At 73.7% G+C, this 55,552-nt stretch carries 56 protein-coding genes (1 of these 56 cut by a window edge); 29 read left to right on the forward strand and 27 right to left on the reverse strand.

The window, feature by feature from the left end; genetic code table 11:
• Positions 1-163: 163 nt before the first annotated feature.
• Positions 164-637, reverse strand: a complete 474-nt coding sequence (locus ACFYML_RS30665) for a hypothetical protein (RefSeq protein ID WP_387423933.1) — start codon at positions 635-637, stop codon at positions 164-166.
• A complete protein-coding gene (locus ACFYML_RS30670) occupies positions 630-1,958 on the reverse strand; it encodes a molybdopterin-dependent oxidoreductase (RefSeq protein WP_387423934.1) in 1,329 nt (442 codons plus the stop codon). Before ACFYML_RS30670 ends, ACFYML_RS30665 begins: the two co-directional genes overlap by 8 nt.
• A 264-nt stretch (positions 1,959-2,222) precedes the next feature.
• Between ACFYML_RS30670 and ACFYML_RS30675 the strand changes: the two genes are divergently transcribed.
• A complete protein-coding gene (locus tag ACFYML_RS30675) occupies positions 2,223-3,284 on the forward strand; it encodes an NAD-dependent epimerase/dehydratase family protein (protein ID WP_387423935.1) in 1,062 nt (353 codons plus the stop codon).
• 57 nt (positions 3,285-3,341) lie between these two features.
• Here the strand turns inward: ACFYML_RS30675 and ACFYML_RS30680 are convergent, their stop codons facing one another.
• On the reverse strand, positions 3,342-4,730 hold the full coding sequence (locus ACFYML_RS30680; protein ID WP_387423936.1) for a hypothetical protein: 1,389 nt from the start codon (positions 4,728-4,730) through the stop codon (positions 3,342-3,344).
• A gap of 146 nt (positions 4,731-4,876) precedes the next feature.
• On the opposite strand from ACFYML_RS30680, the gene ACFYML_RS30685 reads away from it, so the two are divergent.
• From ACFYML_RS30685 to ACFYML_RS30700, 4 genes are all read left to right on the forward strand, one after another.
• Positions 4,877-5,551, forward strand: a complete 675-nt coding sequence (locus ACFYML_RS30685) for a glycosyltransferase family 2 protein (protein ID WP_387423938.1) — start codon at positions 4,877-4,879, stop codon at positions 5,549-5,551.
• Positions 5,548-6,228: a DUF2064 domain-containing protein gene (locus ACFYML_RS30690; protein WP_387423939.1), complete on the forward strand. Its 681-nt coding sequence runs from the start codon at positions 5,548-5,550 to the stop codon at positions 6,226-6,228. Before ACFYML_RS30685 ends, ACFYML_RS30690 begins: the two co-directional genes overlap by 4 nt.
• Positions 6,225-6,920, forward strand: coding sequence for a class I SAM-dependent methyltransferase (locus tag ACFYML_RS30695; RefSeq protein ID WP_387423940.1), 696 nt, complete (start codon positions 6,225-6,227; stop codon positions 6,918-6,920). Before ACFYML_RS30690 ends, ACFYML_RS30695 begins: the two co-directional genes overlap by 4 nt.
• Before the next feature lie 92 nt (positions 6,921-7,012).
• On the forward strand, positions 7,013-7,894 hold the full coding sequence (locus tag ACFYML_RS30700) for an NAD(P)-dependent oxidoreductase (RefSeq protein ID WP_387423941.1): 882 nt from the start codon (positions 7,013-7,015) through the stop codon (positions 7,892-7,894).
• A gap of 164 nt (positions 7,895-8,058) precedes the next feature.
• Here the strand turns inward: ACFYML_RS30700 and ACFYML_RS30705 are convergent, their stop codons facing one another.
• A complete protein-coding gene (locus tag ACFYML_RS30705) occupies positions 8,059-9,414 on the reverse strand; it encodes a glycosyl hydrolase family 18 protein (RefSeq protein ID WP_387423942.1) in 1,356 nt (451 codons plus the stop codon).
• A gap of 96 nt (positions 9,415-9,510) precedes the next feature.
• On the opposite strand from ACFYML_RS30705, the gene ACFYML_RS30710 reads away from it, so the two are divergent.
• The gene (locus tag ACFYML_RS30710) at positions 9,511-10,809 is read left to right on the forward strand and encodes an ROK family protein (protein ID WP_387423943.1); all 1,299 of its coding nucleotides are present in this window, start codon (positions 9,511-9,513) and stop codon (positions 10,807-10,809) included.
• Between the two features lie 90 nt (positions 10,810-10,899).
• Here the strand turns inward: ACFYML_RS30710 and ACFYML_RS30715 are convergent, their stop codons facing one another.
• From ACFYML_RS30715 to ACFYML_RS30775, 13 genes are all read right to left on the reverse strand, one after another.
• The gene (locus tag ACFYML_RS30715; protein ID WP_387423944.1) at positions 10,900-12,366 is read right to left on the reverse strand and encodes a GH1 family beta-glucosidase; all 1,467 of its coding nucleotides are present in this window, start codon (positions 12,364-12,366) and stop codon (positions 10,900-10,902) included.
• 43 nt (positions 12,367-12,409) lie between these two features.
• Complete coding sequence (locus ACFYML_RS30720) at positions 12,410-13,417, reverse strand: ABC transporter ATP-binding protein (RefSeq protein WP_387423945.1); 1,008 nt, start codon at positions 13,415-13,417, stop codon at positions 12,410-12,412.
• Entirely contained in the window at positions 13,414-14,469 is a 1,056-nt protein-coding gene (locus ACFYML_RS30725) for an ABC transporter permease (protein WP_387423946.1), read from the reverse strand. The genes ACFYML_RS30720 and ACFYML_RS30725 overlap by 4 nt, the downstream gene beginning before the upstream one ends.
• 3 nt (positions 14,470-14,472) lie before the next feature.
• Complete coding sequence (locus ACFYML_RS30730) at positions 14,473-15,453, reverse strand: ABC transporter permease (RefSeq protein ID WP_387281175.1); 981 nt, start codon at positions 15,451-15,453, stop codon at positions 14,473-14,475.
• The gene (locus tag ACFYML_RS30735; RefSeq protein WP_387423947.1) at positions 15,450-16,580 is read right to left on the reverse strand and encodes an ABC transporter ATP-binding protein; all 1,131 of its coding nucleotides are present in this window, start codon (positions 16,578-16,580) and stop codon (positions 15,450-15,452) included. Before ACFYML_RS30735 ends, ACFYML_RS30730 begins: the two co-directional genes overlap by 4 nt.
• A gap of 117 nt (positions 16,581-16,697) precedes the next feature.
• Positions 16,698-18,377: an ABC transporter substrate-binding protein gene (locus ACFYML_RS30740; protein ID WP_387423948.1), complete on the reverse strand. Its 1,680-nt coding sequence runs from the start codon at positions 18,375-18,377 to the stop codon at positions 16,698-16,700.
• 92 nt (positions 18,378-18,469) lie between these two features.
• Positions 18,470-19,540, reverse strand: coding sequence for a LacI family DNA-binding transcriptional regulator (locus ACFYML_RS30745; RefSeq protein WP_387423949.1), 1,071 nt, complete (start codon positions 19,538-19,540; stop codon positions 18,470-18,472).
• Between the two features lie 232 nt (positions 19,541-19,772).
• Complete coding sequence (locus tag ACFYML_RS30750; RefSeq protein WP_387423950.1) at positions 19,773-20,573, reverse strand: FkbM family methyltransferase; 801 nt, start codon at positions 20,571-20,573, stop codon at positions 19,773-19,775.
• A gap of 176 nt (positions 20,574-20,749) precedes the next feature.
• On the reverse strand, positions 20,750-21,130 hold the full coding sequence (locus tag ACFYML_RS30755) for a YccF domain-containing protein (RefSeq protein WP_387423951.1): 381 nt from the start codon (positions 21,128-21,130) through the stop codon (positions 20,750-20,752).
• An 87-nt stretch (positions 21,131-21,217) separates the two neighbouring features.
• Entirely contained in the window at positions 21,218-21,436 is a 219-nt protein-coding gene (locus ACFYML_RS30760) for a hypothetical protein (protein ID WP_387423952.1), read from the reverse strand.
• Entirely contained in the window at positions 21,412-22,341 is a 930-nt protein-coding gene (locus ACFYML_RS30765) for an ABC transporter ATP-binding protein (protein ID WP_387424008.1), read from the reverse strand. The genes ACFYML_RS30760 and ACFYML_RS30765 overlap by 25 nt, the downstream gene beginning before the upstream one ends.
• 29 nt (positions 22,342-22,370) lie before the next feature.
• The gene (locus tag ACFYML_RS30770) at positions 22,371-23,396 is read right to left on the reverse strand and encodes a FecCD family ABC transporter permease (RefSeq protein ID WP_387423953.1); all 1,026 of its coding nucleotides are present in this window, start codon (positions 23,394-23,396) and stop codon (positions 22,371-22,373) included.
• Positions 23,393-24,466: a FecCD family ABC transporter permease gene (locus ACFYML_RS30775; protein ID WP_387423954.1), complete on the reverse strand. Its 1,074-nt coding sequence runs from the start codon at positions 24,464-24,466 to the stop codon at positions 23,393-23,395. The genes ACFYML_RS30770 and ACFYML_RS30775 overlap by 4 nt, the downstream gene beginning before the upstream one ends.
• Positions 24,467-24,533: 67 nt before the next feature.
• On the opposite strand from ACFYML_RS30775, the gene ACFYML_RS30780 reads away from it, so the two are divergent.
• The 5 genes from ACFYML_RS30780 (at position 24,534) to ACFYML_RS30800 (ending at position 29,366) form a co-directional block, all read left to right on the forward strand.
• On the forward strand, positions 24,534-25,559 hold the full coding sequence (locus tag ACFYML_RS30780; RefSeq protein ID WP_387423955.1) for an ABC transporter substrate-binding protein: 1,026 nt from the start codon (positions 24,534-24,536) through the stop codon (positions 25,557-25,559).
• The gene (locus tag ACFYML_RS30785; RefSeq protein WP_387423956.1) at positions 25,556-26,395 is read left to right on the forward strand and encodes a siderophore-interacting protein; all 840 of its coding nucleotides are present in this window, start codon (positions 25,556-25,558) and stop codon (positions 26,393-26,395) included. Before ACFYML_RS30780 ends, ACFYML_RS30785 begins: the two co-directional genes overlap by 4 nt.
• A 117-nt stretch (positions 26,396-26,512) precedes the next feature.
• Positions 26,513-27,628, forward strand: coding sequence for a M24 family metallopeptidase (locus ACFYML_RS30790; protein ID WP_387423957.1), 1,116 nt, complete (start codon positions 26,513-26,515; stop codon positions 27,626-27,628).
• Positions 27,625-28,767 carry an acyl-CoA dehydrogenase family protein gene (locus tag ACFYML_RS30795; RefSeq protein WP_387423958.1) on the forward strand — a complete coding sequence of 381 codons (1,143 nt, stop codon included), beginning with the start codon at positions 27,625-27,627 and terminating at the stop codon, positions 28,765-28,767. Before ACFYML_RS30790 ends, ACFYML_RS30795 begins: the two co-directional genes overlap by 4 nt.
• Before the next feature lie 92 nt (positions 28,768-28,859).
• Positions 28,860-29,366, forward strand: a complete 507-nt coding sequence (locus tag ACFYML_RS30800; RefSeq protein WP_357438888.1) for an Lrp/AsnC family transcriptional regulator — start codon at positions 28,860-28,862, stop codon at positions 29,364-29,366.
• Here the strand turns inward: ACFYML_RS30800 and ACFYML_RS30805 are convergent.
• Positions 29,296-29,907, reverse strand: a complete 612-nt coding sequence (locus tag ACFYML_RS30805) for a histidine phosphatase family protein (RefSeq protein ID WP_387423959.1) — start codon at positions 29,905-29,907, stop codon at positions 29,296-29,298. The genes ACFYML_RS30800 and ACFYML_RS30805 overlap by 71 nt on opposite strands.
• 172 nt (positions 29,908-30,079) lie before the next feature.
• Here ACFYML_RS30805 and ACFYML_RS30810 point away from each other — a divergent pair, with 172 nt between their 5' ends.
• The 3 genes from ACFYML_RS30810 (at position 30,080) to ACFYML_RS30820 (ending at position 31,150) form a co-directional block, all read left to right on the forward strand.
• On the forward strand, positions 30,080-30,256 hold the full coding sequence (locus ACFYML_RS30810; protein ID WP_357438883.1) for a CsbD family protein: 177 nt from the start codon (positions 30,080-30,082) through the stop codon (positions 30,254-30,256).
• A 266-nt stretch (positions 30,257-30,522) separates the two neighbouring features.
• On the forward strand, positions 30,523-30,717 hold the full coding sequence (locus tag ACFYML_RS30815; protein ID WP_387281165.1) for a general stress protein CsbD: 195 nt from the start codon (positions 30,523-30,525) through the stop codon (positions 30,715-30,717).
• 97 nt (positions 30,718-30,814) lie between these two features.
• The gene (locus ACFYML_RS30820) at positions 30,815-31,150 is read left to right on the forward strand and encodes a YnfA family protein (protein WP_073835117.1); all 336 of its coding nucleotides are present in this window, start codon (positions 30,815-30,817) and stop codon (positions 31,148-31,150) included.
• Positions 31,151-31,219: 69 nt separating this feature from the next.
• Here ACFYML_RS30820 and ACFYML_RS30825 read toward each other — a convergent pair whose 3' ends face one another.
• A complete protein-coding gene (locus tag ACFYML_RS30825) occupies positions 31,220-32,626 on the reverse strand; it encodes a KamA family radical SAM protein (RefSeq protein ID WP_387281164.1) in 1,407 nt (468 codons plus the stop codon).
• Positions 32,627-32,784: 158 nt separating this feature from the next.
• Between ACFYML_RS30825 and ACFYML_RS30830 the strand changes: the two genes are divergently transcribed.
• The 6 genes from ACFYML_RS30830 to ACFYML_RS30855 all read left to right on the forward strand — a co-directional run bounded on the left by ACFYML_RS30830 (position 32,785) and on the right by ACFYML_RS30855 (position 39,521).
• Positions 32,785-33,834: a zinc-binding alcohol dehydrogenase gene (locus tag ACFYML_RS30830; RefSeq protein WP_387424009.1), complete on the forward strand. Its 1,050-nt coding sequence runs from the start codon at positions 32,785-32,787 to the stop codon at positions 33,832-33,834.
• Between the two features lie 4 nt (positions 33,835-33,838).
• A complete protein-coding gene (locus ACFYML_RS30835) occupies positions 33,839-35,410 on the forward strand; it encodes an amidohydrolase (protein ID WP_387423960.1) in 1,572 nt (523 codons plus the stop codon).
• A 67-nt stretch (positions 35,411-35,477) separates the two neighbouring features.
• Entirely contained in the window at positions 35,478-37,040 is a 1,563-nt protein-coding gene (locus ACFYML_RS30840) for a lysine 5,6-aminomutase subunit alpha (RefSeq protein WP_387423961.1), read from the forward strand.
• Positions 37,037-37,798, forward strand: a complete 762-nt coding sequence (locus tag ACFYML_RS30845; RefSeq protein WP_387423962.1) for an OAM dimerization domain-containing protein — start codon at positions 37,037-37,039, stop codon at positions 37,796-37,798. The genes ACFYML_RS30840 and ACFYML_RS30845 overlap by 4 nt, the downstream gene beginning before the upstream one ends.
• Positions 37,795-38,187, forward strand: coding sequence for a hotdog domain-containing protein (locus ACFYML_RS30850; protein ID WP_387423963.1), 393 nt, complete (start codon positions 37,795-37,797; stop codon positions 38,185-38,187). Before ACFYML_RS30845 ends, ACFYML_RS30850 begins: the two co-directional genes overlap by 4 nt.
• The gene (locus tag ACFYML_RS30855) at positions 38,184-39,521 is read left to right on the forward strand and encodes a glutamate mutase L (RefSeq protein WP_387423964.1); all 1,338 of its coding nucleotides are present in this window, start codon (positions 38,184-38,186) and stop codon (positions 39,519-39,521) included. The genes ACFYML_RS30850 and ACFYML_RS30855 overlap by 4 nt, the downstream gene beginning before the upstream one ends.
• Positions 39,522-39,932: 411 nt before the next feature.
• Here the strand turns inward: ACFYML_RS30855 and ACFYML_RS30860 are convergent, their stop codons facing one another.
• A complete protein-coding gene (locus ACFYML_RS30860) occupies positions 39,933-41,222 on the reverse strand; it encodes a low temperature requirement protein A (RefSeq protein ID WP_387423965.1) in 1,290 nt (429 codons plus the stop codon).
• Positions 41,223-41,459: 237 nt separating this feature from the next.
• On the opposite strand from ACFYML_RS30860, the gene lnt reads away from it, so the two are divergent.
• Genes lnt through ACFYML_RS30875 form a run of 3 tightly spaced genes read left to right on the forward strand, consistent with a single transcriptional unit; the run spans position 41,460 to position 44,449 of the window.
• Positions 41,460-43,055 carry an apolipoprotein N-acyltransferase gene (lnt, locus tag ACFYML_RS30865; RefSeq protein WP_387424010.1) on the forward strand — a complete coding sequence of 532 codons (1,596 nt, stop codon included), beginning with the start codon at positions 41,460-41,462 and terminating at the stop codon, positions 43,053-43,055.
• Positions 43,056-43,077: 22 nt separating this feature from the next.
• Positions 43,078-43,872: a polyprenol monophosphomannose synthase gene (locus ACFYML_RS30870; RefSeq protein WP_387423966.1), complete on the forward strand. Its 795-nt coding sequence runs from the start codon at positions 43,078-43,080 to the stop codon at positions 43,870-43,872.
• A 55-nt stretch (positions 43,873-43,927) separates the two neighbouring features.
• Positions 43,928-44,449: an FxsA family protein gene (locus ACFYML_RS30875; protein ID WP_387423967.1), complete on the forward strand. Its 522-nt coding sequence runs from the start codon at positions 43,928-43,930 to the stop codon at positions 44,447-44,449.
• A 63-nt stretch (positions 44,450-44,512) separates the two neighbouring features.
• Here ACFYML_RS30875 and ACFYML_RS30880 read toward each other — a convergent pair whose 3' ends face one another.
• Complete coding sequence (locus ACFYML_RS30880; RefSeq protein WP_046564157.1) at positions 44,513-44,854, reverse strand: RNA polymerase-binding protein RbpA; 342 nt, start codon at positions 44,852-44,854, stop codon at positions 44,513-44,515.
• Between the two features lie 223 nt (positions 44,855-45,077).
• Between ACFYML_RS30880 and ACFYML_RS30885 the strand changes: the two genes are divergently transcribed.
• A complete protein-coding gene (locus ACFYML_RS30885) occupies positions 45,078-46,559 on the forward strand; it encodes a peptide MFS transporter (RefSeq protein ID WP_387423968.1) in 1,482 nt (493 codons plus the stop codon).
• Between the two features lie 11 nt (positions 46,560-46,570).
• Here the strand turns inward: ACFYML_RS30885 and ACFYML_RS30890 are convergent, their stop codons facing one another.
• The 3 genes from ACFYML_RS30890 to ACFYML_RS30900 are packed head-to-tail and all read right to left on the reverse strand — an operon-like array spanning position 46,571 to position 48,987.
• The gene (locus ACFYML_RS30890; protein WP_073835105.1) at positions 46,571-47,161 is read right to left on the reverse strand and encodes a pyridoxamine 5'-phosphate oxidase family protein; all 591 of its coding nucleotides are present in this window, start codon (positions 47,159-47,161) and stop codon (positions 46,571-46,573) included.
• A 54-nt stretch (positions 47,162-47,215) separates the two neighbouring features.
• Entirely contained in the window at positions 47,216-47,854 is a 639-nt protein-coding gene (locus tag ACFYML_RS30895) for an alpha/beta hydrolase (protein WP_387423969.1), read from the reverse strand.
• A gap of 14 nt (positions 47,855-47,868) precedes the next feature.
• Positions 47,869-48,987: a hypothetical protein gene (locus ACFYML_RS30900; RefSeq protein WP_387423970.1), complete on the reverse strand. Its 1,119-nt coding sequence runs from the start codon at positions 48,985-48,987 to the stop codon at positions 47,869-47,871.
• 69 nt (positions 48,988-49,056) lie between these two features.
• Between ACFYML_RS30900 and ACFYML_RS30905 the strand changes: the two genes are divergently transcribed.
• The gene (locus ACFYML_RS30905) at positions 49,057-49,566 is read left to right on the forward strand and encodes an NUDIX domain-containing protein (RefSeq protein ID WP_387423971.1); all 510 of its coding nucleotides are present in this window, start codon (positions 49,057-49,059) and stop codon (positions 49,564-49,566) included.
• A 24-nt stretch (positions 49,567-49,590) separates the two neighbouring features.
• Here ACFYML_RS30905 and ACFYML_RS30910 read toward each other — a convergent pair whose 3' ends face one another.
• Complete coding sequence (locus ACFYML_RS30910) at positions 49,591-50,241, reverse strand: LysE family translocator (RefSeq protein WP_387423972.1); 651 nt, start codon at positions 50,239-50,241, stop codon at positions 49,591-49,593.
• A 179-nt stretch (positions 50,242-50,420) separates the two neighbouring features.
• Here ACFYML_RS30910 and ACFYML_RS30915 point away from each other — a divergent pair, with 179 nt between their 5' ends.
• Positions 50,421-50,969, forward strand: a complete 549-nt coding sequence (locus tag ACFYML_RS30915; protein ID WP_387423973.1) for a GNAT family N-acetyltransferase — start codon at positions 50,421-50,423, stop codon at positions 50,967-50,969.
• 94 nt (positions 50,970-51,063) lie between these two features.
• Positions 51,064-51,552: a DUF1992 domain-containing protein gene (locus ACFYML_RS30920; protein WP_387423974.1), complete on the forward strand. Its 489-nt coding sequence runs from the start codon at positions 51,064-51,066 to the stop codon at positions 51,550-51,552.
• Positions 51,553-51,559: 7 nt separating this feature from the next.
• Here ACFYML_RS30920 and ACFYML_RS30925 read toward each other — a convergent pair whose 3' ends face one another.
• Positions 51,560-52,126, reverse strand: a complete 567-nt coding sequence (locus ACFYML_RS30925) for a maleylpyruvate isomerase N-terminal domain-containing protein (RefSeq protein ID WP_387424011.1) — start codon at positions 52,124-52,126, stop codon at positions 51,560-51,562.
• A gap of 34 nt (positions 52,127-52,160) precedes the next feature.
• Entirely contained in the window at positions 52,161-53,363 is a 1,203-nt protein-coding gene (locus ACFYML_RS30930) for an erythromycin esterase family protein (protein WP_387423975.1), read from the reverse strand.
• A 59-nt stretch (positions 53,364-53,422) separates the two neighbouring features.
• Here ACFYML_RS30930 and ACFYML_RS30935 point away from each other — a divergent pair, with 59 nt between their 5' ends.
• Positions 53,423-54,190 (forward strand): TioE family transcriptional regulator, encoded by a 768-nt coding sequence (locus tag ACFYML_RS30935; protein WP_387423976.1) that lies wholly within the window; start codon positions 53,423-53,425, stop codon positions 54,188-54,190.
• A gap of 241 nt (positions 54,191-54,431) precedes the next feature.
• A protein-coding gene (gene abc-f / locus ACFYML_RS30940; protein WP_387423977.1) for a ribosomal protection-like ABC-F family protein crosses the window boundary here: on the forward strand, positions 54,432-55,552 show its 5' portion. Its footprint extends 514 nt past the window's final position; only the first 1,121 of its 1,635 coding nucleotides appear in the window; it begins with the start codon at positions 54,432-54,434; its stop codon lies beyond the right edge, outside the window.

Below are 55,552 nucleotides of genomic sequence, written 5' to 3' on the forward strand. Positions count from 1 at the left end.
AATTCGACACTCAGATGATCACCGATGAGCTGCGAGCCCTTCACGCTCGGGCCGGCTCCAGCAGCGAACCCCGCTCAACTTCGAAGAGCCGTCATCGCAGTAGGCAACCGATTCGGCAATGCACAGCGCCAACCGGTCCCATTCGCCGACGGCAGCCGACGATTCAGCGGCGCCGCGCCCACCACCGGCGCAGCACGTAACCGACGGCGCTGGCCAGGAACAGGGCGGCCGTGACGAGCAGCCAGCGGGCGAGGAACGGCCGCTGGTCCTGCCCGGACGCGGCCAGGTAGGTCGGCCGCCCCAACCGCAGGATGCCGGGCAGGTAGACGAGGAACAGCAGGCCCGAGGCCAGGGCCGGCACCCGGACGTGGTTCAGCAATGCGGGACCCGACGCCAGCACGCCGCGGGTGCCGAGCGCGCGCTGCAGCACGCGGTCCGCCAGCCCGTAGATCGGGAACAGCACGAAGTCGTGTGCGATCGCCGCGCCGACGAACCAGACCAGCATCCGGCCGGCGGTCGGTTCCGCGGCGAGCCGCAGCGCCACCCACCCGGCGACCGCGAAGGCGCCGACGAGCAGCAGCAGGTGCCCGGCCGGCGCCCCGTACGCCGCCCGGAACCGGGCCGCCAGGTCACCCACCGGTACGGCTCCGGAACTCGATCTCCGCCACCCACTTCGTGCAGTGCACGCCGGGCAGGGCCGGGACGATGACCCGCGCCGGGTAGCCGTGGTCGAGGGAGAGGTCGACGCCGTTGACCTGCAGGGCGAGCAGGGAGTCCGCGTCGAGGACCTGGTTGGCCTGCAGGGTCGCCTGCTTGAACAGCCCCGCCTTCTCCAGGGACCGTACGTGCGCGGCGGCGATCCCGTCCGCGCCGACGAGGGCGGCCAGGTCGCGCAGCCGTACCCCGGTCCAGGTCTGTACGGTCGACCAGCCCTCCACGCAGGCGATCGGCAGCGTGACGGTGTGCTGGGCCATGGCCAGCAGGCCGGCGCGGTCCACCGCGACCGTACGTCCGCCGGCGCGCAGGGTGAGCCGCCAGCCCGGCCCGGTGTCGGCGGCCCGGACGCCGGCGGCGGCCGCGGTCCGGTTCACCGGGAAGCCGGTCCGGCCCGCCCCGGGCTGCCGCCCCCGGGGCAGCAACAACGCGGTCCGCCGCCACGGGCCGTCGAGGTGCTGGCCCACGGTGAGGGCGGCGAGCAGCAGCGACAGGCCACCGACCAGGGCGAGCGCGCCGCGCCGGCTCATCGTGGGCGGCCCGGGCCGGGCGGCCACCAGTTCGTCCGGGTCCGGTGGCTCGGGCCGGGTCGCCGCGCGGTAGGTGATCAGCTCCTCGGGCAGCGAACGGGACCGCAGCGCGGTGCGCATCCGCCGCAGCTTGAGCGACACGTGGGCGACCAGCGCGGCGACGAACACCCAGGCGCCGAAGTAGTGGGCGGTGTAGAAGTCGAAGCCGAACAGGTACGCGTACTGGATGTCGAGCAGACCGGTGACGATCTCGAAGAGGATCCCGCCGACCAGCAGGAGCAGGGACAGCCGCTCCAGCACCTGCGCCACCGACCGGGCCGGCGGCCAGTCGAACAGCTTCGGCAGCACCGACCAGAGCTTGGCCAGCACGATCGGGATCAGCGTGATCCCGAGCCCCACGTGCAGGCCCTGGGTGAGCCGGAACAGCCAGGACGGGCGGGTCGGCCAGTCGAACGGCGGCAGCCGCAGCCACCCGACGTCACGCGGGAACGCCTGGCCGAACTGCGGGGAGTAGGCGAGGTAGTCCAGCAACCCGGTGAGGAACACCAGCGGTAGGCCGACGAGCAGGACCACCCCGTACATGGCGGTGAGCCACGGGCCGCGCAGCGGGCTGCGCCACCGCCGGTTCACGGTCGCCGCGCCGGGCGGGGGATGCTCGGCCAGGAACGCCCACCACCGCCGGGGGAAACCGTAGGCCGGCCGACCGGGTGGCACGCGCCCCGACCCGATCGGGGGACCCCCGGCCGGGGAAGAGCTCTCCGCGCCCACCGGTCCTCCTCGCGACTGCCGACGCCGGGACGTCCGGCGGCGGCCGGCCGACCGGATCCCTCTCCGGCAGGCTACGGGCGGCCTCGGCGGCCGGACCCGGTTTGCCGAATTACGGAACGCTTACCGGCCCGCGGACCGCGATGTTGCCAGGTCCTTACGGCTTGGCCGACCGGACCCGAGGCGACCGCCTACCGACCTACCCTGACCGGCATGCGGGTACTCGTCACCGGCGCGGCCGGTTTCATCGGGTCGCAGGTCGCCGACCTGCTCGCCGCCGACGGGCACGAGGTGGTGGCGCTGGACGCGCTGCTGCCCCAGGCACACGGCGGCGAACTGCCCGAGTGGTCCCGGCGGCACGCCCCGATCGTCGGCGACGTCCGCGACCCCGACCTGCTCGACCGGCTGCTGCCCGGCGTCGACGCGGTGTGCCACCAGGCCGCGATGGTCGGGCACGGCCTCGACCCGTCGGACGCCCCCGGGTACGCCAGCCACAACGACTACGCCACCGCCGTGCTGCTGGCCGCGATGCACCGGGCCGGGGTGCGCCGGCTGGTGCTCGCCAGCTCCATGGTCGTCTACGGCGAGGGCCGTTACGAGTGCGCCCGGCACGGCACCGTGCGACCCGCCCCGCGCCGCCCCGCCGACCTGGCCGCCGGTCGCTACGACCCGACCTGCCCGCAGTGCGCCGGCATCCTCAGCCCCGTGCTGGTGCCCGAGGACGCCCCGCTGGAGCCGCGCAGCACGTACGCCGCCACCAAGCTGGCCCAGGAGCACCTGGCCGCCGCCTGGGCGCGGCAGACCGGGGGCGGGGTGTGGGCCCTGCGCTACCACAACGTCTACGGGCCCCGGATGCCCCGCGACACCCCGTACGCCGGGGTGGCCTCGATCTTCCGGTCCGAGCTGTCGGCCGGCCGGCCGCCGCGGGTGCTGGAGGACGGCCGGCAGCGGCGGGACTTCGTCCACGTCACCGATGTGGCGCGGGCCAACCTGCTGGCCCTCACCACGCCGCCGCCGCAGCCGCTGGTGCCGGTCAACGTCTGTTCCGGCGAGCCGCGCACGGTCGGTGACCTGGCCGCGGCCCTGGCCGCCGCGATGGCCGGGCCGGCGCCGCTGGTCGTCGGTGGCGCCCGCGCCGCCGACGTGCGGCACGTCGTCGCCGATCCGCGTCGGGCGGCCGACCTGCTCGGCTACACCGCGCGGGTCGGCTTCGCCGACGGGGTCACCGCCTTCGCCACCGACCCGCTGCGCGAGCCGGCGGCCGTGCACGCCTGACCCGCCGCGCTGCCCGTCGTGTCCAGCAGCGCGGGCGACGCCGGGCCGCGCGGCAGGTCAGGAGACCGTCCACAGCAGGTGGTTGACCGCGAGCGCGGTGACCGCCTGCCCGGCCAGCCACCAGCGGCGGGTCGCCGGCGGCAGGTGCGCGGTGGCGACCAGCAGCCATACCGCGAACGGCAGCCAGATCCGCTCCACCTCGGCCTTGCTCAACCCGGACAGGTCAGCCGCGAGCACCACTGCCGCCGCAGCCACCGGCAGCAGCACCGTCGGCCCGGCGGCGGCCATCGGCCCGACGAGCCGGGCGCCCGGGCCGCGCCGCCGCACCGCCGCGACTCCGGCCAGCACCGCCCGGAGCAGCGCCGGCCCGAGCGCCGGGCCGGCGGACAGCACCAGCGCCGCCAGGTTCGCCCAGACCCAGTAGCCGTAGGGGCGGTCGGCCGCCCAGCCCTGGTAGTACCGCTCCACCACCCGCTGGTAGCCGTCCCACCACCAGAATCCCGCCGCCGTGAACGCCAGCACCACCCCGGCGGCTCCCGCGACCGCGGACAGCAGCGCGGCGATCCGGTCCGCCGGACGCAGTGCCAGCACCACCAGCGCCAGCAGGCCGACCAGCACGAAGCCGTACGACAGGTACAGCGCGTAGCCCAGCACCAGCCCACCGACGGCCGGGGCCAGCCGGCCGCGTACCGCCAGCAGCGCCAGACCTGCCGCGACCACGCCGGCGAACAGCCCGTCCGCCGACGCCCCCACCCACACGGCCCCGGGCAGCAGCACCAGGAACGGCAGGACCGCGCGGGCCGCGGCGTTGGCGCCGAGCGAGCGCAGCGCCACGGGCACCGAGACGGTGACGCTCGCGCCCACCAGCACGCAGGCCAGTGCGGCAGCGGTGCCCCCGCCGAGCCCGATCCGGTCCAGGCCCACGAAGACCAGTAGCGCGCCGGGCGGGTGCCCGGCGGTGTGGGTCGACCAGGAGTCGGGCTGGAAGTCCAGGATCCGCCCCGTGAACCCGGCCAGCGTGGCGGGGACGTCCCGGATCCCGGGCACCTCGTGCAGGTACTCCGCCTGCGGTGTGAGCCGTTCGGTCAACCCGGCCGACCAGCCGTCGACCAGGGCCAGCGACAGCGCCCACGCCACCGAGGCCAGGTAGGCGAGGCCGAGCAGCGGGCCCCAGCGCGCCGCGCCGGCCCACCGCACCCCGACGCCGACCACCCCGGCCGCGACCAGCACCGCCGCCGGGGTGCCCCAGCCGAGGTGCGGCCGCCAGGTCGCGTACAGCGGGGCGGCGTCCGCGTGCAGGCCCACGCCGCGGGCGTTGAGGACCGCGCCGACCGCAGCGGCCAGCACGACCAGCGCCGCCTCGACGCCCAGCACCGTCAGGTCGGCGCGCCGCCGGCGGGTCGGCGCCCGCCCGGGCGCGACGGGCCGCCTCGTGGTCGTTCTCATGCCGACCGGACGGTACGGCCTTCCCGGGACGGGTGACCGGCGAACCGCCGGATCGTCACCGTCCGGTAAGAATCGGTCCGCCGGTAACAGATCCGTAAGGCCCGATCTGCCTGCCGCAGCCCAGGTGGCGGCCTAGCGTCGTCGGTATGTCCACACCGATCGACGTGGTCCTGCCGTGCCTCGACGAGGCCGCCGCCCTGCCCGGCGTGCTCACCGCGCTGCCGCCCGGCTACCGGGCGATCGTGGTGGACAACGGCTCCCGGGACGGCTCGGCGGAGGTCGCCGCCCGGCACGGGGCCCGGGTGGTGCCCGAGCCCCGCCGAGGCTACGGCGCCGCCGTGCACACCGGGCTGGTGGCCGCCGAGGCGGACCTGGTCTGCGTGCTCGACGCCGACGGATCCTTCGACCCCGCCGAACTTCCCGCCCTGGTCGCCCCGGTGGCCGGCGGCGCCGCCGACCTGACCGTGGGCCGGCGGCGGCCCGTCTCCGCCGGGGCCTGGCCGTGGCACGCCCGCGCCGGCACCGCGCTCGTCGCGGCGTTGCTGCGGCACCGGGGCGTACCGCTGCGCGACCTCAGCCCGATCCGGGTGGCCCGCCGCGAGGCGCTGCTCGCCCTGGGCGTCACCGACCGGGCCTTCGGTTACCCCCTCGAACTGCTGATCCGGGCCGCCGCCGCCGGCTGGCGGATCCAGGAGCTGGACGTCAGCTACGCCCCACGGGCCGCCGGCACCCGCTCCAAGGTCTCCGGCTCGGTACGCGGCACGCTCCGCGCCACCCGCGACTTCGCCGGAGTCCTGCGCAACGTGGGCGGACCCCGGTGACGGTGCTGCTGGTGATGGCCAAGGCGCCCGTGCCGGGGGCCGTGAAGACCCGGCTCTGCCCACCGGCCACCCCCGGTCAGGCCGCCCGGATCGCCGCCGCCGCGCTCCGCGACACCCTCGACGCAGTCCGGGCCGTGCCCGGGGTGACGCCGGTCCTGGCCGTACGCGGACGCCTCGCCGACGGCGAGGACGGCGCCGGCCTGACCGCGGCGCTCACCGGCTGGACGGTGCTGCCGCAGCGAGGTCGGGACCTGGCCGACCGGATCGCCAACGCCCACGCCGATGTGGCAGCGGCCTGGCCCGGACGGCCGGTGCTGCAGATCGGCATGGACACCCCGCAGGTGACCGCCGGGCACCTGCTCGCGGCGTTCCAACGGCTGGACCTGGCCGACGCGGTGCTCGGCCGGGCGGTGGACGGCGGATGGTGGGCGCTGGGGTTGCGCGATCCCCGCCAGGCCGACGCGCTGCGGGCGGTGCCGATGTCCACCCCGGAGACCGGCGACTGCACCTGGTCCGCCCTCGATCGGCGCGGGCTGCGCACGCTGACCCTGCCGGTGCTGCGCGACGCCGACACCTGGCCCGACGCGCTCGCGGTGGCCGCCGAGGCGCCGGAGACCCGGTTCGCGTACCAGGTATCGGCGCTGCGCCCCACGCTGGTGCCCGGCGGGCACCGGTGACACTGCACGCCCTCGGCACGGACGGCCGCTGGGCGGCCGCGGCGGGCGGGGGTGAGGACGTCTTCGCCGCCGCCCTCGAAGCGCAGCCCGGCGCGCACTGGCTCGTGCAGGACGACGGCCGGCGCACCGCACTGCCGGTCCGGCGCTGGCACGGTCCGCCCGAGCCGGCGACCGCCGCGGTGGTCGCCCGCTGCGCGGGCCCGACCCTGGACATCGGCTGCGGCCCGGGCCGCCTCACCCTCGCCCTGGCCCGCGCCGGGCACACCGCGGTCGGGGTCGACGTCTCCGCCCACGCGGTGCGGCTCACCCGGGCGCGCGGTGCCGTCGCCCTCCACCGGGACGTGTTCGGGCCGCTGCCCGGCGAGGGACGCTGGGCACACGTCCTGCTCATCGACGGCAACATCGGCATCGGCGGCGACCCGAGCCTCCTGCTCGCCCGGTGCCGGGAGCTGATCCGGGCCGGCGGCTCGGTCGTCGTCGAGCTGGAACCCCCCGGGCCCGGCCTGTGGCGGGGGCAGGCCAGGCTGGCCTCCCGCTCACCGCAGGGGAAGGTGTGCCGGAGCGGGGCGTTCCGCTGGGCCCGGCTGGACACGGTGGCGGTGCACGACACGGCGCACGCCGCCGGGCTGGCCGTCCGGGACATGTTCGCGGTGGGTCGACGCTGGTTCGGGGAACTGGTCCGTCCGTTGTGACGGGTCACGCCGGCCGCGGTGCGGATCTCGTCGTTCGGAGCCACGGCCGCCCGCGCTGACCTACGCTGCCGGTGAGGTGGAACGGGGGACGGATGGCGCAGCCACGGGTGGCGATGATCGGGCTCGGCGGGATGGGCGCGCCCATGGCCGGGAACGTGCTGCGGGCCGGTCTGCCGACGGTCGTCTGGAACCGCCACCCCGAGCCGGCCCGCCGGCTGGGCGACCAGGGCGCGGAGGTGGCCGCCAGCCCCGCCGACGCGGCCGGCGGAGCGGACGTCGTGGTGACCATGGTGACCGACGCCGACGCCATCGGTTCCATCGCCTTCGACCAGGGGATGTTGGCCGCGATGGCCGAGGGCGCGGTCTGGGCCCAGATGAGCACCATCGGCGTCACCGACACCGAACGGTTCGCCCGGCAGGTCACGGCGGAGCGTCCCGACGTCGTGCTGCTGGATGCCCCGGTGGCCGGCAGCCGCGGCCCGGCCGAGCAGGGGAAGCTGGTCGTCTTCGCCTCCGGGCCGGCGGAGGTCCGCGACCGGGTCGCCCCGGTCTTCGACGCGGTCGGGCAGCAGACGGTCTGGGTCGGGCCGGTCGGCGCCGGTTCCCGGCTGAAGTTGGTGAACAACCTGCTGCTGGCCTTCGTCGCCGAGGGGCTCGCCGCGTCGGTCGCGCTCGGCGACGCCCTCGACCTGGACCGCGAGACCGTGCTGGGCGCACTGCGTGGCAGCCCGCTGCTCTCGCCCTGGGCCGGCGAGAAGCTGGACCGGATCGGCCGGGACGACTACACGACCCAGTACCCCCTCACCCTGGCGCTCAAGGACGTGAACCTGGTGTTGCGGGAGGTCGAGGAGGGCCGGTTCCTCGCCGCCGAGTGCCTGGCCGCGGAGTGGCAGCGCGTCGTGGGCCAGGGGCTCGGTGCGGCGGACCTGACCGTGGTCACCCGGGCGCTGTCCCAGCCCACGGGGCGGACCTGACCCCTGGACCAGCCCGCTCTCCTGGGGCGAGGCGAGCACGTGCAGGCCGAGCCAGCCGCAGAGCAGCACCGCCAGCACCTCGCCGAGCCAGTACGTGGCCAGTGGTGTCGGCGTTCCGTCGGCCCCGCCGGGGCCCCGCCCGTTGAGCGGGGCCCCGGCCCGGGTCAGCGACCCTGGAGGGCCTTGACGTTGTCGCCGAAGGTCCAGCCCTTCGACCCGTCCCAGTTGATCGACCAGGTCATCAACCCCTTGAGGCCGCCCTGGTAGGTGTTCCATGCCTGCCCCACCAGCGACGGGGTCATGTAGCCGCCACCGGCGCCGGACTGCGCGGGCAGGCCGGGGACCTGCCGGTCGTACGGGACGCGGATGGTGGTGCCCTGCACGACCAGTCCGGTGTTGAGGCAGTTGGTCTGCGCGACGAAGCCCTGCACGGTGCCGGCGGAGTACGAGTCGCCGGAGCAGCCGTACATGCTGCCGTTGTAGTACTGCATGTTCAGCCACCAGAGCCGGCCGTTGTCCACGTACCGCTTGATGATCGGCAGGTACGCGCCCCAGATGGATCCGTAGGTCACGCTGCCGCCGGTGGCGTACGCGGTCTCCGGGGCCATGGTGAGGCCGAACCCGGCGGGCATCTGGGCGAGCACCCCGTCGATGATCCGCACCAGGTTGGCCTGTGAGGTGGACAGCTGGTTGATGTTCCCGCTGCCGGTCAGGCCGGTCTCGATGTCGATGTCGATGCCGTCGAAGTTGTACCGCTTGAGGATCGGCACGACGGTGGCGACGAACCGGTCGGCGACCGCGGTCGAGCTGAGGTCGATGCCGGCGGTCGCGCCGCCGATGGACAGCAGGAGGGTCAGGCCGGCGGCCTTGGCCTGGCACATCTCGGCCGGGGTGGGCACCTTGACCCCGGCATCCATGCCGTTCTCCCAGAGCACGGTGCCGTCGGCGCGGATCACCGGGAAGGCGGCGGTGACCACGTTGTAGCCGTGCGTCCGGATGCGCGAGTCGGTGATCGGGATCCAGCCGAGTCCGGGGTGCACACCGTTGGCCGCGCCGTCCCAGCTCTCCCAGTAGCCCTGGAGCACCTTGCCGGCCGGCCGGGACTTCAGCGCGCAGGTGTCGCCGCCCGGCGGCGGGCTCGACGGGGTGGGCGACGGCGTCGACGTGGGGGTCGGGGTGGGTTTCGGCGTGGGGGAGGGGGACGATGCGGTCGGCGTGGGGGACGGGGCACCGTCGCAGCCGCCGAGGTCGGACCAGAGCGCCGGGGTGGCCGGCGGGGTCCAGCCGGCGCCGGGCGGCGGGGTGTGCGTCTGCAGCGCCTGGTAGAGCCGGCCGGTGTAGGTGGCCCGGCTGCCGGCGGTCCAGGTGACGCCCTCGGCCCAGGCCGGTACGCCGGAGCAGGTCGCCAGCGCGGTCTGGCCGGCGGTCGCGGCGAGGCCGGTGGTGGCCGTCAGGGCACCTGTGGCGGCGAGCAGTACGGCGCCGCCGAGCAGGGCGGTCAGCCCGCGTCGAAGTCGCATGACATACCTCCTCATCGATGCGTCGGAGGCTATCAGTTAACTTTGTTAAATGTAAATGCGCAGTACGCTGTCAGCGCTTGGTTCATGGCGTGAACGGTGCTGCCCGACGACGGCATCGGGGAGAGGACGGCGGCGGACGTGGACGCCAGACGCACCACCGTGCGCGACATGCGCCGTGCCAACCGGTCGCTGCTGCTCACCCGGATCTGGCTGGACGGCCCGCTCAGCCGCCACGAGCTCGGCCAGACCACCGCGCTGAGCCTGGCCAGCGTGAGCAACCTGGTCGGCGAGATGATCGCCGAGGGGCTCGTCGAGGAGGCCGGGTCGGTCGAGTCCGACGGTGGCCGCCCCCGGGTGCTGCTGCGTGTCGCCCCCGGCTACGGCTACCTGGTCGGCGCCGACGTCGGTGAGACCCGGGTGCAGGTCGAGCTCTTCGACCTGGCGATGACCGCCCTGGCCAAGGCCGAGTACCCGATCGCCGCCGCCGAGCCCGATCCGCAGGACGTGGCCACCCACCTGCGGCACGGCCTGGACGCGGTGATCGAGCAGGCCGGCGTCGACCCGGCCGCCGTGCTCGGCCTCGGCGTCGCGGTCTCCGGGACCGTCGAGCGCACCGCCGACGCCGTCGTGCATGCCCAGACGCTCGGCTGGGACGGCGTGCCGCTCGGCGCGATGCTGCGGGCCGGCACCGACGTCCCGGTCCACATCGACAACGGCGCGAAGACCCTCGGCCAGGCCGAGATGTGGTTCGGTGCCGGCCGCGGCGTCCGGCACGCCGTCATCGCCCTGGTCGGCTCCGGGGTCGGGGCCTGCGTGGTCGCCGACGGGGTGGGCTACCGCGGCGCGCACAGCAGCGCCGGCGAGTGGGGCCACACCACCATCGTGTACGGGGGGCGCCGCTGCCGCTGCGGCAACCTCGGCTGCCTGGAGGCGTACGTCGGGGCGGAGGGCGTCCTCGACCGGTTCCGGCAGGCCAACCGGGGCCGCCCGGCCGCCGGCGGCGACGAGGAGAGCGCCTTCGGCGAGTTGCTCGGGTCCAGCGGCCGAACGGCGGCGAAGGTGCTCGACGAGACCGTCGGCTACCTCGGTGCCGGGGTGGCCACCCTGGTCAACCTCTTCAACCCGGAGCGGGTGGTGCTCGGCGGCTGGGCCGGCCTGGCCCTCGGCGAGCGCTACCTGCCGCAGATCCGCGCGGCCACCGCGCGGCACGCGCTGCGCCAGCCGTACGCCCAGGCCTCGATCGAGCTGTGCCGGCTCGGACCGGACGCGGTCGCGATGGGCGCGGCCACCCTGCCGATGGCCCGGCTGCTGCGCGACGGCGGCGTGCCGCGCGAGCCGGCCGCCCGGGTGACCCTGGCGCGCCCGGCGCCGCGCCCGCGGACCCGGACCCGCTGAGCCGCCGGGCCGGCGACGACGCCCGGCGGCCAGCCCGGGCGCGCCGGACGGCCGCCCGGGAGGATCCCGTGCGGCCGCCCCGGCCGTGGATCAGCGCTGCCCGCGCACCCGCCGCACCGTGTCGCGGTACCAGTGCGCGCTGCGCTTCGGCGTACGCCGCTGGGTGTCGTAGTCCACCCGGACGATGCCGAACCGCTTGTCGTAGCCGTACGCCCACTCGAAGTTGTCCAGCAGCGACCAGGCGAAGTAGCCCCGCACGTCGGCCCCGGCCTGCCGCGCCCGGGCCACCGCCCGCAGGTGCTCGGCCAGGTACGCCACCCGATCGTCGTCGGCCACGAACCCGTCGGCGTCCGGCCGGTCGTCGAACGCCGCCCCGTTCTCGGTGACCACCAGCGGCACGCCCGGGTAGTCCCGGCTCAGCCGCACCAGCAGGTCGGTGAAGGACGCCGGCACTATCTCCCAGTCCATCGCGGTACGCGGCAGGTCCCGCCGGACCACCCGCCGCACCGGCCGACCCTCGTCGTCCCGCTCCCGGCCCCGCTCGTCCACCCCGGAGAAGAGCTGCCCGAAGTAGAAGTTGACGCCGAGCACGTCGATCGGGGACGAGATGACCGCCAGGTCGCCGTCCTCGATCGGGAGCCGGACGCCCTCGGCGGCCAGGTCCGCCACCACGTCCACCGGGTAGCGCCCGTGGCACAGCGGGTCCAGGTAGAGCCGGTTACCCAGCCCGTCGGAAGCCCGGGCGGCGTCCCGGTCGGCCGGGTTGTCGGTGGCCGGATCGGCGGTGGCCAGGTTGACCGTGATGCCCAGCTCGATCGGGCCGGTCGCGGCCGCCCGCAGGCGCTGCACCGCCAGCCCGTGGCCGAGCAGCAGGTGGTGGGCGGCGGCGATCCCGTCGCCCAGGTCCCGCCGGCCCGGGGCGTGCTGGCCGTACGCGTAGCCGAGCATCGCCGAGCACCACGGCTCGTTCAGCGTCGTCCAGGTCTTCACCCGGTCACCGAGCGCGGCGAAGACCAGCTCGGCGTAGTCGGCGAACCGGTACGCGGTGTCCCGATGCGGCCAGCCGCCCGCGTCCTCCAGCTCCTGCGGCAGGTCCCAGTGGTAGAGGGTCACCCACGGGTCGATGCCCCGGCCGAGCAGCTCGTCGACGAGCCGGTCGTAGAAGGCCAGCCCGGCCGGGTTGGCCGGTCCACGCCCGCCCGGTTGCACCCGCGGCCAGGCCACCGAGAAGCGGTACGTGTCCAGCTCCAGGTCGGCGATGAGCCCGACGTCCTGCGGCATCCGGTGGTAGTGGTCGCAGGCCACGTCGCCGGTGTCGCCGCCCGCCACCGCCCCGGGAACGCGGCAGAAGGTGTCCCAGATGGACTGCGTGCGTCCGTCCTCGGCCACCGCCCCCTCGATCTGGTACGACGAGGTCGCCACCCCCCACCGGAAGGTCGGCGGGAGCGTGTCGATCGGGTCGGCCTGCCCGGGCGACGACTCCAGCTCGGCGCGGCTGACGTCGCGCCGCAAACTGGAGCCGTCGGTGGTCGCCGGGCGGGTGAGGTCGGTGTCCATGGTTCTCCTCGCGGTCACGGGTGTTCGGTCGGGCGGTGGATGGTCAGCGGGGGACCGGCTCGGCGGCGGGATGCAGCCAGCAGGCGACGGCACGCCCGGGGCGGTCGTCGCCGGGCGGGCCCAGCGGCGGCAACTCCTTGTCGCACGGGCCGAACGCTTTCGGACAGCGCGGGTGGAACACGCATCCGCTCGGCATGGCGCGCAGGTCCGGCGGGGAGCCGGGGATGCCGGTCAGCTCGCGCCGGGGGCCGCGCAGCGCCGGGAAGGAGTGCAGCAACCCGTCGGTGTACGGGTGCAGGGCCCGCCGGTACAGCTCGGCCGCGGGGGCCTCCTCGACGATCCGGCCGCCGTACATGATGGCGATCCGGTCGGAGAACTCGACCAGCAGCGACAGGTCGTGGGTGATGAACAGCACCGCGAAGCCCAGCCGTTGCCGCAGCTCGGCGAGCTGGCCGAGGATCTGCCGCTGCATCACCACGTCGAGCGCGGTGGTCGGTTCGTCCATGATGACGACCTGCGGTTCCAGCGCCAGCGCCATGGCGATCATGACCCGTTGCCGCATCCCGCCGGAGAGCTGGTGCGGGTAGCTGTCCAGCCGGTCGGCGGAGATGCCGACCAGGCGCAGCAGCTCCCGCGCCCGGGCAAGCCGGCCCGCCGCCGTGCTTCTCGGCTCGTGTGCCTTGATCACGTCGAGCAGTTGGGTGGAGACCCGGTGCACCGGGTTGAGCGAGTTCATCGCGCCCTGGAACACGATGGACGTCTCCGCCCAGCGGAACTGCCGCAGCTTCGCCGGAGCCAGGGTCAGCACGTCGACCGGGGGCCCGTCGAACGGGTGGTAGATCACCTGCCCGCCGCTGACCACGCCGGGTGGCGGCAGCAGCCGGGTCAGCCCGTACGCCAGAGTGGACTTGCCGCTCCCGCTCTCCCCGGCCAGCCCCAGCACCTCGCCCCGGTGCAGGGTCAGGTCGACGTCGCGGACGGCGTGTACCGCCTCGTCGCCGAGCCCGTAGTCGACGCGGAGCTTGCGGACCTCCAGGACCGGTTCGCTCATCGGTGCCCCCTTTCGTTCGCGGCTGCGGGCCGCCGGCGCGGGGCCGGGACGGCTGCGGTCGGCGCCAGGACGGGGGTGAAGCCCACCCGCATCCGCGCCGTGCGCCCGTCGGCGGTACGGATCCGGGCCCGGCCGCCGCTGCGCAGCCGAGGGCTGACGAACTCGTCGATGCCGAAGTTGATCAGCGCGAGGGCGGTGCCGAGCAGCGCGATGGCCAGCCCGGCCGGTACGAACCACCACCAGGCGCCCTGGGCGAGTGCCTGCTGGCCCTGCGCCCAGAACAGGATCGTGCCCCAGTTCCACGAGCTGACCGACGAGATGCCGATGAACGCGAGCGTGATCTCCGACATCACCGCGAAGATCACCGTGCCGACGAAGCCGGACGCGATGATCGCGGTGAGGTTGGGCAGGATCTCGAACAGGATGATGCGCCAGGTCCGTTCGCCGGTGGCCCGGGCCGCCTCGACATAGTCGCGGCGGCGCAGCGACAGCGTCTGGGCGCGCAGCACCCGGGCGCCCCACGCCCACGAGGTGCAACCGATGATGAGCGCGACCAACGTGTCGCTGGCCTGGTCGACGATCGACGTCACGATGATGATCAGCGGCAACGCCGGGATCACCAGGAACACGTTGGACAGCGCCGAGCCCGCCTCGTCGGCCAACCCGCCGAGGTAGCCGGACGTCACGCCGATGACGATGGACAGCATCGTCGCCAGGACGCCGGCGAACAGGCCCACAAGAACCACGCTGCGGGTGCCGACCAGGATCTGGCTGAAGATGTCCTGCCCGAGATGCGTGGTGCCGAACCAGTGCCTGGCCGACGGCGCCTGCAGGATGTCGCCGCTGCGACCGTCCGGGTCGTACGGGGCCACCCACGGCCCGATGATCGCGAAGAGGCCGTAGCCGGCCAGGACGACCACGCCGGTCGCGGTCTTGGCGTTGGCCAGGAAGCGCAACCGACGCCGCCTCGTCCGGCCCGGCGCGGCCGACGGCTGGGCCATCGCGCCCTGGCCGGGGATGACCTGCTCGATACTCGACGGTGAGATCGTCATCGTTCAGCCACTCTTTCGGGTCCGCGGGTCGAGAAGCAGGTACGCGACGTCGGCGATGAGGTTCGCCACCAGCACGGAGATCGTGATGATCAGGAAGATCCCCTGCATCAGTGGGTAGTCCTTGTAGCCGACCGCCTGGAAGAGTTGGAAGCCGAGACCCGGGTACGAGAACACGATCTCCACGAGCAGGGTGCCGCCGACGATGAACCCGAGCGACAGCGCGAAGCCCGAGACGTTGGGCAGCAGCGCGTTGCGGGCGGCGTAGCTCAGAGCCACCCGGCGTTCCGACAGGCCCTTCGCGTGGGCGACCGTGATGTAGTCCTCGGACGAGACGGTGACCATCATGTTGCGCATGCTGAGCAGCCAGCCGCTCATCGAGGAGACCAGGATGGTGGCGGCCGGCAGGATGCTGTGCTGGATCGCGCTCGGGATGAAGTACTGGTCGAACGCCGGCACGAGACCCGGCTCGTAGCCGCCGGACGACGGGAAGAAGCTGCCCGGCCCGGCGAACAGGGCGATCGCCACGAGACCCAGCCAGAAGTACGGGATCGACGAGAGGAACGTCGTGGCCGGGAGCAGGGCGTCGATCCACGAGCCGCGCCGCCAGCCGGCGCCGACGCCGAGCGCCGTGCCGAGGAGGAAGCTGACGATCGTGGTGATGCCGACCAGGCCGACCGTCCACGGCAGGCTGTCGCCGATGACCGTCGACACTGGCGTCGGGAAGAACGTGAACGACAGCCCGAGGTCGCCGTGGAGGAGTTGCTTCCAGTAGTCGACGTACTGCTCGGCGAGGCTCTGGTTCTTGTCCAGTCCGAACAGTACGCGTAGGGACTGGATGGCGTCCGCGCTGATCCGGCCCTGGTTACGCGAGATGAGGGCCTGGACTGGGTCACCTGGGATCATGCGCGGGATGAAGAAGTTGAGCGTGATTGCGGCCCACGCCGTGAACAGGTAGAAGGCGATGCGCTGGAGCAGGAACTTCATCGGGTCTCCCCCGAAGTGGCGGTGCCGTCCGGACGGGCCGGCGCCGGGGGCGGCGGGACGGCACCGGCGTCTTCGGCGGCGACGGTGGCCGGGTCGTAGAGCCAGCACGCCGCCCAGTGGCCGGGTCGGTCGGCGATCTCCAGCCGGGGCGGTAGGTCGACCGAGCAGCGGGGCATGGCGTGCGGGCAGCGCGGGTGGAACCGGCAGCCGGCCGGTGGCCGGATGAGGCTCGGCGGCTCCCCGGTGCCCCGGTCCTGCGCGGTGGCGGCTGCGGCGCCGGTGATGCTGTCGGGGTCGGGTGCCGACTCGATGAGCAGGCGGGTGTACGGGTGGGCCGGGCGCTGCGTGACCGTCTCGCTGTCGCCGCCCTCGACCATGCGGCCGGCGTACATCACGATCGTCTCGTCGGCGAAGTACCGGGCCGACGCGATGTCGTGCGTGATGTACAGGATGGCGAGGTTGAGCCGCTCCTTGAGGTCCCGCAGCAGGTTGAGCACGCCGAGGCGGATCGAGACGTCGAGCATGGAGACCGGCTCGTCGGCGAGCAGCACCTCCGGGTCGGCGCCGAGCGCCCGGGCGATCGCGACGCGCTGCCGCTGACCGCCGGAGAGCTCGTGCGGGAACGCGTCCAGGTAGCGCTCGGGCGGCGTGAGGCTGACCCGGGTGAGCAGATCGGCGAGCGCCCGGTCCAGGTCTGCGGCGGTGCGGCCGGCGTTGCAGTGGATGCGCAGCGACCGGGTCAGGTGATAGCGGATCGTGTGCACCGGGTTGAGCGACGCGAACGGGTCCTGCAGGATCAGTTGGACGCGTCGTACGTACGACCGGAACGCCCGGCCGCCGTGGACCCGGGTCGATACGCCGTGCAGCCGGATGTCGCCGGCGGTGCGGCGGAAGAGTTGGGCCAGCAGCCGGGCCACCGTGGACTTGCCGGATCCGGACTCACCGACCAGCGCGGTCACCTGGCCACGGCGTAGCGCGAACGATACGTCGTCGACGGCGTGGACGGCTGCCGGCACCCGGGAGACGAGGTCGCGCAGCCGCCTGCGGACGGGGAAATGCTTGGTCAGGCCGACGGCCTCCAGCACCACCTCGTTGACCGGCGCCGCCGTGCTTTCGCTCAACGTCATGCCGAGTTTCCTGTCTTCGGGGTGTCTGTCACCGAGGGGTGCGCGGTGACCGGTTGCGAACGTGGGAGTAGGCCTCCCCGGTCGGCCGTGGCCGACCGGGGAGGCGGTGCTGGTGGGTCAGCTGCCGGCGGGCTTGAGGTGCAGGACCACGTCCAGCGCGTTGGGCTGGGTGGGCTGCAGCGCGCCGTACGGGTTGGCGTCGTCCGGCCAGCCGGTCCAGTTCTTCGTGCTGTACGCGCCACCGATGTTGTCCGCGCCGACCGGGATCATCGGCATCTGCTCGACGAAGATCTTCTGCAGCGTGTTCATCGCGGCGGTCCGGGCGGCCTCGTCCGTCGCGTTGGCGTAGGACCGCAGGGCATCGGTCGCCTGCTGGTTGTTGAAGCGGCCGAAGTTGCCGGCGGGGGAGGCGGTGCCGATCGGCTTCAGCTGCGAGCCGTCCATGATGGTCCGGTAGATGTCGTACGGCGTGGCGCCGCCCTCGGTCCACCGGAAGGTCGCGTCGAAGTTGCCCTGCTCGACGTTGCGGAACCAGGCGTCCTGGTTGGCCTTGTCGACCGTGGCCGAGATGCCGATCTTGGACAGGTTGTCCCGCACGATCTCGAGGCTGGTCTGGTAGTCGGACCAACCGGCCGGGTCGGTCAGGGTCAGCTTGACGGGCTTGCCGGTCTTGTCCTTGAGGGTGTTGCCGTCGAGCTGGTAGCCGGCGCCGGTGAGCAGCGCCTTGGCGCCCTCGACGTCGACCTTGTGCTGCTGGCCCTTGAACTCGGCAGCGATGAACGTGTCACCGGCGGGGCTGGGCAGACCGGTCACGCTCTTCACGACCGGGTGGAAGTAGCCGGCCTCGGCGGTGTTGAAGATGTCCTCGCGGTCGATGACCATGTTCATCGCCCGGCGCAGCACCGGGTCGTCGAACGGCTTCTTGGTGGTGTTGACGTACAGGCCGTGGATGCCCAGGACCGGCGGCGCCCACACCTTGTGGTGGGCCGGGTCCTTGTCGACGAAGACGGCCTGGTAGTTGGGGATGAAGACGAAGCTCCACTCCGACTCGCCGTTGGCGAGGGCGGTGGTCTGCGCGCTGTTGTCGGTGTACGACGTGAAGCGCAGCTCCTTGACCTTCGGCAGGTCCTGCCAGTAGCCGCCGTCCCGCACGGCCAGGGTCGTGGTGGCCGGGGTGAAGGACTTCAGCGTGTACGGGCCGCTGCCGACGGGCTGCTTGTTGGGGTCGGTCGTCGGGTCGCTGATCTTCTCCCAGATGTGCTTGGGGACGATCGGCACCCGGAACAGGACCTTCTGCTGGTTGACGAACTGCGGGCTGGCGATCTTGATGGTGACCTCGTTGCCGCTCGCCGTCGCGTCCGTGTACGGCACGCCCTGGTCGTTCAGCGCCGGGTACTTCTTGACCAGGTTGTAGGTGAACGCCACGTCCTCGGCGGTGAGCTTCTGGCCGTCCGACCAGGTGGCGTTGTCCCTGATGGTGACCTTGACCGAGGTGTAGTCCGGCGACCATTCGGCCTTGCTGGCCAGCCACGGCTTCATCGGGTCGCTCGGCTTGACCGGGTTCCACATCATCAGCGGCTCGTAGATCTGCCAGCGGTAGCCCAGCGAGGCAGCGGCCGAGGTGGTGAGGAACGGGTTGTGGTTCTCGGCCTGCGGGCCGTTCGGCATGCCGGCGTTCAGCACGGTGGCCGCCTGGGCCTTGTTCTTGTTCGCGTTCGGACTGTCGCCGCAGGCGGCGAGCGTTGCCAACGCCGTCACGCTCGCCAGGGCGAGAGCGAGGCTGCGTCTGACGCGCATGTGTTCCTCCCGGTCGTGGTGGGTTCGGTGGGTTCGTCGGCGGAGCGGGGTGTGCGTCACCGCGGCGGGACGTGCGGGACGCCCCGCCGGGGTCAGCGGATCTGCTGCTGGAACGGCTCCGGCACGGGCCGGCGCGGCCCGACGGCTCGGCGGTCGGCCGGCGCGGGCGCTCCGGTCGAGCCGCGGACGATCAGGGTGGTGGGAATGACGCGGGGGGTGTCGGGCAGCGGCACACCCTCGAAGTACGACAGGAGCATCCGGGCCGCGGCCGCTCCCATCTCGCGCATCGGTTGGTGCACCGTGGTCAGTGGTGGTTCGGTGTGCGCCGCGTACGGGACGTCGTCGAAACCGACGACCGCGACATCGTCCGGGACCCGGCGCCCCGCCTCGCGGATCGCCTGCAGGGCGCCGCCGGCCGACAGGTCGTTGTGGGCGAAGACGGCGTCGAAGTCGATGCCGGCCTCGGTCAGCCCCCGGACGGCGCGGCTGCCGCAGTCGAAGGTGAAGTCGCCCTCGACCACGAGTCGCGGATCCAGTGGCAGGTCGGCGGCCTCGTACGCCGCGACGAATCCGGCCAGCCGCTCCTGGGTGCAGCCGAACTCCTCGCACCCCTTGATCACCAGTGGCCGGCGCCGACCTAGTTCGAGCAGGTGGCGCGCGGCTGACTCGCCACCCTTGCGGTTGGTCGTGGCCACGGACGGGAACGGCCGCTGATGACCGCGGTCGTCGATGAGGACCACCGGTAGGCCACCACCGTGCAGCTCGGCAATGTAGTCGAGGCTGCCCTCGGGCTCGATGACCAGCAGCCCGTCGAACGACTTCGCCGAGACCTGCGAGGCGAACTGCCGCAGCGACTCCTCGCCGCGGTTGCAGGTGAAGAGCAACAGCCCGTAACCGGCGCTCTCCACCATGTCGACGGCACCCTGCAGCACCTCGCCCATCCACGGCCAGGTCAGAGCCGGTACCAGCATTCCGACCACCCCGGTCCGGCCGCGGGCGAGGCCGACCGCGCGGGCGCTCGGCACGTACCCCAGGTCGCTGATGACGGCCCGGACCCGGTCCGCGGTGCGGACGTGCACCTCGCCCTTGCCGTTGAGCACCCGGGAGACGGTCGTCTTGCTCACCCCCGCCCGGGCCGCGACGTCGGCGATGGTGATCGGCACGTGACGCTCCCGGGTCGCAGCGGTGAGGCGGGTGTTCCGGAACCGGTTGCGGAACCGGTTGCATCGCAGTGAATCGAAGTGGCGCCGGTCACGTCAATCACGGCCAGGTAACGAAACATGGCTAAGTTCAAAAGATTAAAAAAGCGGCTCACGCGCCGCCGTAGGGTGCCGCAAGGATCAGTCCGCTGAGCAGCTTCGATGTCCTCCGGGCCGTCCGGTCGGCGCGTTCGGCCTACGGCGTGCCCCGGCGCCGGAGGTGGCCCTCGGACACGCAGTACACGTCGCCGGAGTTGGCCTCGTGCGGCAGCGCCGACAGGTACGCTGCCACCTCCGCCGCCGGCAGCCAGTCCGGCAGGGCGAGGCCCATCTCGTCGCCGAGCGCGACGCTGAACCGGGTGAACCCGAGCCCGGTGAGCCGGTCGAGGCAGCGCGGGGCCAACTCGCGGGTGATCGTGGTGAACTCGAACGACAGTGCCGGCAGCGGCTGGCTCAAGCCGGTCAGCACGGCGTCCTCGAACCCCTCCACGTCGATCTTCACGAAGGCCGGTACGCCGTGCGCGGCGATGAGCCGGTCGAGTGTGGTGGTGGCGACCTCGATCTCGGCGTCCCAGGTCTCGTGCGCCCAGCCTCCGGCGCCGGCCGCCGCTCGGACGAACTGGGGGGAGGCCGTGGAGATGGTCGGATTGGCGGAGTTGACGTGCAGCCGGACCCGGTCCTCGTGCGCCCCGCAGGCGGCCTCGACCACGGTGACCCGGTCGTCGTCGCCGTAGAGCGCGCGCAGCGCCCGGACGCAGAGCGGCTGGGGCTCGACGGCCACCACCCGGGCGCCGAGGCGGCGGAAGCTGCCGAGCCGGTCGCCGACGTGCGCCCCGACGTCGAACACCAGGTCGCCGGGGCGGACGAACCGCGCGTAGAAGGCGTCCATCGCCGCGTCCCGGACCGGGTCGCCGTAGTACGCCTCCAGCGATCGGCGCAGCCCCGACAAGGTGGGATCCGCCTTGAGTGCCTCGATCACCCCGATATGACCGCCCACTGCTCCGACCGTAGCCATGCCGTCAGAAACCCGAAGGCCATTCGGGCAACCCGGCGGCCTGCCAGCAAGCCCAGCCTCCTAGGATGCGCTAGGGGTAGTGACCAGGATGCCGCAAGTGGCGGCATCCTGGGCCCGGGATGCCGCCACTTGTGCGATCTGGACTGGGTCGAGCGTGATCAGGGGGTGTCGACAACCTCCTGGCCGAGCGGCCAGAGCGCCGCCGGCACGAGCTTGAAGTTCGCCACCCCGAACGGGATGCCGATGATGGTGAGGCAGAGGCCGACGCCGGCGACGATGTGGGAGAGCGCGAGCCACCAGCCGGCCAGCAGCACCCACAGCACGTTCGCGAGGCCGGAGGCGATCCCGGCGCCCGGCTTGGGGACGACGGTGCGGCCGAACGGCCACAGCGCGTACGAGGCGAGGCGCAGCGACGCCACCCCGAACGGGATGGTGATCACCAACGCGAAGCAGATCAGGGCGGCCACCCCATAGCCCAGGGCCAGGACAAGGCCGCCACCGAAGACGAGCCACAACAGGTTCAGTACGAAGCGCAGCACGCGTCCATGGTGACCGGGTCGCGCAAGATCCAACCAGTTCGCCCCGGTGTCCCCACCAAGGGTGGCTGGGACACCGGGGCGACGGGGTCAGGTCTGGTTGCCCGGTATGTTCTTGTAGTCCTGCGGGCTGACCCCCTGCGGGCGCGGGTCCTTCTGCCGCTGGCCACCGCCCTGGTTGGCGTTGGCCGACCCGCCGAGCGCCTGGATCATCTCGCTCTTGTTCATCTGGTCGACGTTGTCGAGTCCGGCGCGCTCCGCCTGTTTGCGCAGTTCACCGGTCTTCATCTGAGCGGGATCGCGTCCCATCGCTCCTCCTTCGGTCCGGTCCCGGGTTGTTTACCCGTAGGGCGGCGGCAGCAACGTGGGTGGGCGCGGTCGCCGCGGGGCGTCGGTCGATCAGCCGGGCGTCGGGCCGGCCGGCGGCGGGCCGCCGGCAGCACCAGTGGCGTGCCGGTCTCCGGGTCCTCGACCACCCGGCAGGGCAGACCGAACACCTCCTCGACCAGTTCTGCGGTGACGATCCGGCGGGGGTCCCCCGCCGCGACCACCCGCCCGTCGCGCAGCGCCACCAGGTGGGTGGCGTACCGGGCCGCCTGGTGCAGGTCGTGCAGCACGGCCACCAGGGTGCGGCCCTGCTCCTCGTGCAGCCGGGCGCACAGGTCCAGCACCTCGACCTGGTGTGCGATGTCCAGATAGGTCGTCGGCTCGTCGAGCAGCAGCAGGGGCGTCTGCTGGGCCAGCGCCATGGCGATCCAGACGCGCTGGCGCTGCCCGCCGGAGAGCTCGTCGACCGGGCGGTCGGCCAGGGCGGTGACCCCGGTGGCGGCCATCGCCTCGGCGACCACCCGCTCGTCCTCGCGGGACCACTGCCGCAGCAGACCCTGATGCGGGTAACGGCCGCGGGCGACCAGGTCGGCGACGGTGATGCCGTCCGGGGCGACGGCCGACTGGGGGAGCAGGCCGAGCGTACGGGCGACCTGCCTGGCGGGGCGGCGGTGGATGTCGGCGCCGTCGAGCAGCACCGTGCCCCGGGTGGGCCGCAGCAGCCGGGCGAGCGCGCGCAGCAGGGTCGACTTGCCGCAGGCGTTCGGGCCGATGATCACGGTGAAGGAACGGTCGGGGACGGCCACCGTGAGGTCCTCGGCGACGGGGCGCCGGTCGTAGCCGAGGGTCAGCGTCTCGCCGACCAGCCGGGAGGTGCCGGGTCGCATGGTGGGGATCTCCTTCTCGTCCGGTCCGGTCACCGGCGGCTCCCGCGTTCTCCGGCGAGCAGCCAGGTCAGGTAGCCGCCGCCGAGCACGCCGGTGACCACACCGACGGGCAGTTGGTGGCCGCCGACCGCGTGCTGTGCCACCTGGTCGGCGGCGGCCAGCAGGGCGGCGCCGAGGGCGGCCGCGGGCAGCAGGTTGGGGCCCGGGGCGCGGGTCAGCCGGCGGGCCAGGTGGGGGGCGGTCAGGGCGAGGAACGACACCGGTCCGGCGGCCGCCGCGGCCAGGGAGACCAGCAGCACGGCCGTGCCGAGCGCGGCCAGGCGTACCCGGCGCACCGGGACGCCGAGCGCGGCGGCGGTGTCGTCGCCCAGCTCGATCAGTCGCAGCGCCGGGGCGCGGGCGAGCAGCACGGCGGGGAGCAGTACCGCCAGCGCGGCGAGCACCGGCAGGGCGTTGGCCCAGCCGCGTCCGTCCAGGCTGCCGGTGAGCCAGAGCGCGGCGCGGGCGGCGTCCATCAGCGGGGCGCGGGTGAGCAGCCACCCGTTGACGCCGGTGAGGATCGCGGTGACGCCGATGCCGACCAGGACGAGCCGGTGGCCGGTCAGGCCGCGCGGGCCGGCCAGCGCGGCCAGCAGCGCGCCGGTGGCGAGTCCGCCGGCGGCGGCCGCCGCGCCGAGGGCGATGCTGTTGCCGCCGAGCACGACCACGACCAGCGCGCCGGTGGCCGCGCCCTGGGTGACGCCGAGGATGTCGGGGCTGCCGAGCGGGTTGCGGGTCAGCGATTGGAACACCGCGCCGGCCAGGCCGAGGGCGGCCCCGACGGCGAGTGCCGTGGCGAGCCGGGGCAGGCGCAGCTCGGTGACCACGAACCGGTCGGCGGGGGTGCCGCCGCCGGCGAGGACCCGTAGCACGTCGGCGGGGCCGATGGGGCAGTCGCCCGCGCCGACGGCCAGCACGGCGAGGCTCGCCGCGAGCAGCGTGCCGGCGCCGCCGACGACGAGGGCGCGGGTGTGCAGGCGCAGCGACAGCCCGCCGGGGAGGCGCAGCACGATCATGGGCGGGCCATCCGTCCACGCCGGACCAGGTGCAGGAAGAGCGGGCCGCCGAGCACGGCGGTGACCAGGCCGACCTGGAGTTCGCCCGGTCGGCCGAGCACGCGTCCGGCGATGTCCGCGGTGAGCAGCAGCACCGGGGCGAACACGGCGCAGTACGGCAGCAGTCGGCGCGGGTCGGGGCCGGTGAGGGCGCGGACCAGGTGCGGTGCGAGCAGCCCGACGAAGACGATCGGACCGCAGGCGGCGGTGGCCGCCCCGCACAGCAGCGTGACGGCGGCGACGACGGCGGCCCGGGCCAGGCCGGGGCGGGCGCCGAGGGCGCGGGCGGAATCGTCGCCGAGGGCGAGCGCGCCGAGTGGCCGGGCCGCGAGCAGGGCGAGCAGCAGTCCGGCCAGGACGAAGGGCAGCAGGTGGGGGACGGTGTCGGTGCGGGCGCCCGCGAGGGAGCCGACGGTCCAGAACCGCAGCCGTTCCAGGGAGGTGGTGTCGAGCAGCATGATCGCGCTGACGTACGAGTAGAGGGCGGCGTTGAGTGCCGCGCCGGCCAGGGCCAGCCGGGTCGGGATGGCGTGCCGCCCGCCGGCCACGGCGTGCACGCCGACGGTGACCAGGGCGGCGCCGAGCAGCGCGTACCAGACCTGCTGGTCCAGGGCGGTGACGCCGAAGGCGAGGGTGGCGGTGGCCACGGCGGCGGAGGCGCCGGCGTTGATGCCGAGCAGGCCGGGGTCGGCGAGCGGGTTGCGGGTCAGTGCCTGCATGGCGGCGCCGGCGACGCCGAGCGCGGCACCGGCGGTGAGGGCGAGCAGCGTACGGGGCAGCCGCATCCGGTGCACGACGGCGTAGTCGGGGGAGGCGGGGTCGGTCAGGCCGTGCCACATGTCCGCGAGGGGCAGGGGTTTCGCGCCGACGGCGATGCTGAGCACGGCGACCGTGCCGAGCAGCAGCAGCCCGACGGCCAGGCCGGTGGCGGGTACGCCGCGACGTCGCTGCGGCGCGGGTGGTGCGGCGCTTCGTGGTGAGGTGATGACGGACAGTGTGGACTCCGGTTGGCGGAACGGGTTTGACAGCAAGTTAGGTTAGGTTAACCTAACTCCGCTGTCCATGGTCATTCCTCGACCCGTACCGAAAGACAACGCCATGCCCGAAACCCTGTCCGGCCGCCGGTTCTCCCGTCGGGGCCTGCTCGCCGCCGGTGGCGCCGCCGGCCTCACCGCGCTCCTCGCGGGCTGCGGTGGCGACGGCGACACCGCCGCCACCGCGCCGAGCGGCGGCCCCTGGTCCTTCACCGACGACCGCCAGCAGCAGGTCGACGCCGTCCGCCGGCCCTCGCGGGTCGTCGCCTTCACCGGGGTGGCCGCCGCCCTGGTCGACTTCGGACTCGACGCGCAGATCGTCGGGGTGTTCGGCGAGACCCGACGCGCCGACGGCAGCCGCGACCCGCAGGCCGGCGACCTCGACGTGGACCGCGTCGAGGTCCTCGGCAACGCCTGGGGCGAGTTCAACCTGGAGAAGTACGCGGCGCTGCGCCCCGACCTGCTCGTCACCCACATGTACGACCCGGGCGCGCTCTGGTACGTCCCGGACGAGAGCAAGGCCAAGATCCTCCCGCTCGCGCCGAGCATCGCGGTGACCACCGCCCGGGTGCCGATGACCCGGCCCATCGAGCGGTACGCCCAGCTCGCCGAGTCCCTCGGCGCCGACCTGTCCGAGGTCACCACGGCGAAGGCCCGGTTCGCCGCCGCCGCCGACGCCGTCCGTCAGGCCGTCAAGGCCAACCCCGGCCTCCGGGTCATGGCCGCCTCCGGCAGCCCCGACCTGTTCTACGTCTCCAACCCGAAGGTCAGCACCGACCTGATGTACTTCGCCGAACTCGGCGTCGACCTCGTGCTGCCCACCAAGCTCGAACAGGGGGACTACTTCGAGGCGCTGAGCTGGGAGAACGCCGGCAGGTTCCCGGCCGACCTGATCCTGCTCGACAACCGCTCCACCGCGCTGCAGCCCAGGGACCTCACCGCCAAACCCACCTGGACCCAACTTCCCGCCGTCCGCGCCGGCCAGGTCACCCCGTGGGACGCGGTGCCCCGCTCCTCGTACGCGGGGGCGGCCCCGCTGCTGGAGAACCTGGCCCGCGCCATCCGCGACGCCCGGAAGGTCACCACGTGACCACCGCCGCCGTCGCCCTGCGATACCGCTTCTACGCCTCCCGGGTCGTCGCCACCCGCCCGGTCGGCGCCTGCCTGGTCCGGGTCACCCTCGGCGGTGACGACCTCGCCGGCTTCCCCGGCGGCGGTCGGGATCAGAGCGTCTCCCTCTTCCTGCCCCACCCCGGCCAGGCCGCCCCGGTCGTCCCGGTCGAGGCGGGGGAGGATTGGCACACCGCCTGGCGGGACCTCGACCCGCAGGTCCGGGCGGTGATGCGCTCGTACACCATCCGCGCCCACCGCCGGGAGCTGGCCGAGGTGGACATCGACGTCGTCCGCCACGGCGACACCGGCCCGGCCACCCGGTGGGCCGGGCGGGCCCGGCCCGGCGACCGGGTGCTGCTGCTCGGCCCGGCCGCGCCCGACGAGCGCAGCGTCCGCTTCCGGCCACCCGCCGGCACCGACGCGGTGCTGCTGGTGGCCGACGAGACCGCGCTGCCCGCCGTCGCCGGCATCCTCGACTGGCTTCCCGCCGGCACCCCGGCCCGCGCCTTCGTCGAGGTCCCGGGCGCCGCCGACATCCAACCGCTGCCCAGCGCCGCCCGCGCCGAGGTGACCTGGTTGGTCCGCGGCGGCACCGCCCCCGGCACCACGCTGCTGGCCGATGCCCTGCGCGCCGCGCGGCTGCCGGGCACCACCCCGTACGCCTGGATCGCCGGTGAGGCCGGCATGGTCCGGGCCGTGCGCCGGCACCTGGTCGGCGAGCGCCGCCTGGACCGCGCCCGGGTCACCTTCGCCGGCTACTGGCGCCGCGGCGCGTCGGAGGAGGACCTCCGCGCCGAGGCCGCCACCGCCTGACCGCTCCCGTCCTCGCCACCGATCGCGCGGGTTGCTCCCGGCCGTGCCGGCTGCATCGCGGCCTCGTCGGTGCGGAGTGGCTCCCACCGCGGCCCAAACGACCGTTAAGCTCACGGGGTGGGGATCGACGAACTGTACCCGGCCGCGCGGCTGGCCGCCGCCCAGCGCGCCACCGCCGCGGCGGGGCTGGACGCGCTGCTGCTCACGCCCGGCTCCGACCTGCGTTACCTGACCGGCTACGACGCGCACGAGGGGGAGCGGCTGACCTGCCTGGTGCTGCCGGCCGCGGGCGAGCCCACTTTGATCGTGCCGGTCCTGGAGCGCCCGGCCGCCGAGGCGTCCCCCGCCCCGGCCACCGGCGTGCGGATCGTCGACCACGCCGACGGCACCGACCCGTACCCCCTGGTCCGGTCGGCGCTGCCCGGCCCGGTGGCGACGGTGGGGCTGGCCGACCGGATGTGGGCCGAGCAGGTGCTCGCGCTGCGCGCCGCGCTGCCCGACGCCGCCCAGCGCCTCGCGTCCGAGGTGCTGCGCGAGTTGCGGATCCGCAAGTCGCCCGCCGAGGTGGCGGCCCTCGCCGAGGCGGGTGCCGCGATCGACGCGGTGCACCGGCGGATGGGGGAGTGGCTGCGCCCCGGCCGGACCGAGACCGAGGTGGCCGCCGACATCGCCGCCGCGATCCGCGCGGCCGGCCACGTCACCGTGGACTTCGTCATCGTCGCCGCCGGGCCGAACGGCGCCAGCCCGCACCACGGCACGTCCGACCGGCCGATCCGGGCCGGGGAGCCCGTCGTGGTCGACATCGGCGGCACCATGCCGTCGGGCTACCGCTCCGACTGCACCCGCACGTACGTCACCGGCGGTCCCGCCCCGGCCGAGTTCACCGACTACTACGCGGTGCTGCACGCGGCCCAGCGGGCGGCGGTGGCGGCGGTGCGGCCCGGGGTGACCGCCGAGGCGGTCGACGCGGCGGCCCGGGACGTGATCAGCGCCGCCGGCTACGGCGACGCCTTCCTGCACCGCACCGGCCACGGCATCGGCCTGGACACCCACGAGGAACCGTATGTCGTGGCCGGCAACCCGCGACCGCTGGAGGCCGGCATGGCGTTCTCGGTCGAACCCGGTATCTACCTCGCCGGGCGGCACGGCGCCCGGATCGAGGACATCGTCGTCTGCACGACGGACGGCGGGCAACGGCTCAACATCACCCCCACGGAGCTCATCGCGCTATGACTGTCGACCGGATCCTCCCCACCGACGAGGCCCACGACCTGCTGGACCTTGCCACCGAACTCGCCGATCGGGAGCTCGCCCCGAGGGCCGCCGGCTTCGAGGAGCGCGCCGAGTTCCCCCGTGAGGTGCTGCGCACCCTGGGCCGGGCGGGGCTGCTCGGCCTGCCGTACGCCGAGGAGCACGGCGGCGCCGCCCAGCCGTACGAGGTCTATCTGCAGGTGCTGGAGATCCTGGCCAGCCGCTGGCTCGCGGTCGCCGAGGCGGTCAGCGTGCACACCCTGTCCTGCTACCCGCTCGCCCAGTTCGGCATCGACGAGCAGCGCAAGCTGCTGCCCGACATGCTCGGCGGGGAGCTGCTCGGCGCCTACTGCCTTTCGGAGCCGCAGGGCGGCTCGGACGCGGCGGCCCTGACCACCAAGGCGGTCCGCGACGGCGACGACTACGTCGTCTCCGGCACCAAGGCGTGGATCACCCACGCCCGGACCGCCGACTTCTACAACATCTTCTGCCGCACCGGCGGTCCCGGCCCGAAGGGCATCTCCTGCCTGCTGGCCGACCGGAACACCCCGGGGATCCACCCGCAGGCCGCCGAGCGGACCATGGGGCTGCACGCCTCCCCGGTCGCCCAGATCGCCTTCGACGAGGCCCGGGTGCCGGCGGAGCGGCTGATCGGCGGCGAGGGGCGGGGCTTCACCATCGCCATGTCCGCGCTGGACTCGGGCCGGCTCGGCATCGCCGCCTGCGCGGTCGGTCTGGCCCAGGCCGCCCTGGACTACGCGGTCGGCTACGCGCAGGAGCGACAGCAGTTCGGCCGTCGGATCATCGAGTTCCAGGGACTGGGCTTCCTCCTCGCCGACGCCGCCACCCAGATCTCGGCGGCCCGCGCGCTCACGCTGGCCGCGGCGCGGCTGCGCGACGCCGGTCGGCCGTACTCGATCGAGGCGGCGAAGGCGAAGCTGTTCGCGACCGACGTGGCGATGCGGGTGACCACCGACGCGGTGCAGGTGCTGGGCGGCGCCGGCTACGTCGTCGACCATCCGGTCGAGCGGTACATGCGGGAGGCGAAGGTGCTCCAGATCGTCGAGGGCACCAACCAGATCCAGCGGCTGGTCATCGCCCGGTCCCTCGGGAAGGGCTGACGGGCGCGGAGGGCGACCGCCCGGCCCACCGAGCGTGACGCCCGGCGGGCCGGATGCGGCAGGGGAGCGTTCTCTCCGGTAGGTTGCACCGCGTGGAGGAGATCGACCGGGCCATCGTCGCCGCGCTGACCGGGGACGGTCGGCTGTCGTACACCGACCTCGCCGAGAAGGTGGGGCTGTCGGTGTCCGCTGTGCACCAGCGGGTCCGCCGGCTGGAGCAGCGCGGCGTCATCAAGGGGTACGCCGCGCGGGTCTCGTTCGAGGCGTTGGACCTGCCGTTGACCGCGTTCGTGGCGATCCGGCCGTTCGACCCGTCGCAGCCCGACGACGCGCCGGAGCGGCTGGCCCACCTGCCCGAGATCGACTCGTGTTACTCGGTGGCGGGGGAGGACTTCTATCTGCTGCTGGTGCGGGTGGCCGGGCCGGCGGACCTGGAGCGGGTGCTGCAGGAGATCCGTACTGCGGCCAACGTCACCACGCGCACCACTGTGGTCCTCTCCACGCCCTACGAGAACCGCCCGCCGAAGATCAATGCCGAGCTGCCTGGTCGGGGTCGTTCCCGGGCGGCGGCGGAGCCGGCTGGTTCCAACGCAGGATGACCTGCCGGCCGTGCTCGTGACCGAGCACGGAGACGGTGGCGGTGTCCAGCCGGAGCAGCCCACCGGCGGACGGGGGCAGGCCGATCCAGCGGGCGCCGATCACCCGCAGGCTGTGCGCGTGGCCGACCAGGGCGACGCTGCCCCGGTCGAGCAGGGGACCGATCCCGGCCAGCACCCGGTCCGCGCGTTCGCCGACCTGGGCCGGTGACTCGCCGCCGGGAGCGCCGTCGGTCCAGAGGTTCCAGTGCGGGTTCTCGTCGTGGATGTCCGCGGTGGTGCGTCCCTCGTACTCGCCGTAGTTCCATTCGGCCAGGTCGGGGTCGGTGGCCTCGGCGTCGAGGCCGGCGAGGTGCGCGGTGCGCGTGGCCCGCTGCCGGGGGCTGGACAGGACGCGGGCGAAGCGGCGGCCGGCGACCATCACGCCGAGCGCGCGGGCCTGCCGCTCACCGTCGGGGGTGAGCTCCAGATCGGTGTACGAGGTGTGCCGGTGGCTGGCGCTCCAGGTGGTCTCTCCGTGCCGGATCAGCAGGATCTCTCCCATTCGTCCAGTTAACCAGCCGCAGCGGCTTAGCGTTCACCTAGTGTCCTAGGACGCCCTACGGATGGCGCTCACCGCCACGTTCAACGACGGCGTTTCAGCTCGACGACCACGGGGACGCGGTCAGGGAGCGGGCCGAACGGCCCGGGCACCGTTGCCAGCGAAGGGGAGTGCCATGAGCTTCACCGACAAGGCCAAGAACAAGGCCCAGGAGATGAGCGGCCTCGCCAAGGAGCGGATCGGCGACGCCACCGACAACGAGCGGTTGCGGGCGCAGGGCGCCAGCGAGCAGCGCACGGCGCGGGACCGGCAGAAGGAGGCCGGCCGCAACGTGAAGAACTTCGAGAAGTGACCCGCACGGCGGCGGGCTCCCGACCTCCGGGGGCCCGCCGCCGCGTACCGGTGCGGGCCAGGTCGTCGTGCTGACCCGTCCCGTCGTCCTGGGCTCGCATCCGGTACCCGGGTAGGGGCTGGTCCTGGGCGGGATGCGCCGCCCAGGACCCGAGTGTCCGGTCCCGTCTCGAGGTGCCTCGGCGGAGGTTTTCCGGGCGGAGGGACGGGGACGCGGGTAGGGAGGGGCGAAGGCCCCCGGTCTGTGGGAACGACGCAGGAGGCGACATGAGCACCGAGAAGGCCAAGGACAGGGTCGAGCGGGTGGCCGGTGCGGCCCGGGCTCGGATGGGTGACATGACCCGACAGGAGCGGTCGCGGGCGGAGCAGGTGGGGCGGCAGGAGGAGACCCGCGGTGGACGGCCCGGCGAGCGCGTCCAGGAGAGCGAGCAGGACGTGAGTGGTCGCTCCTTCACGAGCTGACCCCGGCCTGGTGGTGCCCCTGGCGCGTACGTCGTGCCGGGGGCACCGGTGTGTGGTGGGCGGTTGGCCAACCGGGTGGCCGGGTTACGGTCGCGGCGTGACCGTTGCGCGTTCCCTGGTGCTGTTCGTGTTGGCTGCCCTGGCCGAGATCGGTGGGGCCTGGCTGGTGTGGCAGGGCTGGCGGGAGCATCGGGGGCTGTGGTGGGTGGCGGGCGGGGTGCTGGCGCTGGGCGTGTACGGGTTCGTGGCGACGTTCCAGCCGGACCCGCATTTCGGTCGGATCCTGGCCGCGTATGGGGGTGTGTTCGTGGCGGGGTCGCTGGCGTGGGGTGTGCTGGTGGACGGGTTCCGCCCGGACCGGTGGGACGTGGTGGGCGCGGCGATCTGCCTGCTCGGGGTGGCGGTGATCATGTATGCGCCGCGGGGCGGCTGATCCAGCCGGCGGGAACGCCGTCGCCCGGCACCCCGTGGTGCGGGTGCCGGGCGACGGGTGGTGCGCAGGTCAGTCGTCGCGGTGGGCTGCCCACCAGGCCTGGCCGGTTTCGGGCAGGGTGTCGATCGGGTCGTAGTAGGCGTAGCGCTTGTTGAGCGCTTCGAGGTCGGCGGACTCGATCGAGGTGCGGTAGTTCTTGGTCCAGTAGGAGATGCCGCGGTCGCGGTCGTACTCGGTGAGCATGTGGACCCAGCGCTTGCCGACGAAGGGGACGTCGCAGACGATGCGCGGGGTCGCGTAGCCGGGCAGGTAGCCCATGATGTCGTGCTGGAGTTGCTGGGCGTGCCAGACGGGGACCCGCCAGTGCTCGGCGTTGGGGATCATGTCGCACATGTAGAAGTAGTACGGCAGGATGCCGGCCTCGCCCTGCAGGGCGAAGCAGAGGTCGAGCAGGTCGGGGGTGGTGGCGTTGACGCCGCGCATGAGCACGCCCTGGTTGCGGACGTCGCGGACGCCGACGTCGAGGGCGGTCTGGGCGGCCTTGGCGACCAGCGGGGTGAGCGACTGGGCGTGGTTGACGTGGGTGTGGATGGCGAGGTTGACGCCGCGGCGGGCGGCGGTGCGGGCGACCCGCTCCAGGCCTTCGACGACGTCGGGCTGCAGCCAGTGCTGGGGGAGGCCCATGAGGGCTTTGGTGGCGAGCCGGATGTCGCGGATGGTTTCGATCTCGAGCAGCCGCATCAGGTATGACTCGAGGTTCTTCCACGGCACGTTGGCTACGTCGCCGCCGGAGACGACGACGTCGCGGACGCCGGGGTGGGCCTTGAGGTAGGCGATGTGGGCGTCGTAGCGGTCGACGGGCTTGAGGGTGAGTTTGAGTTTGTCGACGGCGGGGGTGGAGTTGCCGACGAGGTCCATCCGGGTGCAGTGGCCGCAGTACTGCGGGCAGGTGGAGAGCAGTTCGGCGAGGACCTTGGTGGGGTAGCGGTGGGTGAGGCCTTCGGCGACCCACATGTCGTGCTCGTGGAGGCTGTCGCGGCTGGCGTAGGGGTGGGAGGGCCAGTCGGTGCGCCGGTCGGAGGCGACGGGGATCATGTAGCGGCGGACCGGGTCGGCGAGGAAGGCCTCGGTGGTCATGGGCGCGAACGGCACCATGGTGTTGAGCATCTGTGGGGGCACCAGCATGGACATGGTGGCCAGGGCCTTCTGGTCGGCCTCGAGGTCGGCGTAGAAGGTCTCGTCGACGAGGTCGCCGAGGACGGTGCGCAGCTGCTTGATGTTCTTGACGCAGTTGACGCGCTGCCACTGGGCGTTCTCCCACTGTTCGCGGGTGACGTGGCGCCAGCCGGGGAAGCGGGTCCAGTCGGGTTCGACGAGAGGGCGGCGGCGGTATTCGTAGGGCTGTCCGGCGGTGGGGACCGCGGCCGGTGCGGGGTGGGGCGCTGGGATGGTCTCCACCGGTTGGGTCTGGGTCACGGCCCCTCCTGCTGGTCGGTGCGGGTGGATCAACGGTCACGAAGGCTACTGGAAAATATCCGGTGAAGAAATTAGTCTGCCGGAAGTTTTCCCGCGACGCGAGTCCTGGCCAGGGGCTTCGAGCGGCTGGACGGAGGAGGGTCGGCGTGACGTCACCGGTGGGACTGCACCGTGTCGTGGAACCCGCGGGGGTGCTGCCGCAGGCGGCCTGGCGGCTGGACGCCGATCCGCGGATCGCCTCGAACGAGGTGCGGATCCGGGTGGAGCGGCTGAACCTCGACGCGGCGAGCTTCCGGCAGCTGTCGGAGAAGCACGGCGGTGACGGGGAGAAGGTCCGCGCCGAGGTGCTGGAGATCATCTCGACCCGGGGGAAGATGCAGAATCCGGTCACCGGGTCGGGCGGCATGCTGATCGGCACGGTCGAGGAGGTGGGCCGGCGGTCCCCGCTGGGGCTCACGCCGGGTGACCGGGTGGCCACGCTGGTGTCGTTGACGCTGACGCCGCTGACGATCCTGGACGGGCTGGCGCGCTGGGACGGGCGCAGCGAGCAGGTGCCGTGCGACGGGTACGCGATCCTGTTCGCCCGGTCGATCGCGGCGGTGCTGCCGGCGGACCTGCACCCGGAGCTGTCCCTGGCGGTGCTGGACGTGTGCGGGGCGCCGGCGTTGACCGCGCGGGTGGTCGACGAGCAGGTGCAGCGCCGGCGGCGGGCCGGTGACGCCCGGCCGGTGCGGGTGGCGGTGATCGGTGGCGCCGGTAAGAGCGGGTCGCTGTCCCTGGCTGCGGCGCGGCGGGCGGGTGCCGGCCGGACGGTCGGGGTGGTGCCGGTGGTGGCGGAGCGGGACGCGCTGACGGCGGCCGGGCTGGCCGACGTGGTCGCGTTGGCCGACGCGCGGGACCCGGTGGGGTTGTCCACGGCGGTGACCACCGCGTTGGGTGCGCCGGCGGACGTGACCGTGGTGTGCGTGGACGTGCCCGGTTGTGAGCACGGGGCGGTGCTGGCCACCGAGGACGGCGGTACGGTGATCTTCTTCTCGATGGCGACGAGTTTCGCGGCGGCGGCGTTGGGGGCGGAGGGCCTGGCGGCGGACGTGACGATGCTGGTCGGCAACGGGTACGTGCCGGGGCACGCGGAGTTGGCGTTGGGCCTGCTGCGCGCCGAGCCGGGGGTGCGTGGTCTGTTCGAGGCGCGGTTGGCGGCAGACTGACACCATGACGAACCCCTCGACGTTGTACCGCGGCGGCGTGCTGCACTGTCCGGCCGATCCGAGCGCGACCGCCCTGCTGGTGCGGGACGGCCGGATCGCCTGGTTGGGGGCGGACGCGGACGCGCCGGCTGCCGACCGGGTGGTGGATCTGGCCGGTGCGCTGGTGACCCCGGCGTTCGTGGACGCCCACGTGCATGCCACCGACACCGGGCTGGCCCTGTCGGGCCTGGACCTGTCCGGGGTGCGGTCGGCGGGTGAGCTGCTGGACGCGGTGGCGGGGTTCGCGGCGGGCCTGCCGGGTGACGCGGTGGTGCTGGGGCACGGCTGGGACGAGTCGTCGTGGGCGCAGCGGGCGTTGCCGGACGCGGCGGTGCTGGACCGGGCGGCCGGGGGGCGGCGGGTGTATCTGTCGCAGGCGTCGATCCATTCGGCGCTGGTGTCGCGGGCGTTGCTGGTGGCCTGTCCGGACGTGGTGGCTGCCGCCGGGTACGACCCGTCGGGCTGGTTGCGGCGTGATGCGCATCACGTGGTGCGGGCGGCGGCGTTCGCGTCGGTGACCCGGCCGCAGCGGGTCGCCGCGCAGCGGGCCGCGTTGGCGCACGCCGCGTCGCTGGGCATCGCCGCGGTGCACGAGTGCGGCGGCCCGGAGATCTCCGACGAGGAGGACTTCACCGGGCTGCTGGGCGTCTCCGGCGCGGGGCTGCCCGAGGTGTACGGGTACTGGGGTGAGTTGTTGGGCGCGGCGCGGGCGCGGGAGTTGGGCGCGGTCGGGGCCGGTGGTGACCTGTTCGCCGACGGGGCGCTGGGGTCGCGGACGGCGCACGTGTCGCAGGCGTACCTGGACGGGGAGCCGGGCGGGTGCGGGCACGGGTATGTGAGCGCCGAGCAGGTGCGGGAGCACCTGTTGGACTGCGCGGCGCATGGGCTGCAGGGTGGTTTCCACGCGATCGGCGACGCGGCGATCTCCACGGTCCTCGACGGGTTCGCGCAGGCGGCGGAGAAGTTGGGGGTGGATCGGCTGCGGTTGGCCCGGCACCGGGTGGAGCACGCGGAGATCATGAACAAGCGGTTGATCGCCGGGTTCGTGGAGTACGGGATCGTCGCGTCGATGCAGCCGGCGTTCGACCGGCTGTGGGGCGGCGCGGGCCGCATGTACGAGTCGCGGCTGGGGTTGTCCCGGTCGTTGGAGTCCAACCCGATGGGTGCGATGCACGCGGTCGGGGTGACGTTGGCGTTCGGGTCGGATTCGCCGGTGACGCCGCTGGACCCGTGGGGGTCGGTGCGGGCGGCGGCGGCGCACCACAACCCGGTGCAGCGGATGAGTGTGCGGGCGGCGTTCGCCGCGCACACCCGTGGCGGGTGGCGGGCGGTGCATCTGGACAACGAGGGTGTCCTGGCGCTGGGCGCGCCGGCGACGTTCGCGGTGTGGTCCACCCCGGCCGGGGTGGACAGGGGTCTGCCGGTGTTGCAGGCCGAGGATCCGGAGCTGCGAGGCGCGGACGATCCGACGCCGCTGCCGGTGTGCCGGGCCACGGTGCTACGCGGTGACCTGATCTATGAGGAAGGTAGTGCGTGAGCGAGCGAACGATCAAGCTCAGTAGCGAGGCGCTTCGCGCCGCCGCGGAGCGAAGCGGGGCGGCGGCGTGACCGGCAAGCTTGAGCTGGATCCGGCGCTGGTGGCGCGGGCGCGGGAGTTGGCGCGCCGCGCCGGGCAGCCGGTGGTGGAGTTGGCGCGCAGCCACACCACCGTGTCGGTGGAGCGGGCGGTGCTGCGGCTGGCCGGGGTGACCGGCGCGGACCCGGACGGGATCCCGTGGGTGAACCGGCTCGTCGACGCGGTCGTGGCTGATGTGGGGCTGGGGCACGGGGTGGCTGTGCCGGTGTTCGACGCCCTGGTGCGGGAGCAGATCAGTGACGTGACGTTGCTGGCGCAGAAGGCCGCGGCGGGGTCGGTGCGGTTCACCCAGCCCACTGGCCGGGCGGCGACCGCGGCTCGGAAGGCGGCCCGTAGGGCGGTCGCGGCGGGCGTGCGGCGGATCGACCGGCGCCGCGCGGAGCGGGACCGGCTGGTGCGGCGGTACGGGGATCCGCAGCAGCGGCCGTGGATCTATCTGATCGTGGCGACGGGCGACATCTACGAGGACATCCCGCAGGCGCAGGCCGCCGCGCGGGCGGGGGCGGACATCATCGCGGTGATCCGTTCGACGGGGCAGTCGCTGCTGGACTACGTGCCCGAGGGGGCGACCCGGGAGGGGTTCGCGGGCACGTACGCGACGCAGGAGAACTTCCGGCTGATGCGGGCCGCCCTGGACGAGTCGTCGAAGGAGCTGGGCCGGTATGTGCGGTTGACGAACTACGCGTCGGGCCTGTGCATGCCGGAGATGGCGACCCTCGCCGGTCTGGAGCGGCTGGACATGATGCTCAACGACTCGATGTACGGGATCCTGTTCCGTGACATCAACCCGATCCGCACGTTCGTCGACCAGCGCTTCTCGCGGCAGGTGCACGCCCGCGCCGGGATCATCATCAACACCGGTGAGGACAACTACCTGACCACGGCCGACGCGGTGGATGAGGCGCACACGGTGACGGTGTCGCAGCTGCTCAACGAGTATTTCGCGCATGAGGCGGGGTTGGCCGACTGGCAGTTGGGGCTGGGGCACGCGTTCGAGATCAATCCGGATCTGCCGGAGTCGTTCCGGCTGGAGTTGGCGCACGCGCTGCTGGCCCGGGAGTTGTTCCCGGACGCGCCGTTGAAGTGGATGCCGCCGACGAAGCACATGACCGGGGACGTGTTCCGCGGCAACCTGCTCGACGGGTTCTTCAACCTGGTCGGTGCCATGACCGGGCAGGGGATCCTGCTGGTCGGCATGATGACCGAGGCGGTGGTGACGCCGTGGCTGTCCGACCGGGACATCGCCCTGCAGAACGTGCGGTATGTGCTGGGTGCCGCCGGTGGGCTGCACGAGGACTTCGTGCCCGCGCCGGGCGGGTTCATCCAGCAGCGTGCCCGCCGGGTTCTCGGTGAGGCCGTCGACCTGCTCGACCGCATCGGCGACCAGTCGCTGCTCACGGCGATCGCCGAGGGCACGTTCGGGATCATGAAGCGGCCCGCGGACCGCGGCAAGGGCCTCGACGGGGTCGCGAAGCACGAGGCCGACTACTACAACCCGGCTACCGAGATTCTGGAAGGAGACCGTCCGTGACGGCCCCGGCGGAGAAGAAGATCGTCCGGCCGTACGGGGACACCACCGGCGACGGCATGGTGCAGGTGTCGTTCACGCTGCCGGTGCCGCACGACAAGCGGGCCGAGGGTGCGGCGGTGCAGCTGGCCAACAAGATGGGCATCGACCCGGCGATGCTGGTGCACGCCAAGCAGATGGGCGACGGGTTCACCTTTTTCGTGGTGTACGGGCGGGTGAACCACCTGGTGGACCTGTCGCAGGTGCAGGTGGTGGAACGGGACTTCCCGCTGCTGTCGGCCAAGGAGGTCAACGCGGTGGTGAAGCAGAAGTTGCGGCGCAAGCTGTCGGTGGTGGGGGCGTGCATCGGCACGGACGCGCACACCGTCGGCATCGACGCGATCCTCAACGTCAAGGGCATCGCGGGGGAGAAGGGCCTGGAGTACTACCGGGAGTTGAAGGTCAGCAACCTGGGCGCGCAGGTCAGCGTCCCGGAGCTGGTGGAGGCGGCCCGGCGGGAGAAGGCCGACGCGGTGCTGGTGTCGCAGGTGGTGACGCAGCGTGACGCGCATCTGCACAACACGCGGGAGATGTCCGCGGCGTTCCGGGAGGCGATGCCGGCCGGGAAGCGGCCGCTGCTGATCGTCGGCGGGCCCCGCTTCGACGAGACGATGACCGGGGAACTGGGCGTCGACCGGATCTTCGGCCGCGGCACCACCCCCGGCGAGGTGGCCAGCTACCTGGTCCACGCCCTGATCACGGACAAGAAGGCGAGAGCATGAGCGATTCCCGCGTTGGTTTGACGGTGACGCATCGGCGGTACGTGCCGTACTCGCACGCCCACTACGCCGGGAACCTCGTCGACGGGGCGTACGCGCTGGGCCTGTTCGGGGACGTCGCCACCGAGGTGTGCATCCGCACCGACGGTGACGAGGGGCTGTTCGCCTCCTACTCCGACGTGCAGTTCAGGGCGCCGATGAAGGCCGGGGACGTGCTGGAGGTGGTGGCCACGGTGACCCGGGTGGGCACCCGCAGCCGCACCATCGACTTCGAGGCGCGGGTGGTGTGCCGGGGCCGCCCCGACCGGAGCGAGTCCGCCGCCGAGGTCCTCGCCGAGCCGATCGTGGCGGTCACCGCGACCGGCACCGTGGTCGTCCCCCCGGCGGCGTGAACGCCGCCGTCTGCGCCGACGTCGGGTCCACGTACACCAAGGCCGCGGTGGTCGACCTCGACGACGGTCGGCTGGTCGCGGCGGCGTCCGCGCCGACCACCGTCGGCACGGACGTGCTGCACGGCCTGGACGCCGCCGTCGGCGCGGCCACCGCCCGCGCCGGGCTCCGGGACCTGCCCTGGTACGTGTGCTCGTCGGCCGGTGGTGGGCTGCGGCTGGCGGTCGTCGGCTACGAGCCGCTCGTCACCGCGCAGGCCGGCCGGCGGGTGGGGCTGTCGGCGGGGGCGAACGTGGTGCACGTGGCCGCCGGGCGGCTCGGCGCGCCCGAGTTGACCGCGTTGCGTGCCGCCCGTCCCGACGTGGTGCTGCTCGTCGGCGGCACCGACGGCGGTGATGCGGAGACGTTGACGCACAACGCGACCCGGCTGGCGAAGGCCCGCTGGCGGGTGCCGGTGGTCCTCGCCGGCAACGTCGAGGTCCGCGACGACCTGCACGCGCTGCTCGCCGCCGCAAACGTGCCGGTGACCGTCGCCGACAACGTGCTGCCCCGCATCGGGGTGCTCGCCCCCGCACCGGCGCGGGCGGCGATCCGGGAGGTGTTCCTGCGGCACGTGATCGGCGGGAAGAAGCTGTCCCGCGGCGGCCGGTTCGCCCGGCTGGTGCGGGCGGCCACCCCGGACGCGGTGCTGACCGGGGTGGAGGTCCTCGCCGACGCGCTCGGCGGGGATCTGGCCGTCGTCGACGTCGGCGGCGCCACCACCGACGTGTACTCGGTGCTCACCCCCGACGAGCGGGACAGCGGGCCGGGCCGGGAGGTCGCCGGCACCCTGTGGCGGGCCCGCACCGTCGAGGGGGACCTGGGCATGCGGTGGAGCGCCCCCGGCGTGGTCCGCGCCGCCGCCGAGGAACGTCTGCTCACCCCCGGGGAGGAGGAGCAGTTGGCCGCGGCGGCGGCGGTGCGGGCCGCCGACCCCGGGTTCCTGCCCGCCGACGACACCGACCGGGCCGCCGACCGGCGCATCGCGGCGCTCGCCGCGACGGTGGCGCTGCGCCGGCACGCCCGCGGCGCGGCCACCGGGGAACGCGCCGGCCGGGACCTGCGCGACGTGAAGCTGATGGTCGGCTCCGGTGGGGTGCTGCGGCACGCGCCGGCCGGCGACGCCGCCGCGGTGCTGGCCGCGGTGCTCACCGACCACGCCGGCGGGTGGCCGCTGCCCCGGGCCGCCCGTGCGGTCGTCGACGTCGACTATGTCCTCGCGGCCGGTGGGCTCCTCGCCGCCGACCACCCGCAGGCGGCGGCCCGGCTGCTGCGTCGGCATCTCGGCGGAGACTGAGCCGCCACCCGGCACGGATCGAGACGCGCCGACGCGACACGCCGTGGCGCAACACACGACAGGCCGGGGTGGGTTGACAGCGGCGGGGGTGCACGCCGTACCGTCTTTGAGTCCTACCACGGGAAGCGGCTGCTGTTCGCTTCGTCCCTTCGTCCGCTGGCCGAGCGACCCGAGTGGTTGCGGCGGCCAGGTCCAGCGGGCGGGGGTCGGCGGGGCGGCGCGAACCGGCCGCGGTTACCGGTGTACGGGCAGGGTGAAAGGCACGGCCAGTAGACAACGGCCAGGCGGGGGCAGCCAGTCCACGTCCGGTCGGTCCGAAGGTCGGCGCCGCTCATTCTCGCCCCACCGGCCGGGAAGGGCCTGGGAGCATCGGGGCGCGGCGCGAGCCGCGCCCCGATTTTCGTTGCGCCGTCACAGGTGGCGGCGGCGCCACTCGGACTGTTCCTGCTCGGTGGCGATCTGCTCCTGCAGCGCGACCTGCCGGACGTGGCGGCGCAGCGGGTCGCCGGTGCGCAGCCCGGCCAGCACCAGCGCGACGCAGGCCGCGGCGAGCACCGCCAGGCCGGCGACCGCCGGCAACCGGCCCGCGGGCAGCAGCACGACCGCCAGCGCCACCACCGTCACGGTCGGCAGCAGCCGCACCCGGTGGCTGGCCCGCACCCACAACGCCAGCAGGCCCACGATGTAGATGATCACGCCGGCGAACAGCACCCGGTTGTCCAGGCCGACAGCCCGCACCTGCCACGGGTCGACATGCGGGTCGGCGATCACGGCGAGATAGCGTTTCAGGCCGAGGGCGAACAGGATGATCCCGACGACCAACGGCAGATGCAGATACGCGTAGACGTCCCGGGCGAAGGCCGCCCGTTCGTCGACGTCGCGGGTGCGGTGCAGCTTCTGTTCCAGGGCCGGCGCCAGGGTGTCGAAGTACATCCACCACAGCGCCGCGATGGTGGTGACGCCGAACACCGACGCCACGATCACCGCCCAGCTCAGCGGCAGGCCGACGGCCGGTTTGGGGCCCAGCCCCAGCGAGATGATCGACTCGCCGAGCGCGATGAGCAGGATCAGCGCGTACCGCTCCGCCCAGTGGGCGGCGGAGACCACTGCCAGGCCGACGTTGCGGACCCGGCCCCCGGCGGTGAACTCGATGACCACGGCGGCCGCCCACAGCGCCACCCGCAGCCAGGTCGGCCCGACCCCCGGCTGTTCCGGCAGCGCCCCGGCGACCACGATGAGTGTCACGCTGGCCAGCAGCGGCAGGCCGAACCGCAGCGCGGCGCGGCCCGGGGCGTCGGCGCGGGTCAGCACCACCAGCACCTGCACCGCCCGGATGATCAGGTAGCAGGCGGCGAAGACGAGCGGGCCGGGTGGCCCACCGGGACGGCTGGTGAACGCCTGCGGCAGGCTCAGGTTGAGCACGAACAGGGCGAGCACCGTCACCACGCCGATCAGCGGCAGCACCCCCTGGTCGGTGCGGACCACGTTGCCGAGGGCGGCGAACGAGACCCAGCACCACCACAGCAGGGCCAGCACCACGAGCCCGGCGAGCAGCGTGCGCACGCTCAGGCTCGCCGCCAGCAGGACGGTGACGTTGAGGAACGACAGCACGAACACCAGGTCGTAGAACAACTCCAGGCGGGTCACGCCGGACCCCGGCGCGGCGGGCAGGATGCGACCCCGCCACCGGCCTGCGCTCATGCTGCCGAGTCTGGCAGCGCCGCCCGCCACCGCGCGGAAAAGCCACCGAACCCGGGCGCGCGGCGGCCGGCCTGGCCGCCGCGAACACCGCTGCCACCTCGGGGCACCACCGTGCTGGCGTCCACGACGCCCCCGGGTCCTGCCTTGGGCTGACCCCGTTCACCGGGGCACGGGCCGGCGGCCGGGCCGGGCGGGTAGCCTTCGGCGCGTGATCGTGGTGAGGTGCCGGTGACGACGCTGGACCGGGAAGAGGTGTGCGCCCCGCACGGGCCACACGAGGCGGCGGGGCCGCGTCCGCTGCCGCTGCGGGTGGCCGCGCCGCTGGCCGTCGCGGCCGGGCTGGCCCTGCTGGTCGCGTTCCCCCCGTACGGGGTGTGGCCGCTGGCGCCGGTCGGGGTGGCGCTGCTCGCGGCGGCGGCGCACCGGCGGCGGCTGCGGGCCGGCGCGGGGCTGGGTTTCCTCACCGGGCTGGCGCTGTTCGCGCCGCTGCTGGAGTGGACGAACCTGCACACCGGCGTCCTGCCGTGGATCCTGCTGTCCCTGCTGCAGGCCGGCTACCTGGCGCTGCTCGGCGCGGCCACCGCCTGGGTTTCCCCGCTGGTCGACCGGCACCGGGCGGCGTGGCCGCTGCTGACCGGGGTGCTGTGGGTGGGGCAGGAGGCGCTGCGGGACCGCACCCCGTTCGGCGGGTTCCCGTGGGGGCGGCTGGCGTTCAGCCAGGACACCTCCCCGCTGCTGCGGCTGGCCGCCCTCGGCGGCGCCCCGCTGGTCACCTGCGCCGTCGCGCTGGCCGGTGGGCTGCTGGTCACCGCCGCCTGGCGGGACTGGCGCCGGCCGGCCGGGCACTGGCGGCCCGTGGCGGGGCTCGCCGCCGCGCTGGCGGCTCTGCTGGCCGCCGGGTCGGCCGTTCCGGTCGGGGTGCGCGGCGGCGGGGACGCCGTCACCGTCGCCATCGTGCAGGGCAACGTGCCCCGCCTCGGGCTGGACTTCAACGCCCAGCGGCAGGCCGTGCTCAACAACCACGTCGACGCGACCCTGCGACTGGCCGAGCAGGTCACCGCCGGTACGCAACGCCGCCCCGACCTGGTGGTGTGGCCGGAGAACTCCAGCGACATCGACCCGCTGCGCAACCCGGACGCCGCGGACCGCATCTCCCAGGCCGCCGACGCGATCGGCGCGCCGATCCTGATCGGCGCGGTGCTGCTCGGCCCCGACGCCGGGCAGGTCCGCAACGCCGGCCTGGTGTGGCGGCCCGGCACCGGCCCCGACCTCTGGCAGCTGTACGTCAAGCGGCATCCGGTGCCGTTCGCCGAGTACGTGCCGCTGCGCAAGATCGCCCGGATGGTCAGCGATCAGGTCGACCGGGTCCGTGCCGACTTCGTGCCCGGCGCCGCCCCCGGCGTGCTCAACGCCGGGGCGGTCACCCTCGGCGACGTGATCTGCTTCGAGGTCGCCTACGACGGCCTCGTCCGGGACACCGTCACCGGCGGCGGGCAGCTGCTGGTGGTGCAGACCAACAACGCCACGTTCGACGAGGCGGAGGCCCGCCAGCAGTTGGCCATGGTGCGGCTTCGTGCCGTCGAGCACGGCCGTGCGGCGTTGATGGCCTCCACGGTCGGCGTGTCCGGGTTCGTTTCCCCCGACGGGCGGGTAGACGGGGCGACCGGGTTCAACACCGCGGCGGTGGTGGTCCGGCAGCTGCAGCTCGGGCATGGGCGTACCACGGCCACCCGGGCGGGGGTGTGGCCGGAGGTGGCTCTCGCGGCGCTGGCCGTGGCGGCGCTGGCCGGCGCGGCGGTGCTGCGCCGGCGGCGGGAGGTCACCTCCGGGTAGGACGAGGGAAGGGCGGTACGAGGTGGGCGTGGCAGCCGGGAAGCGGACGGCCGGCCATCCCGGGGTGGGCCGGGTGCTGGTGGTCATCCCCACCTACAACGAGGCCGACAACGTCCGGACGATCGTCGCGCGGGTCCGCGAGGCCGCGCCGGCGGTGGACATCCTCGTCGCCGACGACAACAGCCCCGACGGTACCGGTGCGATCGCTGACGGGCTGTCCCGTACCGACCCGCACGTGCACGTGCTGCACCGGCAGGGCAAGGACGGCCTCGGCGCGGCCTACCTGGCCGGTTTCGCCTGGGCCCGGCAGCGCGGCTACGACGCCGTGGTGGAGATGGACGCCGACGGCTCGCACGCCCCGGAGGATCTGCCGGCGCTGCTGGCCGCGGCCCGCGACGCCGACGTGGTGATCGGCTCCCGGTGGACCCGCGGCGCGCGGGTGCTGAACTGGCCGCTGCGGCGGCTGCTGCTGTCCCGCTGCGCCAACCTGTACACGCGGCTGGCGTTGGGCATGCCGGTCTCCGACGCCACCGGCGGCTACCGGGTGTACCGGACGACCGCGCTGGACGCCATCGACCTGGACTCGGTGTGCTCGCAGGGGTACGCGTTCCAGGTGGAGCTGTCCCGGCTGGCCCACCGGGCCGGGGTGCGGATCGTGGAGGTGCCGATCACGTTCGTCGAGCGGGAGCACGGCGACAGCAAGATGAGCCCGCTGATCATGGCGGAGGCGTTGTGGCGGATCACCAGCTGGGGGCTGCGGGACCGGCGTCCGTCGGTGCGTCGGGGCGCCTCCGCCGAGTTGGCGCGGTGGCCGTGAGCGCGGGCGTGTCATGCTGGAGGGGCCGTGATGACACCCTGGCTTGTGAGGTGAGATGCGCCGAGGACTGAGGTATGCGCCGCCGGCTCTGCTGCTGCTCGCGGTGTTGGAGCTGACCGTGTTCGTCCTGGTGGGGCGGGGCGTCGGGTTCGGGGCGGCGCTGCTGCTGGTGTTCGCGGCGTCTCTGCTCGGCCTGGTGCTGCTGCGCCGGGAGGGGGTTCGGGCCTGGCGGGGTTTCCGGGCGGCTGTGGAGTCCGGGCAGCCGCCGGGGCGGCAGGTCACCGACGGGCTGGTGGGTTTGCTGGGGGCGCTGCTGCTGGCGCTGCCCGGCCTGCTCAGCGGCGCGGTGGGGCTGCTGTTGCTGGTGCCGCCGGTGCGGCGGCTGGCCCGGGTCGGGGTGCAACGTCTCGCCGAGGGCCGGGTGTCGTCGATGGTCGCCGGTGACCTGTTCGGCCCGCGCCGGGTCCGGGTGTACCGGGGCGCGCCGCAGCCACCGCCGGCCCCGCAGCAGCAGCCGCCGGTTGTCGAGCCGGGCCGTCCCATCGAGGGCGAGATCATCGAGCCGGGCCGGCCCTGACCGCCCAGACGTGCCGAAGCGCCCCCGGGGTGATCCCCGGGGGCGCTTCGGTCGTTGGTGCGCTCAGGCGCGGCCGCGGCGGGTGCGGACCTCCTGGAGCCGCTCGGCGAGGATGTCCTCCAGTTCGGCGATGGAGCGCCGCTCCAGCAGCATGTCCCAGTGGGTACGCGGCGGCTTGGCCTTCTTCTGCTCCGGCTCGCTGCCGTCGACCAGCCGGGCGACGCTGCCGTCGAACTTGCACTCCCAGGTCGTCGGGACCTCGGCGTCGACGGCGAACGGCACCTCGAACTGGTGCCCCTTGGCGCAGAGGTACTCGCGGGTCTGGCGCGGCGCGAGCTCCGTGTTGCGGTCGGATTCGTAGCTGACCGCGCCCAGGCGGCTTCCGCGCAGCATGCGCTCGCCCATGATCGGCTTCCCCTCGTTCGTGGTGCTGGTCTTCTCGGTGTAACGGTCCCTGCCCGCCCGGCCATTCCCGCCCACGCGGAACCGGCCCGCATCGGTCGGAACCCTGCAAGGGTAGCTGGCCATGACAGGTGCCCGGCGGGGTCGTCCCCGGCCGGGTCGAATGGGTGGAGTGATTTGGCTGTCATTGGGGATGTTAGCCGCCGCAGGTGTGCGGGAGGTGACGATGACCAGTGACGCGCCGATAGACGCCCGACCGCCCGGGGGAAAGACGTTTTTCGGCCACCCCCGGGCGCTGTCGACGCTGTTCCTCACCGAGATGTGGGAGCGGTTCAGCTTCTACGGCATGCGCGCGATCCTGGTGCTGTACCTGACCGCGGCCGTCGCCGACGACGGCCTGGCCATCCCGGAAACCACCGCCAACGCCGTCTACGGCACCTACAACGCGATGGTCTATCTGATGGCGCTGCCCGGCGGCTGGGTCGCCGACCGGCTGCTTGGCGCCCGGCGCAGCGTGCTGTGGGGCGGCATCGTCATCGCCGCAGGGCACTACGTGATGGCGGTGCCGGCACGGTGGAGCGTGTTCGCCGGCATGACCCTGATCGTGCTCGGCACGGGCCTGCTCAAACCCAACATCTCCACCATGGTCGGCGACCTGTACGACCGGGACTCCCCGCGCCGCGACGCCGGCTTCTCCATCTTCTACATGGGCATCAACCTGGGCGGGTTCATCGCGCCGCTGGTCACCGGTTTCCTCGGCGAGAAGATCAACTGGCATCTGGGGTTCGGCGCCGCCGCGATCGGGATGACCTTCGGCGTCCTGCAGTACGTGCTGGGCCGGCGGAACCTCGGGGAGGCCGGCGCGCGGCCGGTCGACCCGCTGCTCGGGGCCGACCGGCGGCGGGCGCTGACCCGCATCGGCGTGGTCGTCGTGGTGGCGTTGGCGGTGCTGGCCGCACTCGCCGTGACCGGACTGTTCACCGTCAACACCGTGGTCAACCTGCTCACCCTGCTCACCGTGCTGGTGGCCATCGGCTACTTCGCCCGGATCCTCACCGACCGGGAGATCAGCCGGACCGAGCGCAGCCGGATGAAGGCGTACCTGTGGCTGTTCGTGTTCGCGGCCGCGTTCTGGCTGATCTACGACCAGGCCGGGTCGGTGCTGAACATCTTCGCCGCCGACAAGACCGACCGGTCCGTGCTCGGCTTCACGTTCCCGGCGTCCTGGCTGCAGTCGGTGAACCCGATCCTGATCATCATCGGGGCGCCGCTGGCCGCCTGGCTGTGGCTGAGGCTGGGGCACCGGGTGTCCACGCCGATGAAGTTCGCCGTCGGGCTGGTCCTCAACGGCCTGTCGTTCGTGCTGATGGCCGCCGCCGCCCGGGCCGCCGTCGGTGGCGAGCTGGTGTCGCCGTGGTGGCTGGTGGCCGTGTACGCGATCCAGGTCGCCGGTGAGCTGTCGTTGAGCCCGGTGGGCCTGTCGGCCACCACGAAGCTGGCCCCGGTCAAGTACGCCAGTCAGATGATGGGGCTGTGGTTCCTCGCCACCGCCGTGGGTGACGCGATCGGTGGCCAGGTGGCCCGGCTGGCGGGGACCTGGTCGGAGTCGACGTACTTCCTCACCTTCGGGCTCGCGTCGGTGGTGCTGGGGGTGAGCGCGGTGATGTTCACCCGGCACATCCGGCACCTGATGGCCGGGATCCACTGACGTGCCGGGTGTCAGGCCGCCGGGGTGGGGGGCAGCGGCAACGGCAGGCCGGGCAGCCCGTCGATGCTGGTGGCGATGTGCGGCTTGCCGGCGAAGTAGGCGCTCAGCGACGCGTCGTCCTCCCGGGCGAACCGCCGGCCGTGCAGGTCGCGGTCCGCGTCGTAGGTCATCAGCGGGACCGCGTACCCGCAGGTGTCGCGGATCAGGTCGGCGCGGACCACGATGATCGCCCGCAGCCCGTGCACGCTGGCGTCGATGTCGGGGAAGTGGCGCAGCAGGTCCGCCCAGCGGGGATCGTCGCGGAACACCGGCTCGCCGCGTCCGTGCACCCGCACGATGTTCGGCGGGCCGGTGAACGCGCACCACATCAGCGTGATGCGGCCGTTCTCCCGCAGGTGGGCGATGGTCTCCGCGTTGCTGCCGGCGAAGTCGAGGTAGGCGACCGTGTGCTCGTCGAGCACCGCGAGGCAGCCGCGCAGGCCCTTCGGGGACAGGTTGACGGTGCCGTCGCCGGCCAGGGGGGCGGTGGCGGTGAAGAACATCGGCTGCGCCTCGATGAAGGTGCGCAGCCGACCGTCGATGCGCTCGTACGTCTTTCCCACACCCGCATCATCGCTGTCGCCGGGCTGTCGGCGCCGCCCCGTCCCAGCCCGTGATCAGGCGGGTAGCCGCTCCCGCAGCCAGTCGGTCAGGCCGGTCAGGGCGGGCGGGGCGATCTGGTGGCCGACCGGGTCGCGTCGGGCCGTGGCGGCCGCGCCGGACTCGCCGCGCAGGTACGCCCAGGTGCGGTCGAGCAGCTCGCGGGGGATGACGGTGTCGTGCTCGCCCTGGGCCACGAACACGGGCACCCCGGCCAGCCGGCCGGGCGTGGTGGGCACTCCGGCGTCGAACGGCAGGGTGCCGTAGAGGATCGCGGCGCCGGCGTATCGGGCCGGGTCGTCGAGCAGCAGGCCACCGGCGAACGCGGCGCCGCCGCTGAAACCGACCAGCGCCACCGGCCGGCCGGCGGGGGCCACCTCGTCGAGCCAGCTGCGGAACCAGTCCATGGCGGCCCGTAACGAGGCGGCGACCGGGCGGCCGACGCCCCGGTTGGCGAACCAGGCGTAGCCGCCGCCCTCGCCGATCGGCGCGCGGACCGCCGCGTACGCCGGGCCGGCGGGCAGGTGACCGGCCAGGGAGAGGATCTCCTGCTCGTGGCTGCCGCGGCCGTGCAGCAGCACGACGAGCGGGGCCGCCGGGTCGGGGTTGCCGGCGGTGGCCGCCACCGGCGGCGGGAACGTCATCTGGTTGTGCATTCAACCAAAGTACGTCAGGTGTCGCGGGCGCCGAGCCTCGCCAGGGCGCTGGCCAGGTCGCTGACCTGGTCGGCGAGCTGGGCGGCCCGCCGCTGCGCCGCGTCGCGGTCGGTCTCGGCGGCGCGCAGCCGTACCGTCAGCTCGGCCAGCCGAGCCTCGGCGGCGCCGGCGGCATCCCGCGCGGCCGCCAGGTCCGCGGCGAGGGCGTCCCGCTCGGCGGCGCGGGTCGCCGCCTCCTGCCGCGCCGACTCGGCCGCCGCGACCGCCTCCGCCCGGGCGGCGTCGGCCCGCTGCGCGGCGGTCCGCGCCTGCTGCTCGCCCCGCCGCGCCTCGGCGGTCTCCGTGCGGGCCCGCTCGGCCGCCGCCCGGGCCGCCTCGGCGTCGGCCCGGGACCGGTCGGCGTCAGCAGCCAGCCGCTCGGCGCGTTCCACCGCCTCCCCGGCCGAACGGGTGGCCCGCTCGGCGTCGCCGCGGGCGGCGTCGCGCTCGGCGGTCAGGTCGGTGACCCGCCGCCGCTGGACGTCGAGCTCGGTGCGCGTGGTACGCAGCTCGTGGCGGGCGGCGTCGCGGTCCCGTTCGGCCTGCACCCGCAGCGCCTGCGCGGCGCTGGCCTCCCCGCGCGCCTCGTCCCGGGCCGCCTCGGCGTGCCGCGCCCCCGCCGCGGCCCGGGCGGCCTCCGCCTCGGCCCGCTCGGCCCGCTGCCGGGCCGTGTCCCGTTCGGCGGCCGCCGCCTGGGCCTCCTGCCGGGCGCGGGCGGCGGCCGCGGCGGCGTCCTCGGCGTCGCGGCGGGCGTCGTCGCGTTCGGTGTGCGCGGCCGCGACCTGGGCGGCCGTCTCGGCACGGACCAGGGCGACCTGCCGCTCCACCCCGGCCGGGGACAGCTCGGCGTGCAGCGCCTCGGTGAGGCTCTCGACGATCTGGTCGAGCCGGTCCACCGCCTCCCAGGTGCGGGCCACCTGCCCGGGCAGGCCGGGAGCGTTGCGGTGGCGCATCCGGGAGTTGCGGGAGGCCCGCTGGCAGGCGCCGTCGTTGTCCCGGCAGTAGCGGAACGGGCGGCCGGCGCCGGAACGCTGCGGCACCTCCCGTCCACAGTGCGCGCAGGGGCGGGTGTCGGGGGTGGGGTGGGCGTCCATCGGGGCGAAGTGTAGTGACCGGTGCGGGCGGCCCGGCGGGCCGCGCCGGCGGCGGGTAGGTTGCCGGGCATGCCTGTCTCGCCGTACGTCGCGCGGCTGCGCCAGCACATCGGACACGACCTGCTCATGCTCTACGGGGTCAGCGCGGTGGTGACCGACGACGCCGGGCGGCTGCTGCTGGCCCGCCGCGGCGACAACGGCCGCTGGTCGCTGCCCGCCGGGATGGTCGACCCGGGTGAGCAGCCGGCCGAGGCGCTGCTGCGCGAGGTGTACGAGGAGACCGGGGTGCGGGTGGCGATCGAGCGGGTCGGCGGGGTGGCCACCCATCCGGTGCGCTACCCGAACGGCGACACCTGCGAGTACCTCAACGTGTGGTTCCGCTGCCGGGCCGTCGGCGGCGCCGCCACCGCCGACGGCGACGAGTCCGTCGCGGTCGGCTGGTTCGACGGGACCGACCTGCCGGAGTTGGACGACTGGAGCCGGCTGCGGATCGACACGGCGCTGCGCGAACAGGCGCGGGCCTGGTACGCCGCGCCGGGTGAGCGGCACCCGGGGCTCACCGGACCCGACAACCTCTGACCGTGCGCCGCCCGCGCGTGCCGGTCAGGGGGTGGCGACGGCGGCGCGGGACCGGTCCGCGGCGATGCGGACCGCGAGCCCGGCCAGCACGCTGCCCATCACGTACCGCTGCGCCCGCTCCCACGCCGGCCGGCGGGTCAGGAACGACGACACCGTGCCGGCGGTGAGCACGATCAGCCCGTTGACCGTCAGCGCGATGCTGATCTGGGTCAGCCCCAGCAGCAGGCTCTGCACCGCCACGTGACCGCGCGCCGGGTCGATGAACTGCGGCAGCAGCGACACGTACAGGATGGCGATCTTCGGGTTCAGCAGGTTGGTGACCAGGCCCATGGTGAACAGCCGCCGGGGGCGGTCCGGCGGCAGCGCCGCGGGCGTGAACGCCGACCGGCCGCCCGGGCGCAGCGTCCGCCAGGCCAGCCACAGCAGGTACGCCGCCCCGGCCAGCTTCACCACCACGTACAGCGGCGGCACCAGCACGAACACCGTGGCGATCCCGGCGACCGCCGCGACCAGGTAGACCAGGAAGCCGGCGGCCACCCCGAGCAGCGAGATCAGCCCGGCCCGCCGGCCCTGGGCGACCGACCGGGACACCAGGTAGACCATGTTCGGGCCGGGCGTGAGCACCAGGCCCAACGCCACCAGGCCGATACCCACCAACGCTCCGGTAGTGACCATGACGCCCCCGTTCCGGTGAATCTGCCGATCACCCTACGCCTGGGCCGTCGCGCCCGGATCCGGCGGACACCGGCCGTCCCCCGGCCCACTGTGACGTCCGGCGGTTCAGGCGCCCAGGACGCTGAAGAAGATGATCGACCCGCTTCCGGCGGGCGGGACCGAGGCGCGAGAATGCGGGCATGTCCATGGTCCTGCGCGCCGACGCCACGGCCGCCGCCCCCGCACTCGTGCTCCGACCGTGGCGCGCCGGCGACGCCGAGGCCCTGCTGGCGGTGTACCGGGACCCGGTGCTGCGCAGCTGGACTCAATTTCCGGTCACCACCGCCGCGGACGCCCGGGTGTTCCTGCGCCGGGCCCGTCAGGGCTGGGCGGCCGGCCGCCGGTTCAGCTTCGCGGTGCTGGAGCCGGAGCCGGACGGGGAGCGGCTGGTGGCGAACGTGGTGCTCAAGGAGATCACCCCCGGCCGCCCGTACGCCGAGGTCGGCTACTGGACCGCGGCGCCCGCCCGCGGTCGCGGGGTCGCGCCCCGCGCGGTCACCGCGGTGAGCGACTGGGCCTTCGCCCGCTTCGCCGCCGGTGGGCTGACCCACCTCGAGCTGCTGCACCAGGTGGACAACCTGGCCTCCTGCCGGGTGGCGGAGAAGAGCGGGTACGCCTTCCAGGAGGTGCTGCCCGCCCGGCCCCCGTTCCCCCGTGACGGGCACCGGCACGTGCGCTGGCACCGCTGACCCTGCTGGAGGCCGGGTGGGAATGGTCCGCCACCGCCTCGGCGCTGACCTCGCGGGGGAGCGGCGGCTACGGTGGGAGCGGGAGGTGACGGCGGTGACAACCAGCTGGGATGCGGCGGTCGAGGCGCAGATCCGCTCGGCCCAGGAACGCGGCGAGTTCGACAACCTGCCCGGCGCCGGCAAGCCGATCCCCGGGCGGGGCCTGCCCTACGACGAGTCGTGGTGGATCAAGAGCTTCCTGGAGCGCGAGCGGATTCCGGGCGACCTGCTGCTGCCCACCCCGTTGCAGCTGCGACGCCGGGTGGAACGGCTGCCCGGCGAGGTGCGGGACCTGCCGACCGAGGAGTCGGTGCGGGCGGCGGTCACTGCGCTGAACCGGGAGATCGTGGACTTCCTGCGCGCGCCGAGCGGACCCCGGGTGGTGATCCGCCCCGTCAACGTCGAGGAGACCGTCCGGGTCTGGCGGGACGAACGCGCACGGGCCGCCGCCGAGCGGATCGCGACCGCCGCGACCGCGGACAGCGCCGGCGTCCCAGTCCGCGGGCAACGCCGACGTTGGCGGCTGCCCTGGCGCCGCCGCTGACCCTGCCTCAGCCGAGCGCGGCCCGCCAGGTCCACGCGGTACGCCGCGGCCGGTCGCCGAGCCGTGCCCGGCCGGTCATCCAGAGCAGCACCGCGACGGGGTCGCCGTCCGGCGCGTCCAGGAACAGCCGGCCCAGCACCCCGGCGCACAGCTGTGGTGGCGGCGACCAGTCCAGCCCGAGGCCGCCGGTGATGTCCCGGGTGTGCAGCAGGGTCTCGGCGACGCCCATCGCCGCGAAGCCGCCCGGGTCGCACGGTCCCCAGTGCCAGGCGCGGCTGCCGGGGGCGGCGGTGTCGACGGCGGCGGCGAGCAGCCCGGCGCTCGCGGCGATCACGGTCAGCAGGTCGGCCGGGGTCGCGTCGGCGCGCACCCGCAGGTCGAGGGGGAGGTAGCCGTCGGCCGGCAGGCCGGTCAGCTGCGCCGCGTAGGCGAGCAGGTCGTGGGCGACGTGCGCCGCGGTCGTCCAGCAGGTCCACTCCAGGTCTGCCGCCGGCACGGTCCAGTCGCGGTCCACGGCGGGCCGCAGCACCCGTGTTGTCTCGGCGGCGGCGCTGCGGACGTCCGCCGCGGTCATCCCCAGCGTGTGTCCTGTGGGCACCCGGCTGATCCTAGTTCCGCGGGGCGTCCTTCACGAATATGATCCCGTCGTTGCTGGCCAGGTGGGCCGGGTCCAGCGGGGCGTAGCCGAACCAGGGGGACACGCGGGGAGCGGGCGTCACGTCGCCGAGGGCGTCGGCCAGCCGGCGGGCGTCGACGACGTATCGGTCCTGCGGGAGCGCGTACAGGAGCCCTTCGATGGTGTCCGGGGGTGGGGTCTGCACACCGTGGTGGCGGATCGTGCCGAGGGCCGTGGCCAGGACGGCGTACCCCTCACCCAGTTGGGCGCTGGCGATGGCCCCGGCGCTCCACCACTGCACCGGTCCCGCCCACATCTGCATCGTGCTCTTGTCCCGCTGCAGATGTGCGTTGTGGGCGTTCACCAGGGTCGGGCCCCGTTCGGCGAGGGCGAGCAGGTTGGCGGCCATCATCGAATCCCGCACGCCGAGCAGCCATGCCATGCGTCGCGGTGCCGGGTCGGCCATCCAGAAGTGGTAGCGCAGCAGGCCGGTGGCGGTGCGCCCGTACATGCGGGCCCGGTCCCAGTCGTCCGGTGAGGACGCCGCGATCAGGTGGGGCGTCTGCGCGTCGAGCAGGGCTACCAGGTCGTCGGCGAGCAGTCGCAGCTGGGTGGCCTCGGGCGTCTGCCCCACGGACTGGGACGGGTCCATCATGGCGGCGGGATTGGTCCACCGGTCGTCGGCGCCGAGCAGGCGGTCGAGCGTTTCCGCGGTGCAGGGGAGCAGGTCGGCGTCCACCCGGGCGGTGAGGTAGGAGTGGAGTGCGGTGAGGGCCTGCCGGGGGCTCGCGGCGGCGGTGATCTCCAGCGGGCCGTCGAAACCGGCGAAGCGCACCTGCTCGGACGCGGGCCGGCCGTCGTTGTACGCGCGCATCCAGCGCACCAGCTCGCGGTTGGCCGCGAAGGCGCCCCACTCGTGGCTGAAGCCGCGCTCCATGACCTCGTCGAGGGTGCCCGTGCCGGACGTGACGTAGTCGTCCACGACCAGGCCCATCATGCAGTCGCTCTCGATCGCGATCGTCCGGTAGCCCTCCTGCTCGACGAGTTGCCGGAAGAGATCGTTGCGCACCTCGAGCAGAACGTCCTCGCCGTGGGTGGGCTCACCCAAGGCAAGCAGCCGCGGCCGGGCCGGGAGCAAGCCCATGACGGTCGCGGCGTCAACGGCATGGGCGGTGTCTGTGATGCCAGCAGTCATGCCGTCAACGGTATCGTTGAACCAACGATTGAAACTTCTCAGGCGAATTTGGCAGGACAGTGAGGCGAAACCTTCAAGACGGCGGTCGGCTGAGGCCGGTTGACCTGGCGCGCGGGCACGGCCTGTCCACGCAGGCGATCAGGAACTACGAGGCGGCGGGCATCCTGCCGGGCGCGGAACGCACCCCGCACGGCTACCGCACCTACACGCCGCTGCACGCGAACGCCCTGCAGGCGTTCCTCGCCCTCGTACCGGGACACGGCCACCAGACGGCCACGTCGATCATGCGGGCGGTCAACCGGGACGCGACCGAGGACGCGCTTCGGCTCATCGACGAGAGCCACGCCCAACTGCTCGACGACCGCCGCACCCTCCAGGCCGTCGAAGCCGCGCTTCACGACCTCAGTCCCGTACCGCCGGAACGCGGCGACACGTTCGTCGGCCCGCTGTCGAGAAGGCTCGGCATCCGCCCGGCCACCCTGCGCAAATGGGAACGCGCCGGCGTGGTCCAGCCGCGCCGCGACCCGCGGACCGGCTACCGGGTCTACCGCGCGGCCGACGTACGCGACGCCCTGCTGGCCCACCAGCTCAGGCGAGGCGGCTACCTGCTGGAGCAGATCGCCCCGCTGATCGCGCAGGTCCGCTCCGCCGGAGGCGTCGCACCCCTGGAATCGATGCTGCGTGACTGGCGCGCCCGCCTCTCGGCCCGCGGCCGCGCCATGCTCACCGGCGCCGCCGCACTGGACGCCTACCTCGGCTGCCGACCGGCTCCAGGCCGGCCGAATGCCGCACCAGCAGCGCCGGGCCCACTGCGGCCGGCCGGATGATCCGTCGTGTCTGCGGTCCCACGCCCGCTGCTGTTAGAGTGGTGGCGGCGTTGATCGTTTGTTGAGGAGACCAGACATGGTGGTGGACGACGACATCTCCGGGTGATACCCGGACCCGACAGGCCACCGGCCCGGCGCGTGGAAGCGTCGCCGACGTGGTCTTGCTGTCGTCCTCTCTTTCCCCTGTCTGCCGCCGGGGCAGAAGTGTCTTCCCTGCCCCCCTCATCACGAGGTCACCTCCATGTCCGACGTCTCCATCGTCTGCTCGAACCTGTCCTTCACCTGGCCCGACGACACTCCCGTCTTCCAGGACCTGTCCTTCACCGTCGGCTCCGGCCGCACCGGCCTCGTCGCGCCCAACGGCACCGGCAAGAGCACGCTGCTCAAGCTCATCGCCGGTGAACTGCGGCCCGACACCGGGTCGGTCTCCGTGACCGGCACCCTCGGTTACCTCCCGCAGAGCCTCCCCCTGACCGGCGACCTCACGGTCGCCGAGGTGCTGGGCGTCGCCGCGATCATCCAGGCCATCGACGCCGTGGAGTCCGGGGACGTCGACGAGAAGCACTTCACCACCATCGGCGACGACTGGGACGTCGAGGAACGCACCCGCGCCCAGCTCGACCGCCTCGGCCTGGCCGACCTCACCCTGGACCGCAGCCTGAGCACCCTCAGCGGCGGCCAGGTCATCTCCCTCGGTCTCGCCGCCCAGTTGCTGAAGCGGCCCGACGTGCTGTTGCTCGACGAGCCCACCAACAACCTCGACCTCGACGCCCGGCACAAGCTCTACGACGTGCTGGAGGACTTCAACGGCTTGCTGCTCCTGGTCAGCCACGACCGCGCCCTGCTCGACCGCATGGAACGCATCGCCGAACTCGACCGCGGCGAACTGCGCTTCTACGGCGGCAACTTCACCGAGTACGAGGAGGCCGTGCGGGTCGAGCAGGAAGCCGCCGAGAAGAACGTCCGCAACGCCGAGCAGGAGCTGAAGCGGGAGAAGCGGGAGATGCAGCAGGCCCGCGAGCGCGCCGAACGCCGGCAGAGCAACGCCGCCCGCAACCTGAAGAGCGCGGGCCTGCCCCGGATCTTCGCCGGCACCATGAAGCGGGGCGCGCAGGAGTCCGCGGGCCGGGCGGGCCAGATGCACGCCAACCGGGTCAGCGAGGCGAAGGCCCGGCTGGACGAGGCCGGGCGTGCGCTGCGCGAGGAACAGAGCATCACGCTGGCCCTGCCGGACACCAACGTGCCCGCCGGACGCACCCTGTTCCTCGGCGAGCAGCTGCGCGTCCGCCTCGGCGACCGGGACGTGTTCGCCGGCCAGGGCGTCGACCTGACCGTCCGGGGCCCGGAGCGCATCGCGCTGAC

Origin of the sequence: Micromonospora sp. NPDC007230, from assembly GCF_042869115.1 — a bacterium.
GTDB lineage: Bacteria > Actinomycetota > Actinomycetes > Mycobacteriales > Micromonosporaceae > Micromonospora.

Coding starts and splice junctions, on each gene's coding strand:
- ACFYML_RS30675 (WP_387423935.1), top strand. CDS start 2,223: ATGCGGGTACTCGTCACCGGCGCGGCCGGTTTCATCGGGTCGCAGGTC.
- ACFYML_RS30680 (WP_387423936.1), bottom strand. CDS start 4,730: ATGAGAACGACCACGAGGCGGCCCGTCGCGCCCGGGCGGGCGCCGACC.
- ACFYML_RS30685 (WP_387423938.1), top strand. CDS start 4,877: ATGTCCACACCGATCGACGTGGTCCTGCCGTGCCTCGACGAGGCCGCC.
- ACFYML_RS30700 (WP_387423941.1), top strand. CDS start 7,013: ATGGCGCAGCCACGGGTGGCGATGATCGGGCTCGGCGGGATGGGCGCG.
- ACFYML_RS30705 (WP_387423942.1), bottom strand. CDS start 9,414: ATGCGACTTCGACGCGGGCTGACCGCCCTGCTCGGCGGCGCCGTACTG.
- ACFYML_RS30715 (WP_387423944.1), bottom strand. CDS start 12,366: ATGGACACCGACCTCACCCGCCCGGCGACCACCGACGGCTCCAGTTTG.
- ACFYML_RS30720 (WP_387423945.1), bottom strand. CDS start 13,417: ATGAGCGAACCGGTCCTGGAGGTCCGCAAGCTCCGCGTCGACTACGGG.
- ACFYML_RS30725 (WP_387423946.1), bottom strand. CDS start 14,469: ATGACGATCTCACCGTCGAGTATCGAGCAGGTCATCCCCGGCCAGGGC.
- ACFYML_RS30730 (WP_387281175.1), bottom strand. CDS start 15,453: ATGAAGTTCCTGCTCCAGCGCATCGCCTTCTACCTGTTCACGGCGTGG.
- ACFYML_RS30735 (WP_387423947.1), bottom strand. CDS start 16,580: ATGACGTTGAGCGAAAGCACGGCGGCGCCGGTCAACGAGGTGGTGCTG.
- ACFYML_RS30740 (WP_387423948.1), bottom strand. CDS start 18,377: ATGCGCGTCAGACGCAGCCTCGCTCTCGCCCTGGCGAGCGTGACGGCG.
- ACFYML_RS30760 (WP_387423952.1), bottom strand. CDS start 21,436: ATGGGACGCGATCCCGCTCAGATGAAGACCGGTGAACTGCGCAAACAG.
- ACFYML_RS30765 (WP_387424008.1), bottom strand. CDS start 22,341: ATGCGACCCGGCACCTCCCGGCTGGTCGGCGAGACGCTGACCCTCGGC.
- ACFYML_RS30770 (WP_387423953.1), bottom strand. CDS start 23,396: ATGATCGTGCTGCGCCTCCCCGGCGGGCTGTCGCTGCGCCTGCACACC.
- ACFYML_RS30780 (WP_387423955.1), top strand. CDS start 24,534: ATGCCCGAAACCCTGTCCGGCCGCCGGTTCTCCCGTCGGGGCCTGCTC.
- ACFYML_RS30795 (WP_387423958.1), top strand. CDS start 27,625: ATGACTGTCGACCGGATCCTCCCCACCGACGAGGCCCACGACCTGCTG.
- ACFYML_RS30805 (WP_387423959.1), bottom strand. CDS start 29,907: ATGGGAGAGATCCTGCTGATCCGGCACGGAGAGACCACCTGGAGCGCC.
- ACFYML_RS30810 (WP_357438883.1), top strand. CDS start 30,080: ATGAGCTTCACCGACAAGGCCAAGAACAAGGCCCAGGAGATGAGCGGC.
- ACFYML_RS30815 (WP_387281165.1), top strand. CDS start 30,523: ATGAGCACCGAGAAGGCCAAGGACAGGGTCGAGCGGGTGGCCGGTGCG.
- ACFYML_RS30835 (WP_387423960.1), top strand. CDS start 33,839: ATGACGAACCCCTCGACGTTGTACCGCGGCGGCGTGCTGCACTGTCCG.
- ACFYML_RS30850 (WP_387423963.1), top strand. CDS start 37,795: ATGAGCGATTCCCGCGTTGGTTTGACGGTGACGCATCGGCGGTACGTG.
- ACFYML_RS30860 (WP_387423965.1), bottom strand. CDS start 41,222: ATGAGCGCAGGCCGGTGGCGGGGTCGCATCCTGCCCGCCGCGCCGGGG.
- ACFYML_RS30875 (WP_387423967.1), top strand. CDS start 43,928: ATGCGCCGAGGACTGAGGTATGCGCCGCCGGCTCTGCTGCTGCTCGCG.
- ACFYML_RS30880 (WP_046564157.1), bottom strand. CDS start 44,854: ATGGGCGAGCGCATGCTGCGCGGAAGCCGCCTGGGCGCGGTCAGCTAC.
- ACFYML_RS30885 (WP_387423968.1), top strand. CDS start 45,078: ATGACCAGTGACGCGCCGATAGACGCCCGACCGCCCGGGGGAAAGACG.
- ACFYML_RS30895 (WP_387423969.1), bottom strand. CDS start 47,854: ATGCACAACCAGATGACGTTCCCGCCGCCGGTGGCGGCCACCGCCGGC.
- ACFYML_RS30900 (WP_387423970.1), bottom strand. CDS start 48,987: ATGGACGCCCACCCCACCCCCGACACCCGCCCCTGCGCGCACTGTGGA.
- ACFYML_RS30905 (WP_387423971.1), top strand. CDS start 49,057: ATGCCTGTCTCGCCGTACGTCGCGCGGCTGCGCCAGCACATCGGACAC.
- ACFYML_RS30910 (WP_387423972.1), bottom strand. CDS start 50,241: ATGGTCACTACCGGAGCGTTGGTGGGTATCGGCCTGGTGGCGTTGGGC.
- ACFYML_RS30915 (WP_387423973.1), top strand. CDS start 50,421: ATGTCCATGGTCCTGCGCGCCGACGCCACGGCCGCCGCCCCCGCACTC.
- ACFYML_RS30925 (WP_387424011.1), bottom strand. CDS start 52,126: ATGACCGCGGCGGACGTCCGCAGCGCCGCCGCCGAGACAACACGGGTG.
- ACFYML_RS30930 (WP_387423975.1), bottom strand. CDS start 53,363: ATGACTGCTGGCATCACAGACACCGCCCATGCCGTTGACGCCGCGACC.